Annotated in this window: 56 protein-coding genes, 3 tRNA genes and 1 pseudogene (1 of these 60 running past the window's edge); 14 read left to right on the top strand and 46 right to left on the bottom strand. The window is 36.6% G+C overall.

Features of this window, described 5'->3' with window-relative positions; all coding sequences use genetic code 11:
* The 10 genes from ACP5P5_RS09295 to ACP5P5_RS09250 all read right to left on the bottom strand — a co-directional run.
* On the bottom strand, positions 1-87 hold the 5' end (the start) of the coding sequence (locus tag ACP5P5_RS09295) for an NAD(P)H-binding protein (RefSeq protein ID WP_428285829.1). It extends 597 nt beyond the left edge of the window; 87 of the gene's 684 nt are visible here — the first part of the coding sequence; it begins with the start codon at positions 85-87; its stop codon lies beyond the left edge, outside the window.
* Between the two features lie 95 nt (positions 88-182).
* Complete coding sequence (gene ygiD / locus ACP5P5_RS09290; RefSeq protein ID WP_428285828.1) at positions 183-1016, bottom strand: 4,5-DOPA dioxygenase extradiol; 834 nt, start codon at positions 1014-1016, stop codon at positions 183-185.
* A 199-nt stretch (positions 1017-1215) separates the two neighbouring features.
* The gene (locus ACP5P5_RS09285) at positions 1216-1599 is read right to left on the bottom strand and encodes a RidA family protein (RefSeq protein ID WP_428285827.1); all 384 of its coding nucleotides are present in this window, start codon (positions 1597-1599) and stop codon (positions 1216-1218) included.
* Positions 1600-1662: 63 nt separating this feature from the next.
* Positions 1663-2967 (bottom strand): MFS transporter, encoded by a 1305-nt coding sequence (locus tag ACP5P5_RS09280; protein ID WP_428285826.1) that lies wholly within the window; start codon positions 2965-2967, stop codon positions 1663-1665.
* Positions 2968-3198: 231 nt separating this feature from the next.
* On the bottom strand, positions 3199-3894 hold the full coding sequence (locus tag ACP5P5_RS09275) for an SIMPL domain-containing protein (RefSeq protein WP_428285825.1): 696 nt from the start codon (positions 3892-3894) through the stop codon (positions 3199-3201).
* Positions 3895-4221: 327 nt separating this feature from the next.
* A complete protein-coding gene (locus tag ACP5P5_RS09270) occupies positions 4222-5403 on the bottom strand; it encodes a DUF3179 domain-containing (seleno)protein (protein ID WP_428285824.1) in 1182 nt (393 codons plus the stop codon).
* 244 nt (positions 5404-5647) lie between these two features.
* Positions 5648-6241 (bottom strand): hypothetical protein, encoded by a 594-nt coding sequence (locus ACP5P5_RS09265; RefSeq protein ID WP_428285823.1) that lies wholly within the window; start codon positions 6239-6241, stop codon positions 5648-5650.
* Positions 6242-6742: 501 nt separating this feature from the next.
* Positions 6743-7567, bottom strand: a complete 825-nt coding sequence (locus ACP5P5_RS09260) for a hypothetical protein (RefSeq protein WP_428285822.1) — start codon at positions 7565-7567, stop codon at positions 6743-6745.
* Positions 7568-7861: 294 nt separating this feature from the next.
* The gene (locus ACP5P5_RS09255) at positions 7862-8725 is read right to left on the bottom strand and encodes an alpha/beta fold hydrolase (protein ID WP_428285821.1); all 864 of its coding nucleotides are present in this window, start codon (positions 8723-8725) and stop codon (positions 7862-7864) included.
* Between the two features lie 100 nt (positions 8726-8825).
* Positions 8826-10298: a redoxin domain-containing protein gene (locus tag ACP5P5_RS09250; RefSeq protein ID WP_428285820.1), complete on the bottom strand. Its 1473-nt coding sequence runs from the start codon at positions 10296-10298 to the stop codon at positions 8826-8828.
* 122 nt (positions 10299-10420) lie between these two features.
* On the opposite strand from ACP5P5_RS09250, the gene rlmD reads away from it, so the two are divergent.
* The 7 genes from rlmD to ACP5P5_RS09215 all read left to right on the top strand — a co-directional run bounded on the left by rlmD (position 10421) and on the right by ACP5P5_RS09215 (position 20074).
* Positions 10421-11842, top strand: a complete 1422-nt coding sequence (gene rlmD, locus ACP5P5_RS09245) for a 23S rRNA (uracil(1939)-C(5))-methyltransferase RlmD (protein WP_428285819.1) — start codon at positions 10421-10423, stop codon at positions 11840-11842.
* Positions 11843-11870: 28 nt separating this feature from the next.
* A complete protein-coding gene (locus tag ACP5P5_RS09240; RefSeq protein WP_428285818.1) occupies positions 11871-12575 on the top strand; it encodes a rhomboid family intramembrane serine protease in 705 nt (234 codons plus the stop codon).
* 44 nt (positions 12576-12619) lie between these two features.
* Positions 12620-13555, top strand: coding sequence for a rhomboid family intramembrane serine protease (locus tag ACP5P5_RS09235; protein WP_428285817.1), 936 nt, complete (start codon positions 12620-12622; stop codon positions 13553-13555).
* Positions 13556-13562: 7 nt separating this feature from the next.
* Positions 13563-14696, top strand: coding sequence for an endonuclease/exonuclease/phosphatase family protein (locus tag ACP5P5_RS09230; protein WP_428285816.1), 1134 nt, complete (start codon positions 13563-13565; stop codon positions 14694-14696).
* A gap of 88 nt (positions 14697-14784) precedes the next feature.
* Complete coding sequence (locus ACP5P5_RS09225; RefSeq protein WP_428285815.1) at positions 14785-15903, top strand: endonuclease/exonuclease/phosphatase family protein; 1119 nt, start codon at positions 14785-14787, stop codon at positions 15901-15903.
* Positions 15904-15985: 82 nt separating this feature from the next.
* Positions 15986-17491 (top strand): cysteine--tRNA ligase, encoded by a 1506-nt coding sequence (gene cysS / locus ACP5P5_RS09220; RefSeq protein WP_428285814.1) that lies wholly within the window; start codon positions 15986-15988, stop codon positions 17489-17491.
* Between the two features lie 189 nt (positions 17492-17680).
* On the top strand, positions 17681-20074 hold the full coding sequence (locus tag ACP5P5_RS09215; protein ID WP_428285813.1) for a hypothetical protein: 2394 nt from the start codon (positions 17681-17683) through the stop codon (positions 20072-20074).
* A 305-nt stretch (positions 20075-20379) separates the two neighbouring features.
* On the opposite strand, the gene ACP5P5_RS09210 is transcribed toward ACP5P5_RS09215, so the two are convergent.
* From ACP5P5_RS09210 to pxpB, 4 genes are read right to left on the bottom strand one after another with little or no spacing between them, the layout of a single operon-like run.
* Positions 20380-21582, bottom strand: a complete 1203-nt coding sequence (locus ACP5P5_RS09210) for an NRAMP family divalent metal transporter (protein ID WP_428285812.1) — start codon at positions 21580-21582, stop codon at positions 20380-20382.
* Positions 21539-22279, bottom strand: coding sequence for a 5-oxoprolinase subunit PxpA (locus tag ACP5P5_RS09205; RefSeq protein ID WP_428285811.1), 741 nt, complete (start codon positions 22277-22279; stop codon positions 21539-21541). Before ACP5P5_RS09205 ends, ACP5P5_RS09210 begins: the two co-directional genes overlap by 44 nt.
* Entirely contained in the window at positions 22266-23267 is a 1002-nt protein-coding gene (locus tag ACP5P5_RS09200; RefSeq protein ID WP_428285810.1) for a biotin-dependent carboxyltransferase family protein, read from the bottom strand. The genes ACP5P5_RS09205 and ACP5P5_RS09200 overlap by 14 nt, the downstream gene beginning before the upstream one ends.
* Positions 23267-23986 (bottom strand): 5-oxoprolinase subunit PxpB, encoded by a 720-nt coding sequence (gene pxpB, locus ACP5P5_RS09195; protein WP_428285809.1) that lies wholly within the window; start codon positions 23984-23986, stop codon positions 23267-23269. The genes ACP5P5_RS09200 and pxpB overlap by 1 nt, the downstream gene beginning before the upstream one ends.
* Positions 23987-24112: 126 nt before the next feature.
* Here pxpB and ACP5P5_RS09190 point away from each other — a divergent pair.
* The 4 genes from ACP5P5_RS09190 to ACP5P5_RS09175 all read left to right on the top strand — a co-directional run bounded on the left by ACP5P5_RS09190 (position 24113) and on the right by ACP5P5_RS09175 (position 25927).
* A tRNA-Lys gene (locus ACP5P5_RS09190) sits at positions 24113-24185 on the top strand.
* A gap of 100 nt (positions 24186-24285) precedes the next feature.
* A complete protein-coding gene (locus tag ACP5P5_RS09185; RefSeq protein ID WP_428285808.1) occupies positions 24286-24885 on the top strand; it encodes a sigma-70 family RNA polymerase sigma factor in 600 nt (199 codons plus the stop codon).
* 57 nt (positions 24886-24942) lie between these two features.
* The gene (locus ACP5P5_RS09180; RefSeq protein WP_428285807.1) at positions 24943-25467 is read left to right on the top strand and encodes an ArsI/CadI family heavy metal resistance metalloenzyme; all 525 of its coding nucleotides are present in this window, start codon (positions 24943-24945) and stop codon (positions 25465-25467) included.
* Positions 25430-25927 carry an N-acetyltransferase family protein gene (locus ACP5P5_RS09175; protein ID WP_428285806.1) on the top strand — a complete coding sequence of 166 codons (498 nt, stop codon included), beginning with the start codon at positions 25430-25432 and terminating at the stop codon, positions 25925-25927. Before ACP5P5_RS09180 ends, ACP5P5_RS09175 begins: the two co-directional genes overlap by 38 nt.
* 86 nt (positions 25928-26013) lie before the next feature.
* On the opposite strand, the gene ACP5P5_RS09170 is transcribed toward ACP5P5_RS09175, so the two are convergent.
* From ACP5P5_RS09170 to ACP5P5_RS09045, 26 genes are all read right to left on the bottom strand, one after another.
* Complete coding sequence (locus ACP5P5_RS09170) at positions 26014-26853, bottom strand: oxidoreductase (protein ID WP_428285805.1); 840 nt, start codon at positions 26851-26853, stop codon at positions 26014-26016.
* Between the two features lie 24 nt (positions 26854-26877).
* On the bottom strand, positions 26878-27594 hold the full coding sequence (locus ACP5P5_RS09165; RefSeq protein WP_428285804.1) for a 3-ketoacyl-ACP reductase: 717 nt from the start codon (positions 27592-27594) through the stop codon (positions 26878-26880).
* 33 nt (positions 27595-27627) lie between these two features.
* A complete protein-coding gene (locus ACP5P5_RS09160) occupies positions 27628-28731 on the bottom strand; it encodes an alkene reductase (protein ID WP_428285803.1) in 1104 nt (367 codons plus the stop codon).
* Positions 28732-28779: 48 nt separating this feature from the next.
* Positions 28780-29268: a hypothetical protein gene (locus ACP5P5_RS09155; RefSeq protein WP_428285802.1), complete on the bottom strand. Its 489-nt coding sequence runs from the start codon at positions 29266-29268 to the stop codon at positions 28780-28782.
* A 79-nt stretch (positions 29269-29347) separates the two neighbouring features.
* Positions 29348-29926 (bottom strand): Crp/Fnr family transcriptional regulator, encoded by a 579-nt coding sequence (locus ACP5P5_RS09150; RefSeq protein ID WP_428285801.1) that lies wholly within the window; start codon positions 29924-29926, stop codon positions 29348-29350.
* 63 nt (positions 29927-29989) lie between these two features.
* Positions 29990-31324 carry an alpha-L-fucosidase gene (locus ACP5P5_RS09145; RefSeq protein WP_428285800.1) on the bottom strand — a complete coding sequence of 445 codons (1335 nt, stop codon included), beginning with the start codon at positions 31322-31324 and terminating at the stop codon, positions 29990-29992.
* 347 nt (positions 31325-31671) lie between these two features.
* Positions 31672-32865 carry a hypothetical protein gene (locus ACP5P5_RS09140; protein ID WP_428285799.1) on the bottom strand — a complete coding sequence of 398 codons (1194 nt, stop codon included), beginning with the start codon at positions 32863-32865 and terminating at the stop codon, positions 31672-31674.
* 369 nt (positions 32866-33234) lie between these two features.
* The gene (locus ACP5P5_RS09135) at positions 33235-34188 is read right to left on the bottom strand and encodes a methylenetetrahydrofolate reductase (protein ID WP_428285798.1); all 954 of its coding nucleotides are present in this window, start codon (positions 34186-34188) and stop codon (positions 33235-33237) included.
* A gap of 172 nt (positions 34189-34360) precedes the next feature.
* Complete coding sequence (locus ACP5P5_RS09130; RefSeq protein ID WP_428285797.1) at positions 34361-35800, bottom strand: amidohydrolase; 1440 nt, start codon at positions 35798-35800, stop codon at positions 34361-34363.
* 51 nt (positions 35801-35851) lie between these two features.
* Entirely contained in the window at positions 35852-36670 is an 819-nt protein-coding gene (locus ACP5P5_RS09125; protein ID WP_111297122.1) for an SDR family oxidoreductase, read from the bottom strand.
* Between the two features lie 82 nt (positions 36671-36752).
* Complete coding sequence (gene gmk / locus ACP5P5_RS09120) at positions 36753-37328, bottom strand: guanylate kinase (RefSeq protein WP_111297123.1); 576 nt, start codon at positions 37326-37328, stop codon at positions 36753-36755.
* A gap of 105 nt (positions 37329-37433) precedes the next feature.
* Positions 37434-38036: a hypothetical protein gene (locus ACP5P5_RS09115; RefSeq protein WP_428285796.1), complete on the bottom strand. Its 603-nt coding sequence runs from the start codon at positions 38034-38036 to the stop codon at positions 37434-37436.
* 18 nt (positions 38037-38054) lie between these two features.
* Positions 38055-38669, bottom strand: a complete 615-nt coding sequence (locus ACP5P5_RS09110; protein WP_428285795.1) for a DinB family protein — start codon at positions 38667-38669, stop codon at positions 38055-38057.
* A 69-nt stretch (positions 38670-38738) separates the two neighbouring features.
* Positions 38739-39341, bottom strand: coding sequence for a Crp/Fnr family transcriptional regulator (locus ACP5P5_RS09105; protein WP_428285794.1), 603 nt, complete (start codon positions 39339-39341; stop codon positions 38739-38741).
* A 241-nt stretch (positions 39342-39582) separates the two neighbouring features.
* Positions 39583-40485, bottom strand: a complete 903-nt coding sequence (moaCB, locus tag ACP5P5_RS09100; RefSeq protein WP_428285793.1) for a bifunctional molybdenum cofactor biosynthesis protein MoaC/MoaB — start codon at positions 40483-40485, stop codon at positions 39583-39585.
* Position 40486: 1 nt separating this feature from the next.
* Positions 40487-40930: a molybdenum cofactor biosynthesis protein MoaE gene (locus ACP5P5_RS09095; protein ID WP_428285792.1), complete on the bottom strand. Its 444-nt coding sequence runs from the start codon at positions 40928-40930 to the stop codon at positions 40487-40489.
* 4 nt (positions 40931-40934) lie between these two features.
* Positions 40935-42035 (bottom strand): ThiF family adenylyltransferase, encoded by a 1101-nt coding sequence (locus tag ACP5P5_RS09090; protein ID WP_428285791.1) that lies wholly within the window; start codon positions 42033-42035, stop codon positions 40935-40937.
* A 4-nt stretch (positions 42036-42039) separates the two neighbouring features.
* Positions 42040-42264 (bottom strand): MoaD/ThiS family protein, encoded by a 225-nt coding sequence (locus ACP5P5_RS09085; protein WP_428285790.1) that lies wholly within the window; start codon positions 42262-42264, stop codon positions 42040-42042.
* 9 nt (positions 42265-42273) lie between these two features.
* The gene (locus ACP5P5_RS09080; RefSeq protein ID WP_428285789.1) at positions 42274-42999 is read right to left on the bottom strand and encodes a sulfite exporter TauE/SafE family protein; all 726 of its coding nucleotides are present in this window, start codon (positions 42997-42999) and stop codon (positions 42274-42276) included.
* Between the two features lie 9 nt (positions 43000-43008).
* Positions 43009-44184, bottom strand: a complete 1176-nt coding sequence (locus ACP5P5_RS09075) for a molybdopterin molybdotransferase MoeA (protein WP_428285788.1) — start codon at positions 44182-44184, stop codon at positions 43009-43011.
* 17 nt (positions 44185-44201) lie between these two features.
* Positions 44202-45182 carry a GTP 3',8-cyclase MoaA gene (moaA, locus tag ACP5P5_RS09070; RefSeq protein WP_428285787.1) on the bottom strand — a complete coding sequence of 327 codons (981 nt, stop codon included), beginning with the start codon at positions 45180-45182 and terminating at the stop codon, positions 44202-44204.
* A 3-nt stretch (positions 45183-45185) separates the two neighbouring features.
* A complete protein-coding gene (locus ACP5P5_RS09065) occupies positions 45186-45779 on the bottom strand; it encodes a nucleotidyltransferase family protein (protein WP_428285786.1) in 594 nt (197 codons plus the stop codon).
* Positions 45776-46879 (bottom strand): XdhC family protein, encoded by a 1104-nt coding sequence (locus ACP5P5_RS09060; RefSeq protein ID WP_428285785.1) that lies wholly within the window; start codon positions 46877-46879, stop codon positions 45776-45778. Before ACP5P5_RS09060 ends, ACP5P5_RS09065 begins: the two co-directional genes overlap by 4 nt.
* Before the next feature lie 18 nt (positions 46880-46897).
* Complete coding sequence (locus tag ACP5P5_RS09055) at positions 46898-47305, bottom strand: c-type cytochrome (RefSeq protein WP_428285784.1); 408 nt, start codon at positions 47303-47305, stop codon at positions 46898-46900.
* Between the two features lie 24 nt (positions 47306-47329).
* Positions 47330-49537, bottom strand: a complete 2208-nt coding sequence (locus ACP5P5_RS09050) for a molybdopterin cofactor-binding domain-containing protein (protein ID WP_428285783.1) — start codon at positions 49535-49537, stop codon at positions 47330-47332.
* A 19-nt stretch (positions 49538-49556) separates the two neighbouring features.
* A complete protein-coding gene (locus ACP5P5_RS09045) occupies positions 49557-50018 on the bottom strand; it encodes a (2Fe-2S)-binding protein (RefSeq protein WP_428285782.1) in 462 nt (153 codons plus the stop codon).
* Positions 50019-50595: 577 nt separating this feature from the next.
* Here ACP5P5_RS09045 and ACP5P5_RS09040 point away from each other — a divergent pair.
* Positions 50596-50730, top strand: a complete 135-nt coding sequence (locus ACP5P5_RS09040; protein ID WP_428285781.1) for a hypothetical protein — start codon at positions 50596-50598, stop codon at positions 50728-50730.
* Positions 50731-51110: 380 nt separating this feature from the next.
* Here the strand turns inward: ACP5P5_RS09040 and ACP5P5_RS09035 are convergent.
* From ACP5P5_RS09035 to ACP5P5_RS09020, 4 genes are all read right to left on the bottom strand, one after another.
* Positions 51111-51184 (bottom strand) — tRNA-Asn (locus tag ACP5P5_RS09035).
* A gap of 104 nt (positions 51185-51288) precedes the next feature.
* Complete coding sequence (locus ACP5P5_RS09030; protein WP_428285780.1) at positions 51289-51627, bottom strand: Rieske (2Fe-2S) protein; 339 nt, start codon at positions 51625-51627, stop codon at positions 51289-51291.
* Positions 51628-51629: 2 nt separating this feature from the next.
* The gene (hflX, locus tag ACP5P5_RS09025) at positions 51630-52814 is read right to left on the bottom strand and encodes a GTPase HflX (RefSeq protein ID WP_428285779.1); all 1185 of its coding nucleotides are present in this window, start codon (positions 52812-52814) and stop codon (positions 51630-51632) included.
* Between the two features lie 104 nt (positions 52815-52918).
* Positions 52919-53728, bottom strand: coding sequence for an outer membrane beta-barrel protein (locus ACP5P5_RS09020; RefSeq protein ID WP_428285778.1), 810 nt, complete (start codon positions 53726-53728; stop codon positions 52919-52921).
* Between the two features lie 257 nt (positions 53729-53985).
* Between ACP5P5_RS09020 and ACP5P5_RS09015 the strand changes: the two genes are divergently transcribed.
* A tRNA-Ile gene (locus ACP5P5_RS09015) sits at positions 53986-54059 on the top strand.
* A 256-nt stretch (positions 54060-54315) separates the two neighbouring features.
* A complete protein-coding gene (locus tag ACP5P5_RS09010) occupies positions 54316-54990 on the top strand; it encodes a hypothetical protein (RefSeq protein WP_428285777.1) in 675 nt (224 codons plus the stop codon).
* A gap of 52 nt (positions 54991-55042) precedes the next feature.
* Here ACP5P5_RS09010 and ACP5P5_RS09005 read toward each other — a convergent pair.
* Both ACP5P5_RS09005 and ACP5P5_RS09000 read right to left on the bottom strand, forming a co-directional pair.
* A pseudogene (locus ACP5P5_RS09005) lies at positions 55043-56104 on the bottom strand (chloride channel protein).
* 512 nt (positions 56105-56616) lie between these two features.
* On the bottom strand, positions 56617-57339 hold the full coding sequence (locus tag ACP5P5_RS09000) for a YoaK family protein (RefSeq protein WP_428285776.1): 723 nt from the start codon (positions 57337-57339) through the stop codon (positions 56617-56619).
* Positions 57340-57671: the final 332 nt, after the last annotated feature.

Here is a 57671-nt window from a genome sequence, read left to right as displayed (position 1 = left end):
TAAGCATTCGTGCAATACCCCTTCTCCCACCATACCGGTTGCTCCGGTAATAATAACCCGAATGGGGTTACTGCTATTTTGCTGCATATATAAATATACAAATTTTTTGAAGGGTTTCCAAATTTTTTAATGTGTTTTTTTTTAAAATTACGGATATAGTTACACATCAATAAGTATTGCCTTTATCCAAATTTTACGGATGTCATGGTTAATGAACCTCCCACAGCTATATCATTAAAAAAAACCACTGCATCGGTACTATTTCGTAAGCCTAACGTATAAATGAGTGGAAGAAAATGTTCGGGGGTTGGAATAGCTAATTTAGCGGCAGTACCTAATTGCTCATAATGAATTAAAGCATTATTATTATTCGTTTGAATAAACGATTTAAAAGCAGCATTCATTTCGGCTGCCCAATCGTAAGCAAATCCGGGTTGTTCTAATTTTTGCCAGTTTACCATCCGCAAATTATGCACCATATTACCACTACCAATTATTAAAATACCCCTTCTGCGCAATAATTGAAGTTCATTAGCCAATTCAAAATGAAAAGGTGTGGCTTTTGTATAATCTAAACTCAGTTGCAGTATCGGTATTTGTGCTTGCGGATACATATGGCGAACAACTGTCCATGTACCATGGTCTAAACCCCATTCATGGTCTAAGCCTATTTCAGTAGTACGCACCAGGCTTTTAGTAAAAACTGCTAATTCAGGCCGGCCGGGTGCCGGATATTGTACTTCATACAATGCTTCGGGAAAACCACCAAAGTCATGTATGGTAGGTGGGAAGTCCATAGCGGTAATTTGTGTACCCCTGGTTTGCCAATGTGCCGATATAACGATAACGGCTTTGGGTAGGGGAATACTTTTTGCCATTGCAGCCCATTGGTTGCTAAACACATTATCCTCAATACCATTCATGGGCGATCCATGACCAATAAACAAAACAGGCATAATGGTATCTTGTTCCGGAAATGTTTGTATCAGTTGCTGGAAAGTATGATTAGTTGTCATTGTATTTTTTTAGCAAAGCTACTCAATAGTAAAAGCCGGTAAAATGAGTAAAAGCAAGAAATACCATTGATTTGCGTCAATGTGCAGCTTTATCATAAGCCTCTATTCTCAATGAAAATCCATTTGAGTATGGGCATATCCAATTAATCAATCTGCATCTAAAAACACTATTTTTATTAACTATTTTATCTATTGTTGCTTAACTCGGCAACATAGCTACTACTTCTATTTCAATTAACATACGTTCATCTAACAAACCTGCCTGTATTAAAGTGGCTGCAGGTTTTATAGTGCTTAAATACTTTTGTAATACAGGTTTGCACAAACTAAATAAACCGGCATTTGGCAAAATATACCTTACCTGTACAATGTGTTGCAAAGAAGCCCCTGCTTGTTGCAGGGCTTTTTCAATATTTAAAAAAGTTTGCTCCGCTTGCAACACAATATCATCTGCTATAGTCATGGTGGCATAATTAAAGCCTGTAGTGCCGGAAACAAAAATAAAGGGTGGTGCTACCACTGCTCTTGAATAACACATTTGTTCCTCATACACGGATCCTGAACTAATACGTTGATAATGCATAAAAGTTTGATTAATGTAATAAAGTTACACCCTATCTTTTCAATCAGTCTACATTATATTGCATTATGAAGGTTTGGTATTTGGTTTGTTTTGGTTTTTGAAAAATCGGCTATATAATACCAAATAAATAGCCTGACAAGCAGCACCTGCATAAAAGGGTAATGCCAAATTCCCGGCACTAAACAACCAGCCTGAAAGTGTAGGGCCGGCTGATTGGGGTAGTTGCATGGAAACAGCATTTAAGCTGGTAGCAAACCCTCTTCGTTCATCGCGTACCAAACCAACAGTAAGTGCCTGTCGTGCTCCGACCGAGCCCCTGTTTAAGGCTGAACGGGCAATATATAAAATGGCAGCCATCCAGAAAAATGGAACCAATGGCAGTAATAGCAACAATATCAATCCAATAGCGCGGGCATATACCACTGTAGTAACAATACCCTTTTTTTCGCTGATACTACCGGTAAATACAGCAGCAATGCCTGTTATAAAAAATGTGAGGGCCATCATGGGTGCTATTTCACCCGGACCTTTACCAAATTTTAGGGCAAACCAATAAGAAATCAGTGGCCCTGTTAATCCTATTGCAACTCCATTAAAAGCATTTAAAAAAACTAAACCTGCAAGCATTTTATTTTCTTGCTGGCGAATAGGAAGCTCTTGCGGATGTTGTTCACGAACTATTTTGCCATTGTAATTTTCCTTAGCCCTATACAATAAATATAAATTACACAAAGTAGCTACCGTTACAATTAAGAATAAGGGACGATAGGCACTTGCCTGCACTAACACGGTGTATTGTAATGTGATAGTATGATGATGGACAAAAGCCGGAACAATAGCCAAGAGTGCACCCAAACCCATGCCAATAAATCCCATAGCCGTGTTCCAACTATACACCTTTCCTCTTTTTTCGGGCAGCACTTCTTCAGCCAGCCAGGCCTGTTCAACCGGAGAAAATGGCCCTGCAGCCCCATTGGCACCACGTCCAAATCCTGCAATCACAATGACAATGGTAAGTAATAAAGGCTGTGCTGTAAGAAAAGCCAGTAAACTACCTATCATGGTAATGCATTCATACACCAACAAAAAGGGCCTACGCCGCATTCTGTCGCTAGAAATACCCACTGCCAAGCTAAGTAAAGCACCCATAATACCTGCTAAACTTAATACCCAGCCAATATGAAACCCCGACCATTGTAAAGCTTTTAAATACAAGGTTAAATCAACCACCAATGCACCTTGCCCCAAACTTCTAAAAGCACGGGCTAACATTATGCTGCGTGTGGTTGGGTGTAATGCCTTCCATTGGCGATATATGGATTGAAACCATTGAGACATATTATCAAATATCAGCAATAAAACAGACATATTGAATTGTGCCCAATTTAATCATCGCAATACTCAGAATAAATTGGGCACATAAGCTTGAATGCTGCTGCATGTTGAAAAGTATAAAAACCTTTGAGGTACCTGAATAGAAGCTATCAAATTAAAATGCAAATGTTTCTATGAATGAATGGTTACAAAAAACTACCGATTCATGCTACCACAAACCGGTAGTGTAACCGGCGCTAAATAAATATAATTTTTATTCTGCTACTAATTCAACACAAAACGCACCGTAATATTGGCAGATACTTTTATTTTTTCAAAACTAATATCAGGCTGAGTAGTTGTGTCTGAAGCCATTGTTTTTGCTAACATTATACGAGGTTGCATATAGGGCTGTGCATAACGTTCTTCATCGCCAATATAAATAGCCTTACCAATATTCTGATTCAAAGGCTCGGTTAACGCTTTGGCCCGCATATAAGCATTTTTAACGGCGTTGCTTCTCATTTTATTTCGAATTGCTTCCAAGCCATTGTAATCTACTCTATCAATTGCGGCATTGGCAATGCCTAATTGTTCCAAGGTTATAAATACCTTACCGGCTTCATTTGCTGTGGCAACTTTTAACACATAATCGCGGGTTTTTACCACATCCTTCCCCCGCAAAAAATAATATTGAAAATTGCTGGACATGTCATTGACTACCAGATTTTTATTTACATCAATGCCTAACTGTTGTAAAGCTACATACATGGCTTTTTCCTGATCTTCCAGTGAAACCTTGTTTTTCGTGTCTTTTTCACTAATGGTAAACCGAATAAAAATTTCATTGGGTGTTACTAATGTATCGGCAGTACCCGCTACTTCTACATAAGGTTGATCAATAAAATTTTTGGTTTGGGCATTTAACTGAGTAATGCCAACAACCGCTAACACTATCAGTAAGGCAACTGTTTTCTTCATGTTATTTTGTTTAATGATGAATAATTTCTATGAATTGAACGCATAGCCACCACAATACGTTACATAAAGAAATCATAAAATGAATGGCTTTTAGTGTTCAATTAAAAGTTTAAACCAAATTTTTTTACAATCTACAAAACCCTACAGAGGCGAAATTTAATTATATCTATAAGAATGTATTTATCATAATTACATCGCTCCTACAGAGGTACACGGGATAGCTACTTGTTTTTTTATTAAGATGTCGCCCCTACGGGGTTTTCATTTCATTGTTGTATGAATTTATCGGTTACAGTACTTGGATATTCTGCACAATCCTATCCACTTCTATAGATAAACCAAGGTATTAGGATGAAAGGTTTTCCATGAATGCCAGAATTCCTGATAACATTGAACCGGTTGTAAACGGGCACCTTTTGACGGACCTTCTACACATTCGCCTGCCATATTCCAAATGGTGTGTGTTGTAGTATCAATCAATAAATTATTGGCATATTTCTGAAAGTGTAACACATTGTTTCCAAAATCGGTATGAAAAGCATGAAAAGAGGCTGTATCACTTTCCAATACAATGGCAATAGGCTCATTACCTATTTCATCATTGAGCACTTGTTGTTGTGTTAATGTGTTCCAATCGTAAGCTTTGGCTTTGTTATGCTGAATAATGCCTACCACCCACGATTTTGGTTTCCATGATGCAGCGTCACGTTTTTCCAATTTGCTTTTCACTGTTCCCTTATCATAATTTTTTAACTCGGCATATTGTTTTTTAAACTTCTCATCGGGTTGTAAAATCAACGAATTGGGATACTCCATTAGCCATGCTGCCAAGGTTAATTGATTACAGGGCAATTCTTTTAATTGCTTTCCTTTTAATGGCCCGGCTATGGCTTCACCTGTTGCCTGCCGCCACCAGCTTTTAGTAGTGGAATCTTCAAACATGGCATTAAAATGATCCATGCCTACCAATCGGAATGTTTCTTTTTTCCCATTTACTTCAGGACTATATACCCTTCCGGTTCTGCAAACTGTGCAATAAGTAACCAATATGGGTTCACCCCCTATACTATCGGCTATTTGGTGATGGTATCCAATTATTTGTAACGGATAGGCCTTTGCGATACCATTTATTACCACCCCAATTACTAAACTATTCTTGTTGGTAGTGTCATTGTTTGCATTGGCAAACCATTGATGCCGGGCTTTATAAAACATTTTATCGGCCTGAAAACGATAATTAAACAAATAAAAAATAGCAATATATGCTATGCCCAACAGTACAACAATTAGTTTCGGAAACCAAGCCTTTCCTCTAAAATATTCTAAAATGGGATAGCTGATCAATGCATAGCCTATCAATCGCAATAAAACAATGTGTGTGCTAATAAAATAAGCCAAGTCTATGCTATTCATTTGCTGGCTGCCGGGAAATGGCATTATAAAATATACGCGTAAAATTTCGGCGGCAAACAACCATAACACCCCTACAATAAAGAGAATGCTTTTCATATTATAAATGATTGGGTTCTATTTAGATGAAAATAGACTTTTATCCTGGTACTGAACCTGCAAAGTGATGTATTGAAAATACAAATAAAACGAACAAAACAAAAAAATTGTAGGCTTCATTCTTTCAATGAGCTTTATACAATAAGATGTAATTTAGCTAGTCTAGCTAACTAAAACGATTGAATTTTGTAGAGAGATAATTAATGATAAACTATTACGCCTGGCTAGCAATAAATGGAATTACTTATTGGCTATTTTGTATTTTTTGTAGAATAGACTGTAATTTTCTTTTACGCGGCAATACATGGTACAGTTTTAAACTGCCAGCCAATAGTAGTACCAATCCAATTAATAAGTAAGCGGGTGCAAGGGTAAACAACCAAACCCATAATAAAACTGCAATACCCAAACCGGCAGGAATATAACCTGCATAAGTTTCGGTAGTAAGCTGCTCAATGCTACTTTCCAACTGAGGTTCAATGCATGAAACCAAAATGGCCGCATATTCAGCATGAATGTTTTGGGCCACCAATAATTCACAAATCACTTCATCTGATTTGCCTTGAGCTTTCCAGTTGAAAATTAACTTCCAAATTGCAGTAGATAGAATGCCGTTGGTTGACTTATTAAAAGCACTTAAAGCCAAAGTATTGCGTAAAGCCTGATAGGCTTTATTACTTTCTGCCAGTGCATCATCTAAATGGCGGATGGCTAATTCTTCCTGTAAATCTTTTATATGGTGATTGGATAAATAAGGCATCCCTTCTTTGGCTACACGCAGCAATTCCCTATCGGGTAAATGGCGGTATTCGTTTCTAACTATGCTAAGGTTACGCAAAGGGTGATTTTTTAAGGATTTGAATAAAGGGGTTATTATTGAATGTAAAAGTAATAACCGCATAGATGCTATACAAGAAACGTTATATACAGTTTTTGTAGTATTTTGTATACAATTTTTTATTGGCCTATTTGATATAATTTCATTATGAAGGCCATAAATGTTCATTTTACGGGCTTTTGAGCTAATTTGTTCGACACTTGTTCGACAGAAATAGCAAACAAGCCAGTGTTTTCAAGCCTTTCATCGAAGTAAGGTCGAACTTGTATCGAATCTGTCTCGAAGGAGGTACGAAAAAGGCCATTCAAGCAATAAAACTTCTCTCAATTCATATTTAAAAAAGTATTGCACCTAAATGATTATTTGGAAGCTAAGAAGCGTTTGAAATTTTCAATTTTTCACCCATAATTGGTTGAATAAGTTGATTGAAATTTTATTACCACAAAATCTTCATCAATAAAAAAATAGGGATAAATGAACTTCAATTCAATTCTATCAAATTTATTTTAGTTGATATATTTCAGTTCTTATTTGTGATATTGTTCCTACAATTAAGTAATAGTCGTATTCAAAAACAGTATTCTTGTTTAGAATTACATTAAGCGTTGGTGCTATGTAAGCGGTAGATGCGTCAAGGCTCTCCCCATTGGGTTTGCCGGCAATACCTGCTAAAAATGAGGTACAATTTGGATTATATACACCTATACCCCAGTTTGTACTATCAACAAAAGCCATCCAATTCTCTGTTACATTGGAATAACGTCCCCAAAAGCCACTTGATAGATTGATTACCGTTGGATTACTTAAGGTATCATTCATAAACGGACTATTCCCTAAATAGGTAACTAATTTATTGAGTGAAGCTATCGGATAAACAGCCGGCAACTCTTGAGCATTTGAAATGTTTTCTGCATATAAGTTATCGGTTCTTTGACAGGTAAGTTTACAATGCACCTTAATTACATTTCCATTTAAAATATTCCATTGTTCCATAATTGCCTGGGCAGGTTTGTTATTCATGTCCCATAACATGGGAATACATTTTACATATAGCGTGTCGCCCGCTGTTTTACTATCTAATATTTGTGCACGATTGCCATAACTATCACCAACTTGAATTGGATTCCAACGCCAAGGCGACCAAGCAGGATTTTGCCCTTCCGCAATACGATTCAAAGGCTTGCCTGCATAATAAGATTGTTGAATGTACCTGCCTTCATCGTGTATATTAACTAAATTACGATCACTTCCAGACAAAGAAATATAACTAATTGCCCCACCCCTTGTTAAATCTAATTTGATTTGTATAATACCGTCATCACTCAAAAGCTCTGAATTTTGCTGCACGTTAGAGGGCCTTTGTGCAGGCACTTTTGAACAACTATAGCAAAAAATTGCTATAAAAAAAGGAAGTCTGAATATAAGTTTGGCTTTCACAAAGCGTTTTATTTTTAAGTTCAATTATTCATGGCTATTTTTTAGAACAAAAGCTCAAAATGCTCATATAGACATTTTTCTATCTCAAAGATGTAAACTAAAAAATTTAAATAAACTGAAGTAAAAAGGTTTTTTTCAAAACAGAAAAAAATTGCTAAGCAAGCAAAAGCACTGCTTAGGAACTTATTCAAACCTTGCTTCCTTTTCTATAGTGCGATAGGGTGTTTTGAAAAACAAATCAACCTGCCGATTAAAATCATCTTTATAAACAATGGGGGTTGAATGCCCTGAATTAGGCAGTATCCATAAATAGGATTTAGGAATACTTTCGGCAATTAACAAAGTATGTATGGGTTTAATTACATCGTGATCGCCCCCAATTACCAATGTAGGACATTGAATGGTGTGCAATTGTGCCTGTGAAATATGGGGCTCATAAGATAATAAATGAGCCAACTTACGTTCCCGCTTTACTTCTGGTGTAGCTTTCATTTTTGCCAAAGAATCATTTAAGTCTAATGTTGTTTGTACCACCCATGCATCAACAGCTGAAGTATCGGGCCATAAATTAGCACCGGTAACTGCTAATTTTTTCACTTTTTCAGGATGCCGAATGGCCAACAGCAAACCATTAATGCCACCATCGCTCCAGCCAATTACATAACAAGAGTCTTTGTGTAATGAATCGAGTAATGCATTTAAATCATCGGCCATCATTTCATAGCTTAATGAATCGCCGGTGTCGGCAGTTTTACCTTGCGCCCGGCTATCGGCTAGAATTACCTGATAGTTTTTTGAGAAATAGGGGATTTGATATAAAAAATTATTGATAGAGCCACCATTACCATGAATAATCAGCAATGGGGCACCGTTGCCATATGTTTCATAATACATATTCATACCACGGGTATGTACGTAATGCCCTGCTTTTTCATTACGGCCATACATAGTTGTATCAAAGGGTGAAGGTGCGCCATTCTGTGCTAATAATGGTTTTGCAAGCAACAGCAATGCAGCACAAAAAAGCAATAGCTTAAATTTTTGCATAATGTAAATATTTGAAACAACCCTGCTGTGAAAGACACTTTAGGTTGCAATTGAATAAGTAAAATACAACAAGCAATTTACATTTTGCCTTAAAAAACAATTATTGTTTTGAGTTTCGTTTTACCTGCATCAAATTATCAATTTGCTCAATGGTTAATTGTTTGGCAATAATATGTTTATCCGCATCTAACAAATACAAGGTGGGTGTTTTAAACACATCATACAATTGCCGATAATTGGGTTCATTGGCATTTTGTTCGGCCTGGCGAGCCGCTTTGGTTTGATAAGTTAAAATCCAGTCGGGGCTAAAATGGTGGTCGTTTACGAATTTTTTTAAATCATCCATCCTTGCTTCATTTACGTTTACACTGTACAATTTTACCCCCATTGCTTTCCATTTAGCTTTGTAAATTGAGTCAATACGAGGCAATTCTTCTTTACAATGACCGCAGGTAGGATCCCAAAATACAACCACAGTAAAAGGTGCTTTAAGGCTGTATAGTGAAATGTTTTTTCCGGAAGTATCGGTTAAATTCAATTCGGGCGCAGCTGCACCAATTTGATTAGCCATCATACTATAAGCCCTATCCGTTATCATTTTTTTAGATTCCGCATTTAAAATAACAGTATCACCTTTTGCATAAAAATTTTCATACAAAAACAAGAACACTTTATCCTGTCCCATAAACTCCGGATTCAAATACTTATTAGTGAATTTGGTAAGTAAATAAGGGTAAATTTCCTTACCGGTACGGGCTGAAAGTAATATATAGTTCACTTCACTAATAATAGAATCAGGTTCGGGAGAAACATAATATTTAAAATAATCATCTAATTTGGGTTCAAAAAAGGGTGTATGTAAAAGGCGATCATCATTAAATAAAACATCATCCCAATAATGTTCTTTTACATAACGAAATGGGTATAATGAATCGGGTTTGCCATTTACTACCGGAATAGCAGGTATTTCAGGCCTTTGCATGGCTTGTAGTAAAAAAGCTAATAATGACTGTGGATGTTGATGAATAATGTTTTCGCGGGCCTGATGTAATTTCTGACTTGCCGTTTTTATTTCATTTTCAATTTTTACAGAATCGGCATGGTTGTGTTGTTGGGCCAACTGTTTTTGTAAAGCATCAATATCACTACCCAACTTGTAACTTTCTTGTGTATATTGAAGAAATAAGGTATTATCAGGCGAGCCGGTAATAACCGGTTGAAGCTTATTAGCAGAATCTGCTACTATACTAAAATGCTGTTTTTTGCCCACCAATACTTCAAACTGAATGGTGTATTGTGGTGATACAACAAAATAAATGCCTTCTGTTAATGGCTTAGTTCCTTTAAATGCCCCTTCACTATTACTATTTAAAAAGGCTGAATCGGCTAATGTTTTCCCTTTTCCATAATAAGTACCTAAATAAATGGTAGTATTTTTATAGGGCTTTAGTTGAATGTGAATATTGTGGCCTGTTGAATGGACTGTATTTGTTGTTGTTACTTTTTTTTGTTGACACAATAAAATAACAGGAAGGCAAAGAATGTTGCAGAAAATAAGGAAAAGGTTCTTCATACTGTAAAAATAAATATTGTAAATATAGGAAATGTTAAAACTATTGCCTTTAATCATTCTGTAAAAACTGTATTCATCTCTTTATTTTCCAAACAAAGCTTTGGAATGTTATTTTTGCTACTGTGAGAAAAAAGAAAGAACGCATTATTCTGGACAATGTATTGGTAGAAGACTACGCTGCCGAAGGCAAATCAATTGCCCGCGTAAATGGAAAGGTAATTTTTGTAGAAAAAGCCGTGCCGGGTGACGTTGCTAACGTTTTATTACACAAGAATAAAAAAGACTGGGCAGAAGGAGAAGCCCTTTCATTCACCCAACTTTCACCACAACGCGAACAACCTTTTTGCAGCCATTTTGGCACCTGTGGCGGTTGCTCATGGCAAATGTTACCTTACCATTTGCAATTGCAATACAAAGCAAAACAAGTATATGACCATTTAACCCGTATTGCCAAAATTCCTTTGCCAACATTTGAACCCATTGTGGGGGCCCATACCACACGGGGATACCGCAATAAAATTGAATTTACTTTTTCTAATAAAAAATATATTCCCAAGTCCGACTTTAAACAACTACCAGCAGAAGCAATACCTGCCGATACTATTGCTGGCTATGGTGGTTTTCATGCCAAAGGTATTTTTGATAAAGTAGTTGAAATAGATACCTGTTATTTACAAAATGAACCCTCTAATGCTATTCGCAAAGCCATAGTAAACTTTGGACGTGAAAAAGGCATCCCATTTTACGATGCTCGCCAACATACAGGCTGGTTGCGCAATGTAATGATACGTTTAACCCGAACGGGACAATTAATGGTGAATATTGTTTTAGCATATGATGACCCAACACTTCGCGAAGCATTATTGCAAACGATTGACCAACATTTTCCGGAAATAACCACCTTACTTTATACGATTAATCCTAAATGGAATGATAGTATTTACGATTTAACCGTAAACACATATAAAGGTCCTGGTTATATTTTAGAAACATTAGAAGATTATCAATTTAAAATTGGTCCTAAATCATTTTTCCAAACCAATACCGAGCAAGCAGAAAAATTGTACCAATATGCTCGGAAAATGGCCGAATTAACAGGCAATGAAACTGTTTACGATTTATATTGCGGAACAGGAAGTATTGGTATTTTTGTTAGTAAACAGGCAAAAAAAATTGTTGGCGTTGAAACCATTGCAGAAGCCATTGCCGATGCAAAAGAAAATGCAGCTCTGAATAATATTAAAGATGCTGCTTTTTATGCCGGTGATGTTGTAAAAATTTGCAACGATGCATTTTTTGACCAAAATGGTAAACCCGATGTAATTATTACCGACCCCCCTAGGGCCGGTATGCATGAAAAGTTAATTGAAAAATTGTTGGAAATTGCAGCGCCACGCATTGTTTATGTCAGTTGCAATCCGGCCACACAGGCCCGCGATTTGGCTTTACTGTCAGAAAAATATAAGGTAACCAAAGTGCAGCCGATTGATATGTTTCCACATACTTTTCATATAGAAAACATTGTGCAATTAACGTTAAAGTAAATATAGTTGTAAACCATAAAATTATAGCATGACTGAATTTAGGCCCGGACGATTTCAAATTTTACCCCTTGTTATAAAAAACCTGATTATTATTAATGGCTTGGTTTTTCTGGCTCAAATGACCATTGGCCGTCAGGGTTTTATTAATATGGATGATTTATTTGCTCTACATACCTTTCAAAGCCCCTTATTTCGCCCTTGGCAGCTAATTACCCATATGTTCATGCACGGCAGTTTTGAACATATTTTCTTCAATATGTTCGCTTTATGGATGTTTGGTTCTGTTTTAGAAAACTTATGGGGGCCCAAACGTTTCTTAACTTTTTATATTGTGTGTGGTTTAGGAGCAGCATTGAGCCATTTAATTGTACTGTATTTTCAAACTCAACACTTAATTGAAGCATTTAACAGTTTAGATCCTGCCACACAGCAACTGTATAGAAATAATTTTTTAGCTAAACTAAATGAAGCTACCATTGGCGCATCCGGCGCAGTATTTGGATGTTTGGCTGCCTTTGGTTATCTGTTCCCCAACACCCGAATTTATCTTTACTTTTTTGTTCCCATTAAAGCCAAATGGTTTGTAATTATGTATGCCGCTTTTGAATTGTATTTGGGTATTAAAAACTCTGCTGGTGATGACGTGGCCCATTTTGCCCATTTGGGAGGGGCTTTGGTAGGCATTATTTTGGTATATTTTTGGAACAAAAACAACCGAAAAACGTTTTATTAAAACCGTATAGCGGCGGAAATGATTGAATATTGTAACTTTATATTATGAACTTAAGTGAAATACGTAATACCCGCCACAGGCCATTATTGGGCGATGATAAAAATGCTTTGGTATTTTTAATAATTGTTAATGCAATATTTTTTATATCACTTACTTTCATTAAAATCATTTATTTCATTTCCTACGATAGCAATAATACTGCTGCCCTTTTTTTTCAAAAACAAATTATTGATTGGCTAGCATTACCTGCCGACACTGGCGTTTTCTTTCCCCGCGCCTGGACACTGCTAACTTATATGTTTACAACCCACAGTATTTGGGGTATTATTAGCACGGTATTTTGGATTTGGGCCTTTGGGTTCATGTTACAAGACCTGGCAGGCAATAAAAATATTATTCCTATTTATTTGTATGGAGGCTTTTTCGGAGGCATTGCTTTTATATTAAGCATGAATGTAATTCCTGCATTGTATCAAAACATGGCATTCACACCTGCTTTAATGGGCGGTGGTGCCGCTGTTATGGCCATAGCCATTGCAACCACTACCTTAGCGCCCGATTATAGAATCTTTCCTTTAATTAATGGCGGAATTCCCATTTGGGTGCTAACCCTTGTTTTTGTAGCTATTGATTATGCAACTATTGCTACCCAAAATGGTGGCAATGCCATTGCACATCTTACTGGTGGCGTGGTTGGATTTTTATACATACAACAATTAAAACGAGGCCGCGACTGGGGAGGATGGATGCACCGATTAGTAAGCTGGATTGATGATTTATTTAACCCGGAAAAAAAACATACTCCCAAAGGTGTTAAAGAAAAGCTGTATTATCGGTCTACCGTTAAGCCCTATAACAAAACCCCTAATGTTACCCAACAAAGATTAGACGATATATTGGATAAAATTAATCAACAGGGTTATCATATGCTTACTGACGATGAAAAAGAATTTTTAAAGAAAGCCAGTAAAGATTTATAATCCCATTATGGCTTTACAGAAAGCATCATTCATAAAAAAACCGTTGGGCGTTCTTTGTATTGGCTTAAGTCTTCCTTATATAATTGCAATAGCAACTCCATACATTAATTCGGTTCATTTTTGGCCATTAACTTTTTTAGCATTGGCATACCCATTGGTATTAGCTGCAATGCTATTGGCTTGTTGCTTATCTATTCCTGTCTTTAAAAAATACAGTTTCATATTTTGGATTGTTTTATGCCTTGGCTATAAAAACATACAGGCTATTTGGGGATTTCATCCTAACAATAAGTTCACAATGGAAAAGCCGGCGGGTAGTATTCGCATTCTATCGTGGAATGTTAACGAATTTTTGAATGCTGCCATTAAGAATGATACACCCGGAAATCCGCGCAGACAAATGTTGGCATTTATTCGTCAATCCAATGCCGATGTGCTTTGCTTTCAGGATTTTGCAACTGATTCAGGGCGGTATTTCCGAAGTACCCTTCCCTATATTCGCGATTCATTACAGTATCCTTATACATCCTTTGTCAATAACTTTTCATTTGGAATTGAAGGATACGGGATTCAACGAAATGGCATCATTATTTTTTCACGATTGCCCATTATTGATTCTGCTATTATTTCCCTTCCCAATGCCGAACACTTTAAAGAAGAATTTCAATGGGTAACCTTACAATATGGCCAACAAAATTTTAAAATCATTAATGCACACTTACGTTCCATGAATTTACATGGCAATCAGGCTTTACCCATGGAATCGCAATTTTATAAACCCGACACAACTTTACTTTTACAAAAATCAACTTTTTACAAACTACGTTATTTCGACAAAGTGCATGTAAACCAGGCAAAAACTATTCGTTCAGTAATGGATACAACGGACCTACCCTTTGTGTTTTGTGGCGATTTAAACTCGGTACCTTCATCATATGTGTATCACTACTTAAGTAAAGGATTGCAGGATGCTTTTTTAAAAACCGGATGGGGCTTAGGTGGTACTTATGATAGTATTTCACCCACTTTACGCATTGATGTAATGTTAATGCGCAAGCCAATACAAATATTGCAACACAAAACATTCCCACTTCATTTATCTGACCATTATCCCAGTATTACAGATATTAAATTGCAATAATTATTTAACCCCTAATCCATTCCTTCAGTGATTTACCATTCAACCAAAGCCACCTTGCCTTTACATAAACAATTCCTATTTTTATGCAATGGCATTGGCATTCATCAGGCCTTTTATAAAGCGTATTGTAATTGGTAGTAACCTGCTGATTATTTTTATTTACCTACTGGGCTGTTTAAGTCCGTGGATAGACCCCACTTATTTTACACCCATTAGCTTCATTGCTATTTTAATGCCTTATTTGGCACTCATCCATATTTTCTTCATCATATTTTGGATTATTGTAAAACCCAAATACTTGCTTTTATCACTAATTGCTTTATTACTGAGCTACCAACAACTGCAAGTAATGTTTGCCGGTAATATAAAAGAAGGGTTTACTAAAACAAAACCTCCTAATAGTTTACGTATTATTAGCTGGAACGTTCAAAGTTTTAACGGGCTATCTAAAAGCAAAGCCGCCAAACAGCAAGTTCCTTCAGATTTATTGCTAACCATTCAAAAGCTAAACCCTGATGTAGTTTGCCTGCAAGAATTTAATAATGCAGAAAACAATAATACTACAGCCAATCATATTGCGTTGTTTAACGATAGTTTCCCTTACCATTTTTTTTCGAAGGATTATAGAAGAAAAAATAATTATCAGTCGGGATGTATTATTTTTTCAAAATATCCCATTATTCATACCGAGCGTATTCCTTTTAAAACAGCGGAAAGCCTGATATATGCCGATATGGTAAAAGCAAATGATACTATAAGGGTATTTACTACGCATTTACAATCGTACAAGTTTAATCAAGATGATTATGAAGGCATGGAAAAAATTAAGCAAAATGAAGAAGCATTAGCTGCATCAAAAGGCATTATTCAAAAAATGTTATTGGCCTTTAGAAGAAGAACGGCTCAAGCTATTTTGGTAAAAACCCATTTAAACAAAAGTCCTTACCCCTATATAATTTGTGGCGATTTTAACGATGTACCCAACAGCTTCACCTATTTTCACATTCGGCAAAATATGCAAGATGCCTTTTTGTCCAAAGGTTTTGGTATTGGCCGCAGTTTCATCAGCTTAGCCCCCACTTTGCGTATTGATTATATTCTTACTAACTCGCAATTTCAAATTCTTCAGTTTGATATGGTAGATGAAGATTTAAGCGACCATATTATGTTGGTAAGCGATGTAGCATTGAAACAATTGAACAACTAGTATGCATTTTCCTTTTGTTGCTACTGCACACATTGGCTACTTTTGCAGCTTGTAAGTACCATACAGTCTTATAAATTTTATTATGCCATTACAATTATATAATACCCTTTCGCGTAAAAAAGAAGTATTTACCCCTATTACCCCCGGATTAGTGGGATTGTATGTATGTGGACCCACCGTAAGTGGTGAAAGTCACTTGGGCCATGCACGCCCTTATATTACATTCGATATTTTGTATCGCTACTTTTTACACCTGGGTTATAAGGTGCGTTATGTACGCAATATTACCGATGCCGGACATTTTGAAGAAGAAGGTCGTGTTGCTGAAGATAAAATTAGCAGTAAAGCCATTTTAGAAAAATTAGAACCCATGGAACTGGTACAAAAATATACCAACCTGTTTCATTGGGCCATGCAACAATTTAATACCCTACCGCCTAGTATTGAACCTACCGCAACCGGGCATATTGTAGAACAGATTAACATGATTCAACAAATTATTGCCGATGGATATGCTTATGTAGTAAATGGCTCTGTTTATTTTGATGTAGAAAAATATAACAACGACTTTTCTAAAATTGGTCAACCTTATGGCATTTTAAGTGGAAGAAATATAGAAGAACAATTAGAAACCACCCGACAATTAGAAAATCAGGACGAAAAAAGAAATAAAAACGACTTTGCCCTTTGGAAGAATGCCCCACCTGAACACATTATGCGATGGACCAGCCCCTGGGGCGAAGGTTTTCCCGGTTGGCACATTGAATGCTCAGCTATGAGTACAAAATACCTGGGTAAACAATTTGATATACATGGCGGCGGAATGGACTTGCAATTTCCACATCACGAATGTGAAATTGCACAAAGCACCGTTTGCAACCACCAACCCCCGGCCCGTTATTGGGTGCACAATAACATGATTACTATTAACGGGAAAAAAATGGGAAAAAGCTATAACAATGTTATTAAACTAACGGAATTATTTAGTGGCACACATCCTATTTTAGCCCAAGCTTACCACCCCATGACTATTCGCTTCTTCATACTGCAATCGCATTACCGTTCTACGCTCGATTTTAGTAATGAAGCTTTACAAGCGGCAGAAAAAGCATTGAAGCGCCTTTGGGAAGCTTATACCAACTTACAAGGCTTAACTATTCCCGACAATATAGAAGCGGCTGATGCTGCATTAGATAATAAGGTAAAAGAATGGGTAAACCAATTTACCGAGTTTATGGATGATGATTTAAGTACTGCAAAAGTGTTGGCCAATATGTTTGAATTGGCACCGGTTATTAATAGTTTGAAAAACAAACAAATTCCCGAAAACAGTTTGTCGAGCCATACCGTACAACTATTGCAACAACAAATGAATTTGTTTATTGAAGATATATTTGGTCTTCAAAATCCTTCAACAGAACAAAACGATTTGTTGCAAAAAGTAATGCAAGTTTTATTAAATATTAGAAAACAAGCTAAAGGCAAAAAAGACTTTGTTACCAGCGATACTATTCGCAATGAATTACAGGCAGTAGGCATTCAAATTAAAGATGAAAAGGACGGAAGCATGAGCTATACGCTGTTATAAGCTCTTGCTTTCTCTTACCTTTAATTAAATTATAACACTAGTAACTTATTTTTATAAGTAGGTTTGTTACAGGCAAATAATTTTTTTAATTTATATTGCTATTGGTGCAAAGGACGAATAATGGTGTGACTAAATAACCACATTAGAAAGTTAAAACCAAACCTATATCATCAACCTAAATTATACCACATGAACAAATTGCTTGCTATGGTATGCCTGGGGTTTTTACTAACCTTTCAAACAGCTACAAAGGCCCAGGTATTAGATTCAATGATGGAAGTGTACGCCAACCGTTATCCACAAGAAAAAGTGCATCTGCAATTTGATAAAGGAGCTTATAACAAAGGTGAAACTATTTGGTACAAAGCTTATTTAATGACGGGTATTGACTTATCATATATCAGCAAAAATTTTTATGTTGATTGGTATGATGGTTCGGGAAATTTGTTAATGCACACTGTTGCACCTTTATTTCAAGCAACTGCATCCGGTTCATTCGATGTGCCGGCTAATTACAGCGGCAACAAATTAGAAGTAAGAGCTTATACGCGCTGGATGTTGAATTTTGATACCGCATTTTTATATCATCGCACTATTACCGTTATTCAACCGCAGGTTAAAACCAGTATTGCCATTCCGAAAACCCAGGTATATTTATTTCCTGAAGGCGGAAACTTAGTAAACGGATTAAACTCCAGGGTAGCATTCAAGGCAACCAATCAATTTGGCAATCCGGTATTTATAAAAGGGGCCATAAAAAATAATAAACAAGAGCTGATTGATTCATTTATGGCCGAACATGACGGCATGGGCAGTTTTTCTGTTGAACCCAAGGCAAATGAAACCTATCAAATTGATTGGATGGATGAAAATGGGCAATCCGGTACCACTGCATTACCCGCAGCGTTACCTAACGGAGCTACCCTTTCTGTGCAACCTGCACCCGATAAAGCCATATTATTTGTTGAACGCTCTGCCAATGATGATCCATTGTTTAAGACCATGTACCTAATGGCACAAATGAATCAGCAATTGGTGTACAAATCAAGAATTAATTTCTCAGCCAAAACCAGTGTAGTGGCTGACTTGCCAACTACAGAATTACCAACCGGTATTCTTCAGGTTACTTTGTTTAATGCAAATTGGATACCCGTTGCCGAAAGAATAGTGTTTGTAAACAATGATAACTATAGCTTTCAACCCAGGGTTAGTTTTCCTACGGTAAATCTTTCCAAGCGCGGTAAAAACACCATTGAATTTTTTGTATCTGATACAGCATTCGCCAACATGTCGGTGGCTGTAACTGATGCCGATGTTCCCGTAGATGACAAGCATTCTATTTACACTGATTTTTTATTAAGTGATGACATTAAAGGAAAAGTGTACAATCCCTCCTACTATTTTAGCAGTAATGCAGATAGTGTTGTGCATCATTTAGATTTAGTAATGATGACCAATGGATGGCGTCGTTATAATTGGGCCGATTTAGCTGCATTAAAAACACCGGCAATGAAATATCCGCCTGAAAACAATTTTTTGAAAATAGAGGGTAAAGTATATGGAAGCAATAATTTAGGCGGAGAGTCTTCCTTTTTAAATGTAATTGTTCAAGGAAAAGATAGCAGTAAACAATTTTTATTGCTTCCGGTACATAGAGACGGTTCATTTGAACAAGATGGTGTTTTCTTTTATGACACTGTAAAGTTGTATTATATGCTAAATGGCAAACGCAGCAGCAATAGTGGTGCTGTTGTTAGTTTCACTAATGGTTTATACAATTTACAACCCAGGCATGTTTCCATTAATTCTTCTTTAACCAACTGGAGCGATAGTATGGCATTGCGCCGCATGCAATATTTTATGGATGAACAAGAGCGGTTACGCAAACTAATGGCTTCTGCTACTTTAAAAGAAGTAACTGTTAGAGCCAAAGTAAAAAGTGCGTTACAGGTGTTAGATGAAAAATATGCCACCGGCTTATTTTCCGGAGGAGATAGTTATGGATTTGATGTAATGGATGATCCACGAGCCAATAGCGCATTAGATATATTTACTTATTTACAAGGACAGGTAGCCGGTTTGCAAATTAACATGAGTGGTGGCACACCATCATTAACCTGGCGCGGCAGCACACCCGATTTGTATTTGGATGAAAGTCCGGCACAACCCGACATGATACAAAGCTTACCTATTACAGATGTGGCTTATATTAAAGTATTTCGTCCACCATTTTTTGGCTCCATGGGTGGTGGAAGTGGTGGCGCCATTGCTATTTACACCAAACGTGGCAATGATGGTAAAAAGAATAATAATGCCAATACACCCGGGCTCGACAATACGATATTGGGTGGCTATACACGCTTTAAACAATTCTTCAATCCGGATTATGAGAAATCAACCGATGCTTTTGGTGATGATGTAAGAAGCACTCTATACTGGAATCCATTTGTGTTAACCAATAAAAAAAGCCCACAGGTTAAATTAGACTTCTTTAATAATGACATTAGTAAAAAACTAAAGGTAATTATAGAAGGCTTTAATGCAGATGGCAAATTAACACACATAGAAAAAGTACTGGAGTAATAAATAATAACATTTCAAAAATGGTCCTAAAAAGTACCTTTTTTTATGTAAGAAAAATTTATCCTAATTAGTAAAATAATTTTCATTCGGTTTTTAGGGCATTGATATGAAGATTTAGAGATCAAGAAGGTTTTCAGATATATCAGGCTTTTTTATGCTTCAGCATCAAACATACCTATTTTCAAAAAAGGAAAAAGCCGAGCATATAATATTGTGTTAGCTGCAATTGCTGTATATGAAATGAAATTTAGTTTTTGCATATTTTGAATAATTTGTTCAGTTTAAGGCATTACAGAAAAATAACATTAATGTCTTCTAAGGGTTGCTAATGCCAACCATAATAAAGCTACCACTACCAGCCAGCCAGCCACTTGTAACCAGGGTGCATGTTTGTACTTGGGTGTAAGCCTATGTTGTAAGGCTGCAATCAAAATAATAAACAACGCTAATGGTAAAATAAATCCATTCACAGTACCGGCCCATACTAATACATTAACAGGTTGGCCTATCCATTCAAATATTCCGGTAGATAGTAGTATGAAACCTGTTACCCATATTTTTTGTTGGGCTTCAATTGCAGGATGAAATGTTTTAATGAATGAAATGGCTGTAAAAGATGCACCAATAACCGAGGTAATAGAAGCTGCCCACATCACCATTCCAAAAAAGAAATATCCTAATTGGCCGGCAGATAATTTAAAAACAGCTGCCGCAGGATTAGCTGCATCTAAATTTTTTCCTTGCATTACCACACCCAGTACTGCCAAAAACAAAACAAACCGCATAATGCCTGTTAACACAATTCCTGAAATAGCACCTTTATTTACCTTGTTAAGTTGTGAAGCACCAGCTATGCCAGCTTCTAACAATCGGTGTGCCCCTGCAAACGAAATATAACCACCTACTGTTCCCCCAACAATAGTAACAATTGCAATAGTACTGGTAGTATGTGGCCAAAATATTTGCTTTACCACACTTACCATAGGAGGCTGCGCTACCCATGCAACATAACAAGTTAGTACAATCATTAATAACCCCATGTATTTGGTAAATACATCCATGGCATGGCCCGTATCTTTTTGCCAAAAAATAATAATAGCCACCAATGCGCTTACTGCTGCACCAATGGGGGTGGGTAACCCTGTACATACTTGCACACCCAAACCTGCACCTGCAACATTTCCTGTATTAAATGCCACAGCACCAAAAACAATCATACCGGCTAACACATAGCCCAGGCCCGGAAATACCTTATTAGCTAAATCCTGTGCCCGTAAATTACTCATGCTAATCATTCGCCAAATATTGAGCTGTACGGCTATATCAATTAAAATGGTTACTACTATTACAAAAGCAAAAGCAGCGCCCAGTTTATTGGTGAAAACAGTAGTTTGAGTTAAAAAACCCGGCCCAATGGCAGAAGTTGCCATTAAAAATGCAGCGCCTATAATAGCGGAACGTGTGTTAGAGGGTTTGTATGCCAATACCTTGTTGTTGAAGCGTTTCATGAATAGTTTTTGCAAAAGCAACTGCATGCGCACCATCACCATGCAAACAAATGGTATCAGCAGCAATGGCAATTTTTTGGCCTGAGGTAGTAATTACAGCCTTTTCTTGTATAAAACGCAATACTTGTTGCAAGGATTGTGCTGTAGTGTGTATTAAAGCATTGGGTTGTGTACGTGGTGTTAATTGCCCTGCATCGGTATAAGTTCTATCGGCAAAAACTTCGGCAGCAACCGGCAATTGCTTTTGCAAGCAAGCTTGCATAAAATGGCTTCCACTTAATGCATACACCATAATGTTTGGATACAGTTTATATAAAATATCCGCAACTTGTTTGGCTAAGGCAGCATCGGCAGATACCATATTATACAGTGCCCCGTGAAGTTTAATGTGATGCAAAGGCACATTCATTTGTGTACAAATATGTTGTAATGCATCCACTTGTTGTTGCAATAAAACTTCAATTTCATGAGCAGATAACGGTATTGGCTTTCTACCAAAATTTTCTTTATCATTAAATCCCGGATGTGCACCTACAGCAACGCCATAATTTTTGCATAATGCAACCGTGTGTTGCATTATTTGGGCATCACCGGCATGAAAACCGCAAGCAATATTGGCACTTGAAATATAGGGCATTAGTTGGGCATCCGTTTCCATTCCCTCGCCCATATCGCAGTTCAAATCAATGGATAGCATAAGCTGAAAACAATTCATTTAGTTTAGCAATAGCAGCATATTGTAATTGCTGCAAATATTGTTGTTGTTGTTGCATAAGTTCGTGTGCATATTTTAATGTTACGGGCATAAATTTTACATATTCATGGGGTCGAACTTGCGCCAATGTAGATAGTGCTGCACTGCAAACAGTAGCTAATATAGGATAACCCCCTGTGGTTTGGTGCCCCGACATTAGCACAATGCACTGTCCGTTAGGTAACAGCTGTATGGTACCATTAGTAACAGCAGTTGAAATAACTGTTACAGGATGGTCGGGTTTAATGGCTTTACTTTGTAAGTAATAGCCCATACGGTTACTATTAGGTTGTACTTGAAACTCATTGTCTTGAAATTGTTGCTGTGCCTCTTTATCTAGCAAATGCCAATCTTTACTCAAAATAACGGGTATTGCATTGGTGTTTAAATACCATTGCAAAGCATCAGCTTGTACATGAAAAACATATACATCTTTATTCTCTAAAATAGTGCTGTAATCAGTAGTGTCTACCAAGGGAATCTCATCTTGTTTTTTCAAAAAGCGCCCTTTAAATCCGCCCGTTCCGGCAATAGTATTGGTGCTATAGCTTCCCATCCAGATAGGAATACCAAATCCTTTTTTTACAGATAAATAACACCAAGCACCTCGCTTTACCTGTTTAAATTGCAGCACACAGTTTTTTTGAATAATAAATGGTGTGTTTACGGGTACAGGAATATCATTTACCCATGCCGTAAAATTAGCGCCGCTTATTGCCACCAATGCCTGTTGCTGAAACAACAGAACCGGTGCGGGAAAACTCATTTCCAATACCGGACAATCTAAAGTGTTATTCACCAAAATATTAGCAACTGCTGCCGCAGTTTTATCCATAGCACCATCGGGATTAATACCCACATGCTGCCATCCATAACGACCATTATCTTGAATAGAATCGGCAATGCCCGGTTTTATAACAACAACTGACACTAGTTTTTATTTTGAAGTAATGAATTAAAAGTATTTAAATCAATAGGCACAAATTGAACCCGATTACCCGGCTGTAATAAAGCCGGTTGCATACGGTTTTGTTGAAACATAGCTTCGGGTGTTTGCCCTATAATATGCCACCCCCCCGGTGAATTGAAGGGATATACACCCGTTTGCCTTCCCGCAATTCCTACACTACCAGCTGCCACTTGTTGAGCGGGCAAAGCTTTCCGTGGCATTTCCAATATTTCGGGAACAGTTCCCATATATGCAAAACCGGGTAAAAAGCCCAACATGAATACCCGATAAATTGTTTGGCTGTGCAACTCAATCAATTTTTCAACCGTAATTTTTTTCTCCTCGCAAAATGCCAATAAATCGGGTGCAACCTGTGGATGATAACACACGGGCACTTGAATAAGCGACTGTTGCTGCATGACCTCTTCACTGCAATTACCCATTACCGTTTCAATAAAATTGCGCAAATAAGCTTCCATATTTTCAATGCCTTGTTTCCAAAGCATTACCGGATTGTACACTATAGTTAAAGTACTATAAGCAGGAATTAAATCGCGAACAAAAGGTTTATTTTCTTGTTTAATACAATGAAAAAGGGTAAGTACCGTGTGGTTAATATCGTCATTAATTATGTTACCCCAATCAATAAGCATAGCTGTATCGCTCAAAGCATAAATCCTATAATCGGCTGTTTGAAGCATTCCTTATTTTTTAGGGAAAGTTAAGATACAAAGAAAAAGTATGTTACAATTGAATAGCTGCTTTAAAAAACTAAATTATATTTTTGCCTATTATTGAATTTTAGTTGTTCTTGATTTTATTTTATTGACTCCGTAGCTCAGTTGGTAGAGCTACTGACTCTTAATCAGTAGGTCCAGGGTTCGAGTCCCTGCGGGGTCACATTTGTAATTTTTTAGCAGTAAATTAAATGCAATTCCCCATTTTACGATATATAATAAAATTATTTGTTTAGAAAACTTTCGGATGTATATTACCTATAATGTCCGTTTTTTATAAAACACAACCCAATTGTAATGTACCTGCTATATGGCAGGAATACAAAGAAGCTTTATACCGCTACATTGTTAAGCGGGTGAAGGATAATACTATTGCAGAAGATATTTTGCAAGAAGTATTATTAAAAGTTTATGGATTTTGTCTTTCCAAATCAGGAGTTCAAAATCTGAAAAGTTGGCTATTTCAAATTGCACAAAATACCATTGCCGATTACTACCGTAAAAATAAAACCACCATTTCAGAAGAATATATTGAGGAACAAGTTGTAGAGCAAGAAGACAATGCTGCATTTTTAGAAGCACAACAATACATTTTACCCATGTTAGCATTTCTGCCGGAAGAATATGCAACGCCATTAAAAATGTACGATATTGATAATAAAAAACAAGCAGATATTGCTCGTGAACTTAACCTAACATTATCGGCTACCAAAAGTAGAATTCAAAGAGCAAGGCAATTATTAAAAGCCGAATTTATTACCTGTTGCCGTTTTGAAACCGACAAACAAGGAAACCTTATTTCCTTCGAAATTAAAGCATCATGCGAGCCGTTGCAAAACTTAAAAAAACAAATGAAAAAATAATTTGCGTCTTTTTTAGCACTGCTTCGTCTTGTTATCGTTATCAAAAAAATTAAACTTATGAAACGATTCCATGTACATGTTCGCGTAAAAAACTTACAAGAAAGCATTGCTTTTTATTCCGCTTTATTCAACACAGAACCTACTGTTGTAAAGCCCGATTATGCCAAATGGATGTTAGAAGATCCACGCATTAATTATGCCATATCAACCGGCCACAGTGAAAACGGTATTGAACACCTGGGATTACAAGTTGAATCTGAAACAGATTTACATGAAGCCTATGAGCATATGCAAAAGGCAAAAGGCACGGTTAGAGAAGAAGGGGAATGCACTTGTTGCTATGCAAAATCGCAAAAAAGCTGGATTACCGACCCACAAGGCGTTGATTGGGAAGTGTTTTATACCCATGGCACAGCAACTGTTTATGGCGAAGGCATTAATGCCAAACCCGCACCCGAAATAATGGAACAATGGGCTGGCAATGATGGTCAAAAAGCCAACATACCACAAACCGAAGCTTTAACCTCAAAAAATACCGGCAATTATGGAAACATTTATCATCATGCCGCTTTTACCCGATAATTGGGAGCAAGTAAAATCTATTTACGAAAGTGGTATAGCCACAGGCATGGCCACTTTTGAAACCAAAGCACCAGAATGGGATCAATGGAATAACAGCCACTTGCCCTTTGCAAGATTAGTAGCCATGGAAAATAACAAAGTAATTGGCTGGGCAGCACTTAGTCCCGTATCAAACAGATGTGTATATAGCGGTGTAGCAGAGGTAAGCGTTTACATTGCGCCTGAACATAGGGGTAAAGGTGTAGGCAAAAAACTGTTACAACAATTAATTACAGATAGTGAAGCCCATGGAATTTGGACCCTTCAAGCCGGCATTTTTGCTGAAAATACCGCCAGCGCAAAACTGCACGAGTCTGTAGGTTTTAGATTAGTGGGCTATCGCGAAAAAATTGGCCAATTAGGTAGTATGTGGAAAAACACCCTGTTATTAGAAAGAAGAAGTATGCAGGTAGGTATATAAGTGCCAGGATTTTAATAACATTATTAGGGTGCAATCCGAATATGCCTTGCACCCTAATAATGATTTATTCATATTAATCATTCAATCTATTCTTCTTTAGGAAAATCGGCGCCTTCCGTAACGGTAGCCCAAGTTTCAAAATCGTGTTGCAGTTCTGCCAACTTGGCTTTTGCACCTCTTAAAGCAGCTGCACCTAATAATAATCGTAAAGGCGGATTTTCAGATTCAACTACTTGAATCATTGCTTTTGCAGCTTTAATCGGATCACCGGGTTGTTTGCCACTATACCCTCTTATATCATTGATGTTTTTGTGCGCAGTAGTTGCATAATCAGCAATTTGTATAGACGAATTATTAGCTGAACGGCCCGCCCAATCGGTTCTAAAACCACTTGGCGCTACTATGGTTACTTTAATGCCTAATGGAGCAACCTCTTTATACAATGCTTCACTTAATCCATCAACTGCATATTTGGTTGCATTATAAAATCCAACACCCGGAAAAGAACGCAATCCGCCAATAGAAGCAATGTTTAGAATATGCCCGCTTCGGCGTTGGCGCATGTAGGGCAATACTTCTTTGGTGACATTAGCTAATCCAAACACATTAATTTCAAACATTTTCCTTACCTCGGCATCCTCACTTTCTTCTACAGCAGCGAAATAACCAATACCGGCATTGTTTACCAACACATCAATTTGTCCAAAATGCTGTATAGCTTTTGTTACAGCTTTTTCAATATCGGAGGTACTTGTTACATCTAAAGGTAATACCAATGCGGTGTTAGGATAGTGTGAAGCTATATCTTCAATATCGGCTGTATTACGCGCTGTAACAACAGCATTATATCCTTGCTTCAATACTTCATTGGCTAGTGCACGACCAAATCCGGTGGAACATCCGGTAATAAACCAAACTTTTTTCATACAACAAATTTTATTTATGAACAATTAAGGGTTTGTTGACCAAATAGATGCATCTTTTACAAATACCCTTCTATTCAATTTTAATTGAGCAATTACCAATTCAGCAAAATCTTCCGGATGCATTAATTTTTCTTCATTATTATTAATGAGGTTAGATTGTATTGCCAAATCTGTTACTACCGTACTAGGTGCCATAGCTGTTACCCGAATATTGTGTTTGCGTACTTCTTGCATTAACGATTCCGTTAAACCCATTACCCCAAATTTTGAAGCACTATAAGCACTGGTTAAAGCAGCGCCCCGCAAACCCGCTGTTGATGATACATTTATGATATCGCCTGTTTTACGCTCTATCATTTCAGGTAATACTGCCCGGGTTACATAGTAAACACCCACCAAATTCACTCTTACTTGGTATTCCCATTCTTCGGGAGTTAACTCTAAGAACTTACCAAATTTTCCAGTACCCGCATTATTAATTAAAATATCAATGGCACCTAATTTTTTTTGAATATGCTTTACTGCTGTTTCTACTTCATGACGATTACTAACATCAGCATGGTGATAAATGGCTTTCACACCCATTGCCGTAATTTCATTGGCTACCAGTTCCAAATCTTTTTCACTACGGGCAATTAACCCCACATGAACGCCTTCTTTGGCTAAAGCAAGGGCTAATGCCTTACCAATACCCTTACCTGCGCCGGTTATAATGGCCACTTTTCCATTTAATGATTCCATATTGTCAATTTATTGATGGTTAAGAAAAAATATTTAAACGGTTGCTGCATTTAAAGTTGGATAATCCGTATATCCTTTTGCACCGGGTGTATAAAACGTATTTTGATCCGGCGCATTTAAAGGTGCATTTTGCTTAAATCTCTCTACCAAATCCGGATTTGCTAAAAAGGGCACACCAAAAGCCACTAAATCTGCATCGCCGGCAGCTAGCACTTCATTAGCAGTTTTTTTATTAAATCCCTTATTGATAATTAAAGTGCCCTTATACAAAGGTCTAAAATGTTTTGCAACATGTGTAACTGCATAAGGCAAATGATCAACCGGTGCAAATGGCTCTGTTAAATGTAAATAAGCCAAAGGATAGTCGTTCAATTTTTTTACTATGTATTCAAAGGTGGGAATGGTATTTTCATCCATATTAATTCCAAATAAACCATTTAAGGAAGGACTTAACCGAACCCCAACTTTATGTAAACTAATCGATTGTTGTATAGCTTCTAAAATATCGAACAATATACGGGCATGATTTTCAATGCTGCCGCCATAAGCATCGGTACGCTTATTAGAAGTTCCATTAAAAAACTGGTGTAACAAATAACCGTTTGCACCATGAATTTCTACGCCATCAAAACCTGCGGAAATTGCATTAATTGCAGCTTGCTTAAAATCTTGAATGGTTTGTTGAATGTCTGCCAAAGTCATTTCTTTAGGCGTAACAGTATCTACAAAACCATTAACGGTATATGATTTTTCGTTTGGATTAATGGCAGAAGGCGCAAGCGGTAATTCCCCATTATGAAAATCCGGATGCGATATACGACCAACATGCCAAAGTTGGGCAAAAATTTTACCCCCTTTATCATGCACAGCTTTTGTTACAATTTTCCATCCTTCTACCTGTTCTTGTGAATATATTCCGGGTACATTTATATAACCTACCCCTTTTGTACTAACAGGTACCCCTTCTGTAATAATTAGTCCGGCACTAGCTCTTTGAGCATAATACTCAGCCATTAAAGTTGTGGGCACTCGGCCGGCATTATCGGCCCGGCTTCTAGTCATAGGCGCCATAACCATTCTATTACTTAAGGATAAATCTGCTAACCGGTAAGGTGTAAATAAAAGTTCTTGCTGCATGTTTTATTTTTTTAAATGAAATGAGAAAAAATTAATATGATTTTTACGTTAAATTGTTTTTTTCATAATGTTCCAAGAAGTAAATGATAATAGTTGCATAGCTAATTCTAAAGCCTCCGCATTTTCACCTTCAACAATGGCATTTGAATGATTAATATTTACTTTGATAACATAAGAATAGGGCAGAATGTTCTTTATTGATAACCCCTCATCACTTGTATATACAAGTTGTAAAATGGTTTTACAAGTTGTTACTTCTGCAATTTTTTTTGCAATAGAAGGATGTGTAACTGTCGGAGAAGCCAATACAATGATATCTGCCTCCCATGAAGCATCTTTACTGCATGAAAGAATTTCTACATTACTCGGTAATTGAATTTTATTTTTAATTTTAGAAGCCATTAATGATGTTTGTGCAACATCACTATCAATTAACAATAAACGGTATGCATTACCTATAGCCATTGCAATTTGTAAACCCAAAAAACTGTTCGCACCAATAATGGCTACACTATTATTATAGCCTATATTTTTCATACTGCAAAGCTATTCCGTTGGTAATTTCAAAAACTTGAGTAAGCACAAGAAATTCAATTGATTTACATCAACCGGACAATTAAGATTGCATTAATTTTTTACGAATACGGCTTAATGTTTCAGGTGTTAAACCCAAATAGGAGGCTATAAGATTTTGTGGAATTCTTTGAACCATTTCAGGATGTGCGGCCACCAACCGTCTATATTTTTCTTCTGCCGAGTAACTGATAGTATTAATCAATCTTCTTTCTTTTGATATGATATTGTTTTGAAAAAGCATACGGAAATATCTTTCCATTACCGGAATTTGAAGTAACATAGCTTCAAAATTGGGAAGCGTAATCATTAGCAACTCAGCATCTTCAATGGCATCAATGTTATATTGAGAAATATCGGCAGATAAAAAGCTATAAGTATCTGCCATCCACCAGCCTTCCCAGGCAAATTGTATCATATGTTCTGCACCTTTATCGTCTACATGGTACATACGTAACAAACCCTTTTCTACAAACATTAAATATTTGCAAACATCGCCTTCCTGCAAAATATATTGCCGTTTTCTTAATTTCTTGGGAATAAAGAATGACTTTAATACCTCTACTTCAGCCTCTGAAAGTGTTACTTTTTCCTGAATATGTGACAATAAAACATTAAACATTCCTACAAAAATAACTATAAATTCAGGCAATTTACATTAACCGGCTAATGCAGGAAAGCTTATTTATTCACCTTCTACTACAATTACCCTATCGGGCTCATTGGGTTGCCGCTGAATAGCCAATAAACTTAAAATATGGTTTTTTATTTGTGCCGGAACCTGTTGTTGATTATTTAACCAATAAACTTTTTTTATTTGCTGAAAAGGAAAATTAGTTAACTGTAAACTGGTAACACTATCTGCCAATACATGCACAAATACCCTACCGTTAGTTTGTGTAATGGCACCCCAGGATTGAGGACGCATATATCCTCCCCTTGTTGCATAAATGCTATTCCCATAAGTATTTAACCATTTGCCCATAAAGGCTAAACGCTCCTGAAATTCAGGCTGTACAGCTCCATTGGGCATTGGTCCAATATTTAATAAGAAGTTGGCGCCAAAACCGGCGGCTCGTACTAAATAATGAATTAAATCTGTTGTTGATTTATAAGTGGTGTCAGTTAAATTAAAACCCCATGATGTGTTAATGGTTTCACAGGTTTCTAATGGCAAATTAGATATACCACCACTACCAAACCCTTGTGTATCATTGCCGGGTAAATCTTTTTCAAACATCTGAAAATCTTCGCCTGGCATGGGCTTCAAGTGATGATTATTGCCAATTAAACAAGCAGGTTGAAGGCGGTGAATTAATCCATATATTTCATCCAAATGCCAATTTACTAACGGTGCATTAACACTATTCTCACCATTGGGCAGCTGATCCCAATAACCATCAAACCAAATGCCCGCAACAGGGCCATATTGAGTTAATAATTCTGTAAGTTGGTTTTTCATGAATTGTATATATTCATTCCAATCACCTTGACGAGTGCGCCCGGTTCCTTTTCCGGTTCTGCCGGTAGTCCACGAATAATCTTCCCTCCGCCAATCTAACAGGGAATAATAAAAAAACAGCTTTATCCCTTGTCGGTGGCAGGCATCCGCTATCATTTTTACTACATCTTTATGATAGGGGGTGTTCATTATGTTAAAATTTGACTGCTTAGTGTCCCACATACTAAACCCATCATGGTGTCGGGTTACGAGTGTAATGTATTTCATGCCTGCATCTTTGGCCATTTTAACCCAAGCATCTGCATCAAAGGCTATGGGATTGAAGAAATCCATTAAGCGTGTATAATTTTTTACAGTAATTTTTCTATTATTCATCACCCACTCACCGGCACCGGGTATACTAAACGGACCCCAATGTATAAACAAACCAAATTTGGCATTTTCAAACCAACGTCGCGCCTGCAGATTTTGTGTCGTTGGTTGATAGGAATTATTGGGTTGTGCATTTACCGCAAAAGAGCAGTACAATAGTGCTATACAAAAAAAGTTTCTTACCATAACTTTCGTATTAACATTAAAAAAAGGCAAATCCGGATATGCTATTTTAAAGTTAACAGATAAGTTTAGAAAATTTTTAAAATATGGTAGGGTATTTATTTTTTATACCGCATTAAATGGGCAGAACATAGCAAAAATTTGAGCAAATAATAGTTAAATGCAATTGAGAAAAGCCACACATAAGCCGCTGATGAGGCGCTCATAAGCCGCAAATAAGTCTCACTAATATGTTGTGGAACAGTAGCGGTATATCTAGCTTGAATATGCTTCTTAAGCTATAACAAAAACGCATTTTCAACCAAATGTAAGTTGTATTAACTGCCTAAAAGCATTTTGGGAACACAAAATTACATTACCTTGTACATTTTAGAAGCGGAGTTGATATAATCTAACGGATCAAATGCTTTATCAAATGTGTCTTTTAATTCGTTAAGCTTGTTTTGTAATGCCGTCATTTTACCGCCAATATCAGGATCGTCTTTGTACTTATTAAACACATCGGCATACTTGGCAATGTTTTCATTAATACGAAACGTTAATTGACCAAAGCGCATTTTTAATGATTGTATAGCCATCATTTCATTGTATACATTTTCCTTCCAATCTTTAGGTGTTTTGCTTTTTTGTGCGGCTACATAATCGCTGGCTTTTTGGCGTAAAGCCGTAAGATATTGGTATCTTTTCTCTGCATCACTTTCCTGCGAAAAGTTTTGATTAAAATCATCAGCTTGTACATCAAGCATGTGTAAGTTTTTTTCCAGTGATTTTCCGTACAATTTTTGAAGGTTATTTAATTCGTCCGTAATCAGTTTCCACTCATGCTCTACTTCACTTTTATCATAATCAAACTGACCAACTTTAGCTGTTAGTGTAATCATTTTTTCGCTCTCGGTTCGTAATTCTTTTTCTTTCTTACCCAAAGAATTAACATATGTTGACATTCCGGAGAATAACACCGATGAAATTGGTCCTACTACGGGCACAGCCTGTGCTGCCGACCCCGAAAAATTTAATAAGTTGTTGCTAACGGTTAGCATAGATTCTTTTTGCTTATTGGCTTTCACAAAATCTTTAAATTGATTGAACCATTTTGTATAACCGTTATAATTCATGGGGTTTCCGGCATCACTTAGTGCGGTAAAAAATTCACGTGTTGTATTAAACAATATTAAGGGTTTAATTTCACGCTGCATAGATACCAAGTTTACAATGGCACTTTGATAATTAGCTTGGTAAATATTCATTTCATTTTGGTCCTGAGCCCTTTGTTTGTCTTCTAAAGCCTGTACCCTTTCCACCAACTTGTCGGCTTTTACTTTTACACTGGTAGTCATTTTTATAGCACTATCTAAATTATCTACCCGTTCATTAATGTGCATAATGGTAGAATCGAACACCTGATTTTTCTTTTCTAAATTTTGCTGAATATCGTTGAGAATTTTTTCGCGGAGTAGTTTTTCGTTGTTTAAAGAATCTATTATTTGGCTTTGAGCCAAACCGGCTGTGAATACTACTATTACCAACAATAATAGCTGTTTCATAATTTTATTTTTTACTGTAATCTTAAAAAAATAGGAAAATAAAAGATTACTTATTATTTGCAAAACTGAGTACAATTTGCCTAAACTGAAACGCTAAGCAATTAAAAATACATTAGAAATTATCAAATGTTAAAAAATAGGCCTGCTTTTAACAAAATACCCTTTACCCAACATTTAGGTGAAAACACCAATTTTTACACTTAATTTCTAACAAAGTTTTGGGGGTGCATTTTTCAATAATAAAACTATAAAATCTGTTACATAGTAGCACTGGTAACGATTCCAACATCCACACAATAATCGGTAAGATTCAGAATTTGTAGCTGTAAACCCATGGAGCCTTATAACCTACTTTATAAAACAAGAAGCTTAAAACACTTCCTTCACCACATTACGTATTACTTTAGGTTTTCCTAAAGTATAATAATGTAACACAGGAACACCGTGAGCTTTTAACTCTTTAGATTGTTGAATTAACCATTCTGTTCCTATAGTTTCAACCTCAGCATCTGTTTTACATTTTAAAATAGCATTCGATAAATCGGTTGGAATATCTACATGAAAAATACGAGGTAATACTGTTAATTGTTTTTTAGAAGTTATTGGCTTTAAGCCTGGAATAATAGGAACCTGAATACCCATATCGCGACAAGCTTTTTCAAAAGCAAAAAACTTTTGATTATCAAAAAACATTTGTGTCATAATATAATCGGCACCGGCATCTACTTTTTCTTTTAAAAACTGTAAATCAATTTCTAAATTAGGCGCTTCAAAATGTTTTTCAGGGTAGCCTGCTGTTCCAATACAAAAATTGGTTTTGCTGCCATCGCGAATATCTTCATCAATATAAATTCCGTGATTCAAGTTTACTACTTGTTTTTGCAAATCAATAGCATGTGCGTGTCCATCAGGTTCAGGTTCAAAGCCGGCTTCATTTTTTGCAGCATCGCCTCTTAAAACCAAAACATTATCAATGCCTAAAAAATTCAAATCAATAAGTGCATCTTCACTTTCACGTTTGGTAAATCCACCACAAATTAAATGTGGAACGGTATCAATTTGATAATGGTTCATTAAAGCAGCACAAATACCAACCGTACCGGGTCTTTTACGCACTTCAACCTTTTCAAACGAACCATCTGCCTTTTTCTTAAACATACTTTCGCTGCGGTGGTAGGTTACATTTATCCAAGAAGGTTTAAACTCCATCAAGGGATCTAAATGGTCGTAAATAGAAGTTATGGTTTTTCCTTTAAGCGGGGGTAAAACTTCAAAAGATAATAAAGTGCTTTTAGCTTGTTGAATGTGTTCGGTTACTTTCATTGGTTTGTATAAATGGTTGCGATGCTTTTAATTGCCAAAATTAGGGCACTACTGTTAACAATTTTAAGAAAAACAACAAGTAATAAAATTTTTTGTAAACAAATGGGCAAATACATGACAAAACCGCTCTCATGTAAAAGAGCGGTTTTTATTAAATGTATCCTATTGTTGTTTAATCACGATAATTTAATGCGGGCTTTCTATCGCCCAACAATGCTTTGTATTGATAATTGCCCTTGGCTTGTACAAATTCTTTTTTAGCAGCTTCTACCACTGATGGGTTTTGGTATAAATCAATAGCCGTTAATGCTAAGGTTTTAGCGGCCACCATCATGCCTTTAGCGCCTATATCAGTACCTCCACAAGCTGTTGCCTGCCAACTATGGGCCGGCGTTCCGGGAATCCAGGTTGCAGCCCTTAAACCAACTGTGGGCACTGCATAACTAACGTCACCTACATCCGTAGAACCTCCTCCGGCATCTTGTTCTTCTTTTAATGGTTTAATAGTAGCTGCAGATTCAATTGGCGGTGCTGTGAAATTGAAAGTGGATTGCAATTTTTTTCCAAATGCAATTTCATCGGCAGTATAGCTAACTCCACCTACTTGTTCCAGATTGGTTTGCATAACCTGTGCTAAGGTTTTATTCAACAATAAATCGTGGGTGCCACCAATAATTTCATAATCCATTGTGGTGCCGGTACCCAATGCAGCACCTTCACCGGCTTTTACCAAACGCTCGAAGATTGATTTTACTTGTTCTTTATTGGGGTTACGTACATAATAATATACCTCTGCAAAATCGGGCACAACGTTGGGTGCCTTACCCCCATTCGTAATAATATAATGAATACGGGTTTCTTGTGGCACGTGTTCACGCATCATATTGGCCATATAATCCATGGCTTCTACTGCATCTAATGCTGAACGGCCTTTATCGGGTGAAGCGGCTGCATGTGCAGCAATACCATGAAAGCGGAATTTGGCAGATATGTTTGCCAACGCACTGGTCATGGTTACCCCATTCTCTGCACCGGGATGCCAATGCAAAACAACATCTACATCGTTAAATAATCCGGCACGTACCATATAAACTTTTCCGCTTCCTCCTTCTTCAGCCGGGCACCCATAAACTTTAATAGTGCCTTTTAATTGACCAGAAGCAATTAGTTTTTGAATTTCAATTCCTGCTGCCACTGATGCAGTACCAAATAAATGGTGTCCACATCCATGTCCTGCTATTTGCCCGTTTATGGGTTGTTTCTCCGGAACCGCCTGTTGTGATAAACCGGGCAATGCATCAAACTCAGCTAAAATACCAATAACGGGCTTTCCATTGCCGTACGTTGCAACAAAAGCAGTAGGAATACCGGCTACACCGGCATCTACATTAAATCCGGCATCTTTTAATTGCTGTTGTAATAATGCAGAACTTTTTACTTCTTTATACCCTACTTCAGCAAAATTCCATATTTGCAATTCCACATTTTTATAGTGGTTGTATTGCCCTTGCAAATCGGTTAAAGCAGTTTGTTTTAATGGGCTATTTTGCGCCATTGTAACCATTGGCCAAATAAAGGTACCGGCCAATAGTATTAATTTCCATTTTCTCATAAGTGTTTAGTTTTGGTAATATAGTAATAGGAAAATTATGTAACCATGAATTTAAACAAATAAATCATTAAACAAAGTAGCACCCGGAACAACGGAATAAACATCAAAATCGGTAATCCCTTCATTCGTTAATACCTGTTCATCAATAAAAGTATTGCCGGTACATTCTGTTGATTTTTTTTGTAAAATATATGAAGCTGCATCCGCTAAAATTTGTGGTGTTCTACTCTGATTGGCCAAAGCAACACCACCCAACAAATTACGCACTGCAGCCGTATCAATAGTAGTTCTGGGCCATAAGGCATTTGAGGCAATACCATCACCTTTTAATTCGTGTGCCCAAGCAATGGCCATCATACTCATATTGTATTTGGTTAAAGTATAAGCTATATGTGGTGCCAACCATTTAGGTTGCAAATTAATAGGGGGCGAAAGCGTTAAAATATGGGGATTCTTTCCTTTTTTTAAATGTGGAATGCACGCCTGCGTTACTAAAAAAGTGCCTCTTACATTTATACTATGCATTAAATCGAATCGTTTGGCCTCGGTTGAAAGTGTATCGGTAAGTTGAATAGCTGATGCATTATTAATTAAAATATCAATTCCACCAAAAGTGGCTACTGCTTTATCAACTGCTGCATGTATTTGTTCCTCAAAACGAATATCGGTTTGAACAGCCAATGCTTTTGCACCTAAAGCTTTTACTTCATCAGCAGCAGAAAAAATAGTACCCCCCAGTTTGGGATTTTCTTCCGTACTTTTTGCTGCAATAACAATATTAGCCCCTTGCTTAGCCAAAGCTAACGCTATAGCCTTGCCGATACCTCTGCTGGCACCGGTGATGAAAACGGTTTTATTTTGAAACAACATACGCTACTTGTTTGGAAACAAGATAAGCTATTTGTTTTTATAAAAATTGCGGTGTTAAAAATTTATTGAAATTACACAATTGTTACCAGCCTAAAAAATTGCAAATGGCTGTTTCTGCCTGATGGCAGGCCTCTTGTAGATTGTTATTAATTATCTCAATATTGAAATGATGCTTAAATGAAATTTCATAACTGGCTTTATTTAATCGGGTAGCCAAACTCTCAGGGGTTTCCGTTCCTCTGCTTTCTAACCGTTTTTTCAACTCCTCTAAACTGGGGGCTTCAATGAATATGGAAAGCGTTTGATTGGGAAATTGCTGTTGCACATGTATAGCACCTTTTACATCTATGTCTAAAACAGGCACTTTACCATTCGCCCAAATACGCTCTAACTCGGCATGCAAAGTGCCATAATATTTTCCTTCATATACCATCTCCCATTCAATAAAAGCATTTTCTTTTATTTTTTGTTGGAATTCATCGGTACTAATAAAGTAATAATCTTTCCCATCTTGCTCATTATTGCGCGGTTTGCGAGTGGTTGCTGAAATAGAAAATGCTAATTTGGGATATTTGGCTAATAAATAATGCGTAATTGATGTTTTACCTGCACCGGATGGGGCTGTAATAATGATAATTTTATTTGCAACTTTTTCCATTTGCAAATAAAAGAAAAAAAACAATGTAGGAATATATTGCTTTCACAAAACACCTCCTGGCAATTCAAGGCTTTGCAGCAACACATTCCTACATTGTATCTTGCATTAAATTCCTGCTTTTATGGCAACATTGGTTTGTGTACAAATAGCACCACGATGTAAAATTATTCGTTCATTATCAGTATCAACGGTTAGCTCAATCCAACCGGTATAAGGCCAGGCATTTGCTACCAATTGAAAGGGTAAATATTTTTTGGTGGCATGCATCCAGTGGCCCTCCCAATAATCCGGCCTATCAAAGCTAATTACCTTTTGAACCATCATAATGCTAGATGCACCATACCAGAAATATCCGGAGAATGTATTGGTAGGAATGAGCGTGTTTGCTTCCATTACTGGCATTTCTCCATTTAAATTTTCCGCCAACAGTGTATATAAATCCGATGTAACCATAAACTCCCATTTGTCTTGTTTTAATATAGGATCTCCCACCATCATTACTCCAAAAAACAAATCCTTCCTACCATCGGTATTTACATCAATAGAAATAGCATTCTGATTGGGTTTAACAACCCTATCATTCAAATTAAAATATACCATATTGGGTGAAGGTTCCGGCGGAGGTATTGGACAAACCGGTTTTTTTGTGCAGGAAAAAAATGCTACTGCACTCAATAACACGACAAATATTTTTTTAAAAGTAAACATAATTTTATTTTTTAAAGTTTATTGATGACTGACAACATGACTACCAGATGGGTAATATTGTTTGTTTTGCTGTGATGTAATGGATAAAGTATTTTTAATTTGAACGAAATGGCGTTCTTGATGTGCAATTAAAAAACGAAACGTATCACCCAGATTTAGAGTTACCCATTTGTTTAAAGAGGTAGGAATACGAATGGTCTGTAAATTGGCATTAGTAGCAACTTGAAGCAATTGTAATAATTGATGTTGATTTTGAATAAAGACATTGATTTCCTTTGCTGCATTGGGTTGTTGTTGTGGAATAGCACTTTTCATTGCCTTCATTTTTTTGCCAATATTATTACCTGATTTAGGTTCCATTAAATGAGTAAAGTAATTACCTAACCAACCTGATGTGAATTTTGGCAATGGCTTAGTATTATGCAGATGTAACTTATTTTCTATAGCAGGAATATAGTACTCGTTATAAATATTTAAGTGCTGAATAACCTGCGCCACACTCCATGATTGCCGGTTTGGTTGCAGAGATAAAACCGTTGTGTTGAAATGTCTTAACTGTTGCACTTCAAAAATCGTGGAACGTACTTTTTCTATTAATGATTCAATGAATAAATGGGTATCAACTTTTTTCATACACTAATTTTTTTATTTTACACATTCTATATCAAGTATGAATACACAATGCAAAAATGTAGAATGGCATTAATCTAAATGTTGGCATTTACCATGATTTGTAATTTTTTGGTGATTATGCAGTTTACTAAAATTGGTAGCATCCATACCCAAATAAGAAGCAATGTATTTATGCGGCACTTTATTTAGCAAGTGGGCATTGCGCTGCATTAAAGCATGAAATTTTTGTTCATTGCTGAAAGTCTGTAACTCAATTTGTCTTTGAATAGTACCTTGTAAAGCCGCTGCGGTTGCACTTAATAAAAAAGATTGAATGAAAGGATATTGCTGAACTAATTGTTGTAATCGATCATAATGCAAGCGTAAAAAATGACTTGCCGTTAGTGTTTCAAAAAAATAAGCTGCGGGCTTTTGTAATAAAAAGCTATCTGCAATTCCAAAAAGTGAACCCGAATAACCAAACAATAAAGTAATGTCTTTCCCTTCATCGGTTACATAAAATATTCTTTGCACACCTTCATTTACGAAATATAAGTATCGCTCTGTTTCCCCGGCCACTGTTAATAAAGTTTTTCGTTTTACACACAAAGGCGTAAATGCATCTGCAAAATGATGCAAAACTTTTTCATCGTTCCACTTCCAATTATTTAAATAAGCAAGAAAAGTTTGCATGCAGGGTTTATTTACACAACAAATTTCTTAAGCATTATTTCGCGTAACAACTGAAAAAGGGTAAATGGTATTTTTAATATGATATAAGGAAAGTTTATTTGTTCAATTTTTTACATATATATTTTTATTTTATTTTTATTAACTAAACTTCATGCTTTTGCATGATAGATCGCACACCAACCTGTATCATTTTCGTACAGTAGTATAAAATAATTGATAGATGAAAAAGATAGAAGATTTGCTAATGTGGTTCGTTGTTTCGAATACTCAATGCATGCAATACTGCAGGAAATAAAGCATCCATATATTCCGTAGCTCCACCTGTTGAGCCCGGAAAGGTTAATACCAATGTGTTTTGAATAAATCCTGCTACACTCCGCGATAACATAGCATATGGCATCCGCTCCTGACCATAACTGCGGGCTTGCTCCATAATGCCGGGTAATTCTACTTCTAATAAAGGTTTTATCACATCGGGTGTAACATCACGCTTAGACACTCCGGTTCCCCCAACAAAAATCAACAGCTGAATATTATTGTTCACAAATTCACGAATAGCAGTTTGTATTGCTGTTACTTCATCGGGAATAATAGTATAATGCAAGGTATTAATTTGCCATTGCTTCAATTTATCAACCACAGCCAAGCCGGCTTTATCAGTAGCTTTTTGTTGTGAAATAGAATCGGAACAAACCACTACTGCCGCATTGATGGCTTCGGTATTTTTTCTATCGCTTTTACCGCCAGATTTTGATAATAATTTTATTTGTTGTATTTCAATATGTGGGTCAATTGGTTTTAACATATCATACAAGGTAAGTGCAGCAACAGCTGCCCCATGCATGGCTTCCACTTCAACGCCAGTTTTATAAATGGTATGTACCTCTACTTCAACAGTAATGCATAAATCATGCACGGAAAATCGAACATCAGTAAACTCAACCGGTAAAGGATGACAATCGGGTATAACAGTATCTGTTTTTTTTACGGCAAACAGTGCTGCCACTTTAGCAAATGAAAAAACATCGCCTTTAGGAACTCGCTTTTCATTGATTGCCCGAATGGTTTCTTGCAAAGAAACAATTATGCTTGCAACGGCAACAGCTTTGCGTAAAGTGTTTGATTTATGGGTGATGTTGACCATATTAATGATTTTCTTTCCAAATGGTTTGCTGATTATCTAATAATTCTTTGCCCCAAACCGGCAGCTGAAATTTAATGGCTTCTACCAATTCTTCACAAGCATCTATAGCGGCTTTCCGATGCTGTGATGATACAAATACAAATAAACTTAACTCGCCGGCAGGTACTACTCCTAAACTATGATATACATGCATACAGGTGAGTGCATATTTTTCAAATATAGCTTCGCGAATGGTATGCATTTGTTCCAATGCCATATCAACATATGCCGTATATTCAATTGCCGTTACTATGCCTTCGGGTTTTTCATCAGCCCGTACTTGTCCTAAAAATATGCTATGTGCTCCAATATTTTTTTTACTGGCATGTTGTGCAATACTCTCTGCTATTTTTTGTGGGGAAATAGGCCCTTCTACAAAAATGTTTTTTATTTTTTTTTCACTCATACATTTAACTGTTGAAATATGCATTTAACCCGCCTTGCAAATGAAATATTTTTTGCAAAGTTTTGCTTTGAAAAATAGTAGCAGCATTTCTGCTACGAACACCTTGTTGACAAATTATACAAATGTTTTTATTCGTTACGGGAATATGCAAATTATTTTCCGCTTGTATTATTTGTGAATAAGGTATTTGATGATCTACAAAATTTACATGCGGCAATTCGCCCATCTCTCTAACATCTACAACAAACAATAATTGCTGTTGCAGCATTTGCTTAAACTGATCAACACTTAACGACTCTTCCGTTGACGCTGCATTACAGATATGCTGATAATCTGTTTGCTGAAACTCATTTACATTTATGTTTACAGCATTAGCATTTTTAGTCAATTCAATTTCGTAAAATTGAGTTTCTAAGCTTCTATAAGTTAATAACCGTCCGTCCAACAACTTTCCCATACCCGTAATAAATTTAATCACTTCAGTTGCCTGTAATGTGCCGATTATTCCCGGCAAAACGCCTAATACACCTGCTTGTTCGCAGGATTGAATATTTGCCGTAGCGGCCGGGTCGGGAAATACATCTCGATATTGTATATTTTTTCCGCCATTCAAATTATTATTAAAAATAGATACTTGACCTTCATATTGTGAAACAGCTCCATACACCAATGGCTTTTGCAATATTACACAAGCATCGTTTAATAAATATTTTGTTGGAAAATTGTCGGTTGCATCAATAACTATATCGTATTCGCTGAGTATTTGCAATGCGTTTTTCGGATGAATATGGAAAGGGTAATCCGTTATGTTTACCAACGGATTGAGTTGCTGCATTTTTTGTTTCGCCACCATTACTTTTAATGCGCCAACTTCATTAGAAAAAAAAAGTGGCTGACGATGTAAGTTGTGTAATTGAACCACATCCCCATCAACAATACCCATATTGCCAACACCTGCTGCTGTTAAATATTGTAATGCAGGACATCCTAAAGCACCCATACCAACAATACACACCTTGGCTTGCCGCAGTTTTTGCTGGGCTGCTTCACCAAAACCCGGTAATATGATTTGACGGCTATACCGTTCATTTATGCTTTCTAACATGGCACTATCCTCCTGAAAATGGCGGCATTAAGGCTACCGTATCTGTTGGTTGCAATGGAGTGTTTTCTCGTATCATTTTTCCATTTACAGCTATAAAATAGGTGGTTGTTTTTATTGCCGGATATTTTGCTTCCAGCAAGCCAATCAATTGTTCTGTATTATCACAGATTATATCGTTAGGCAAAGGCGCAACAATATCTGTAAGACTTCCAAAAACCAATACTTGCATACGTACAAATTAAACCAATAATAATTTAATGGATGCCATGATTAGTACAATGGCCAACATGTATTTCATGCCTTTTTCGTTTAATTTTTTTGAACCAATGTATGCACCCAACCATCCGCCTGCTAAAACAATGACTATAATGCTAATAATTTGGGTACTGAGCGGGAACCCGGTTTTTAGTTGTCCTACCATTCCCGAAATTGAATTTAAGAAAATAAAGATAGCACAAATAGCGGCTGTTTGCTTTTGTGTAGCCCAACTCATCAGTAATAAAACCGGTGCCAATAATATGCCTCCGCCCATACCTATCATACCCGACACTAAACCAATTAATGCACCAATGATAAACAATACATACCACTTCGGATTTTTTACCACGGGCTTTTCAGCATTTTGATACAACAAGCGTAAAATAGAAATAAGCAATACCACACCCAATAATTTCTTATATATCAATTCAGATACAGGCAAAATGCTGCCTAAAAAAGCAAAGGGTATGGAAGCTGCAATTAGCGGCCACAATAATTTTGATTTAAAATGTCCGGCTCTGTAAAATGATACAAATGCAATGAATGAAACCAAAGTATTCAATAGCAAAGAAGTTGGTTTCATTACTGCCGGTGTAAAATTTAAAAGCGCCATTACAGCTAAGTAACCACTGGCGCCTCCATGTCCAATACTGGAATAGAAAAAAGCCACCAAAAAGAATAACAAATAAATCCAAATTTCATGCATACAGTTATATTATAAAAACAAATAAACTCTTTTTTCTGCCCCTGATTCAATTTGTGTATCTGATTCTTCTAATTCTATCCAACAATTGGCATTGGTTAAGGCACTTAATTGATAGGAAGCCTGAGCAGGAAGAATTTTAACCGTGTTTCCCTCCAAATATCCTTTTAAAAATTGGGTTAATGGAATGTTTTTTTGAAATGCTGTACTTACTTTAGCTGTTGTTGCGTGAATAGTATGTGTACCACATATTTGATCAATAGCAGGAATAACATATTGGTATAAGCAGGAAATTACCGCGGCCGGATTTCCAGGCAGACCAAATACCAGCTTATTTTTTTGTGTGCCGAAAAACAAAGGTTTTCCCGGGCGTTGTTTTACTTTATGAAAATGTTGTTGCACTCCGGCATTGATACAAGCTTGTGGAACATAATCATAATCACCGGCACTAACGCCACCGGTAATTATTACCATATCGTGATGCAGTAGTAACTCTTTTATAGAATTTTCCGTTTCCTGCAAATTATCGGAAACATAACGCACTTGTATTTGTGTTATGCCAACCTTTTTTAAATGTGCTTGAATGGTAAAAGCATTTGAATCGTACACTTTACCAAATGACAATGCATTACCCGGCTGTACTAATTCATTACCGGTAATTAAAATACCAACGGAAGGCTTTTGTAAAACTTTTACGGTTGTAATACCCGCACTCGCCATTAAAGCAATATGCGAGGGTTGTATAACTGTACCTTTTTGCAACAATAAAGTATTTTTTTGTAAATCGCTGCCAACATTACGAATATGATCACCCAATTGAATGTTATTGTTGAGCTGAATTTGAATGGTTGAGTTGTTGACGGTTATCCATTCTTTTTGAACAACACAATCGGCACCATCAGGCACAGGGCCTCCGGTAAATACCTGAATGGCTTTTCCCTTTTGCAACAATAAGGGTTGCGCTGTACCTGCCGGCATAGCAGCCTGAATGGCTAACTGATTGGCTTTTTCATCCCAATAAATTGCATACCCATCCATTGATGATTGACGAAATGCCGGAAATTGTATAGGACTAAATATGTCTTCTGCTAATGCATAATTCAGGGCATTGAGTAATTCAATCTGCACAATGGGTAATTTAATGCATTGCTCAGTAATTATTTGTTTTGCGGTATTTACTGCAATCATAATTTTCATTATTCACCTTATCCGCCAATAGCAATCATGCTTCTATTGTGCAAGCTATTGGCATCAATTAAATTAAATTGATTAGAAAATTGACCTCCCAAAGCTTTATGTTTGGCCAATATATTTCGTTGAATTAATGGCAATACATCTTGATGATTTCTTAAAGGTGTTAGCAAATCTGTTTCATCGGCACCAAATAAGCAGTTTTTCATTTTACCATCTGCCGTTAATCGAATACGGTTACAACCTTCACAAAAAGGGGCACTCATGGTAGTTATCATAGCAAATGTTCCTACAAAATTATGCACCTTAAATTGCTTACTGGTGTCGTGTATATCACCCTGAATAGGCACAATATCATACACTGAAGCAATTGTATCCAACATTTGTTGATAGGTTACCAACTTATCACTTTTCCACTGATTTCCTTCAAAAGGCATAAATTCAATAAAACGTACGTCAATGGGGGTATGTTGTGTCCATTGCACAAAATCTAACAACTCATCATCATTCACACCCTTTACCACCACTGCATTCACCTTTACTTTAAAATTGTGTTGAAGTAACAGGTCAATATTGTTTTTTACTCGTTCAAATTCATCGCGCCTGGTTAGTTGTTTGAATTTATTTTTTTGTAAGGTGTCTAAACTAACATTGATAGATGTTATGCCTGCTGCTTTGAATGCATCAACAAATTGGTGTACCCTTATGCCATTAGTTGTTAAGGTTAATGATACCGGTAAGCTTGATAGCAAATGAATAATTTCAGCAACATCTTTTCTTATCAAAGGCTCCCCACCTGTTAAGCGAATTTTAGTAACACCCTGTTCAACAAATATCTTGGCCAATTCCAAAATTTCAGTAGACTGCATTAAATGCGCTGCAGGCATAAAACTATATTGTTCTGCCGGCATACAATAAAAACAGCGCAGGTTGCAATTATCCGTAAGAGATATGCGTAAATAAGTATGTATCCGCTGATGTGAATCAATTAACATGGTTTAATTGTTGTGGAGACAAAATTGTTCATAATCCTCCGGTGTATCAATATCATATTTTCCCGCTTCAAAAGAAATGGTAGCTACATCTTCAGGAAATGCTTTTAAAATATTTCCGGCACCTTTATCACCCTTCAATTGAAGTAATTGGGAAAAATATTGGCGCGAAAACAAAACTGGTGTTCCTGTTATTCCTTCATAAGTGGCCGCTATGATTCCCTTTTGTGTTTGTTGTTGTTGCTGTAATAGTTTATTTAAAATATCAGCATTTAAATAAGGTTGATCACTCACTAAAATCATTATTTGTGTTAAAGCATTATTCTGTTCAAGCCACCACTGTAATCCCAATTTTATAGAAGAAGCCATTCCTTCCTTCCATTGTTCATTATATACCAAGTATATTGGATAATTATTGAATGCTTGTTTTATCATGGCATCATAATAACCGGTAACAATTAATATGCCTTCAGATGGTATTTGTTGTGCCTGTTGAACAATGTGTTGCAATAGATTTTTTTCGCCATAAGGCAATAACATTTTAGGTTTACCCATTCTTGTTGCAGCGCCTGCAGCTAATATAATAATGCCTGTTTTCATAAATGATTTGCATGAATGGCTGCTGATTTATCACGTAAGTGATACGGATTTTTTTTATTTAATACGCTCATAATTTCTGCTACTATTGAAACAGCAATTTCTTCAGCAGTTTCTGCTCCAAGGTTTAAGCCGGTAGGACCATAAATATTCATTTTTTGATCATCAGAGAACTCAATTCCCTGTTCAGCTAATTCATTCAGTAATCTTTCTCTTTTAGAAGCCGGACCCAATAAGCCGATGTATGGCAACGGGGGTAATTTTTGCAATTCCGCTAAAACTGCTAAATCATAATTATAATTATGTGTCATTAATACAATGGCGGTATTTGTATCTATCGGCCATTGAGGAACCACTTCTTGCGGTTTGCCCACCAGTATTTGTTCCGCTTGAGGAAAGCGTTGGCTAGTTGCATGTGTTTTTCTGCCATCGGCCAATATTATTTGCCAGCCGGTTATTGCAGCCATTCTGGCTAAAGGAATGGCATCATTTCCCGCCCCAACAATTATTAATTGTATGGAAGGTTGAACTTGTTGTATAAACAATTGCTGTTGGGTTCCCTCCCATTCTTGCATAATGTGGCCATCATTAACCTGCTCTATTTGCAAGGTATCAGTAATGGCTTTTTGTACAGCAATTGGGAGCAAGTTTAATTCAGTAGTTCCCAGGTGTTGTTGTGAATTAGAATTAAATCCACAGATAACGATACCAGTATTACTTCTATCAGCAATGGCATTCCGTAAGGCATTTATCGGATTGTTGGGCACTTCAACTTCTAGTGGTAATGGCTCAAATAAAATGGATACAATTCCGTTACAACCTAATTGAATGCCCAGTTTAGCATCCTCTTCATCGGTAGTATCGTAAACTACAATTTTATTTTTATTTTGATGTATGGCTAATAATGCTTTCTTCAATGCATCACCTTCTAAACAACCGCCACTGATAGCACCGGTAACTTCACCTGTTTCATTCACCAACATTCTGGCACCCGGCCTTCTGTATGAGGAACCTTCAACTTTTACCACTGTTGCCAAAGCCGTATGCTGTTGTAAAGCACAGGCTTTGGTGTAAGCAACAATAATATCTTTTATTTCTTTCATGCCTCATTTTAAAACTTCTTAATTACGCATACCGTTTACTTTATCGGGTGTAGCCATGCCTTTTAATTTATTGCCCCAACTATTTCGTGTATAATTAATAATGTCTGCAATTTGTTCGTTGGTTAAATAATCCTGAGCAGGCATAACGTTATTATACTCTACGCCATTTACGGTAATGATACCTTGTTGCCCTTTTAAAATAACACTTACAAATGCCTCAATAGGCTTTTGCATAAAATCGGTTTTTACTAAAGGTGGAAACATACCTTCCTGTCCTTTTCCATTTTCCATATGGCAGTTTTGACAATACAAAGCATAGGCTTCTTTGCCTCGGGCTATACTTTCTTTTAATGCTTTATCTTGTTGAAATGAAACAGCCAAAAAGCCAAGCGTTAATAAAGCCATGCTGGTAATAATTTTTTTCATATTTAAACTATGCGTGTAATTGGATTAAACAATGTTGTTAATATCAAAAGGAAGTTTTCTTATTCTTTTTCCGGTTGCGGCATAAATAGCATTGCACAATGCAGGAGCAAAAGGTGGTAATCCGGGTTCACCCACTCCTTTAATAACTGGTCCTCCATTGGCAATTATATGTACCTCTACCGGCGGCATTTCATTAATACGAACAATGGGATTATTGTTATAATTACTTTGAACAGTTTGTCCGTTATTAAAAGTGATACCATTTTTTATGGCGGCACCTAATGCCATTACCGCTGCACCTTGCACTTGGGCTTCTACCGTATCAGGATTTACCACTGTTCCTAAGTCAATAACCGCATATGCCTTTTCTATTTTAATGCCATTTCCTTTCTTAGAAACTTCAATAACATAGCCGGCGATTCCCGCAAAAAACTCCCATTGTGCCACCCCTCTGCCCCAACCTTTGGGTAACGGCGTATCCCATTTTGATACCTCACGTAATTTTTGCATTAATGTTTTGGTATCACTGGGTTTACTTAGCATGGCCATTCTAAAATCCATCGGGTCTTTTTTTGCTGCAACCGCCATTTCATCTAAAAAGCATTCATGTGAAAATGCCAAAGTGGTGCTGGTAACTGCTCGCCAAGCTGCCAATGGTACCGGCATATATTGAAATACGAACAGATTTTTCATGTTGGGAATTTCATATTTCTGTTCGCTGATGCCTTCGGTCATGGTTTTGTTGGCCTTCGTTTTATCATAATTTTTATTCCCATCTAATGTGGGAGAAATTACTTTATGTTGAAAGGCAACGGGATTACCATTTGCATCTAACCCTCCCTTAAATGCAGAGAAAGTCATGGGGCGGAAAGGACCCATTTTGGTATCATCTTCTCGTGTCCATATGGATTTAACAGGCTTGCCCACTTTTTTGCTTAACTCCAATGCCTCTTCCACATAATCGGGATATAGCCTTCTTCCAAAACCACCGCCACTGAATAAAACATGTATGGTAATGTTCTCTTCAGGGATATTGTATTTTTTAGTGAATTGATCCATGATACGGCCCGGCACTTGTGTAGATGCCCATATTTCAATTTTATTATTATCGTGCCAACTGCAAACACAGTTCATGGGTTCAATGGCAGAATGTGATACAACAGGTGTTTCATAAAATGCCTCCAATTTTACAGGGGCATCGGCAAAAGCCTTATCGAAATTGCCTTGTTCATGATCAATGGCTCCTTCTTCCTTTGCAGCCTGACGTAAACTTTCGGCAAAGCTGTTGGAGTTGAATGATTCATGCCCATCATAATCCCATGTTACCTTCAATGCTTTTCTTCCCTGCAAAGCAGCCCAGTAGTTTTCTGCCAAAACAGCCACCCCAACCGAATGATGCCCGTTAATGTCGCGCTCACAAGTTTCTACACCAATAACGCCTTTCACTTTTTTAGCGGCGGTATCATCATACTTCACTAGTTTGCCACCAAAAACAGGGCAACGTTCTATAGAAGCATATACCATTCCCGGCACCTTTACATCAATTCCAAAAATGGCTTTGCCGGTTGATTTTAAAGGAACATCGGGTCTTGGATAACGTTTGCCTAATATTTTAAAATCTTTAGGATCTTTCAATGCGGGGTTTTTGGGTACTTCTAATTTTGATGCAGCTTCGGCCACTGCCCCATATCCAACTGTTTTCCCCGAAGGTTTATGAATTATTTTGGCATTATCTGCATAACATTCGGCAACCGGAACACCCCATTGTTGCGCTGCTGCAGCAATTAACATGTCTTTTGCTGCTGCACCAATTTGGCGCATTTGGGTATAGCTGGTTCTAATTGATGCACTACCACCCGCAAACTGTCCATTTCCAAATTTCTTTTGGCCACCGGTTTGTAAAATAGTAACGCCATCTAAAGGCACTTCTAGTTCCTCAGCTATTAAGGAAGGAACCGATTGAAAAACACCTTGTCCAATTTCAGGACGAGGATTCATGATAGTAATAGTACCGGATGGTTCAATAATGACAAATGGGGTAAGATTATAAGCATCCGTATTTCCGGCTATTGTTTCTAGCCTTTCTTTATCTAAATAAGAGCGCGTTATTTTTTCTATAACTGATTCGCCATTGGCTTTTAAAGAAAGGCCCAGCATAAGACCGGTGCCGGTAAATCCCGATAATTTCAAGAATTGGCGGCGATGTAGCGTGGTGGTGGTTGACTCAGACATATGTAAATATTTTTAAGCATTAAGCATTGATGATTTCAGCAGCCCTATGAATAGCCGAGCGAATACGTTGATAAGTACCACAGCGGCATAAATTGCCCATCATGGCGGCATCAATATCTGCATCGGTTGGTTTGGGTTTGTTTTTCAACAAGGCCGTAGCACTCATAATTTGGCCCGATTGACAATAACCACATTGAGGCACTTGCAATTCTATCCAAGCTTTTTCAACAGCTTCACCAATTTTATTGTCGGCCAAACCCTCAATAGTGGTAATATTTTTTCCTACCGCAGCAGCTACAGGAAAACTGCACGACCTAACGGGGCTCCCATTAACGTGAACCGTACAGGCCCCACATTGCGCAATGCCGCATCCAAATTTGGTACCTGTTAAATCCACATAATCGCGAATAGCCCACAACAAGGGCATATCCGGAGCTACATCTAAGTTGTAGGTCTTGTTATTGACATTTAACGTTATCATGACAATCGTTTTAATATGATAAATGAACTGAGATTGTTTGTAGTTGCTTGTAAATGTGCAAATTAAAACAGCTGAAATAGCAAGCCTTAATCGAGGTTTAAATTTACAAAAAACATAAGCCTCAACAAAACAAAACTTCGCTTGTTTAAAAATTGGGAATCTTTTAAAAGTAAAAGAAAAATGGGAATCAACTGTTAAATCTATAACGATTTTATGGTCATTTTGTTACAAATAATTCACATTTAATTGATGATTATTTAACCATTTGCCTACCTAAATATTCCGCTTTGGGTCATTACTTTGTAATAGCAAAGTACCAATATTAAATTCGTATTAAAATAAAATATACGTGTTTTATTTTCGTGATTTAGTACCAAAAAAAAGACATTTTGAAAATAAAAGGTGATAAAAAAATAAAAATAAACAAATAGTATTTTTTTATATTTACTTTGGACATAACATTTATTTTTTCATAAATAATTGATTTATAATAAATTACAACAAATTAAAGCATTTGGGCATCATAAATACAAACAAATAATATTTCTATTTAAAAATAAATTGTTGCATTTTTACAGTGCATAGAGAAGACAAGAGAGAAATTATTGATGACGAGTTTTCATATGGCAAGCAATCGTTAGTGGCTATTCTGTTTCTACAGGATGGCCTTTTTTTTGAAAATACTCTTAGCAGTGTGTGGAGTACTATTTAATCACCCAACAATTCTTGAACTTCCGTTTGTAAAATAGGTATCTATTGAATTACAATTCCCCAAAGTCGTCGGTCAAAACCGATCTAAAAGCATACAAACTTTTAACTTATAGGTTTCACAAAATAAAGAGATATCATTTTTATATGCTAATAAGCCATCCATTGAAAAAATTGTTATCCCAAAAATATTACACTACCATCAGCGACTACATAAATGCTTAGAGCATAGAGAAGCTTTATCCTCGGCTAAATAATCCACTCTCAAAACTAAACTTCAATGAGTGAGCTTCTGATTAATCTCGCCACAGGTGAAACTTCAAACAGCTGAGTTTAAAAAATCTCAATAAAAAAGGTAGCCGTTTTGACTACCTGTTATTTTCGCTCCCGAAACTGGACTTGAACCAGTGACCCTCTGATTAACAGTCAGATGCTCTAACCAACTGAGCTATTCGGGAATACCTTTCGCAATTGCGGAGCGCAAAAATAGGGAAAAATGTTTTTCTGCAAAATATCCCAGAAAAAAATGCCAAAATATTTTAGCTGAATCGCTGATTTCCCTTTACGATATGGCCACCCACCAATCACCTGCTTCAATTTTTACCGCATATGTTTTTAAATAATAACCTTCGCCCGTTACATTACGGCCGTTTTCCATATTGAATTTATAATGATGTAAAGGGCAAGTAATACACCCTTGTGCATCTATATAACCATGCGCCAATATGCCCCCGGCATGCGGACATTTTTTGGCAAAGGCAAATTGACGATCCTTCCATTGCGCCAAAGTAATGGTTTTACCCGCTATTTCGGCTAATTTTAGCCCCTGTTCGCCCGGCTGAAACCATTGTAATAATGGACCGGCATTTACCCATTCTTCGGCTTTTTGCTTCCACCACATGGTTAAAAGTATACAGTTTTATAAGGATAACGTACCTGATACATTTTCCGAACTTTTTCCATTATTTCTTTTCTTAATTGCTCAATATTTCTTCTTTCCACGGCTGCAATAAATACACAATTCCCTTCGGTAAGGTGTTGCCATTTACCATATAAATCGTTTAAAATATCGGTTTTTACTTCTTCTGAAAGCCATTCGTCAAAATATTTAGCTTCATACAAATCCATTTTATTGAAAACGGTGAGTATGGGTTTATCAAAGGCTTTAATATCTTGAAGGGTTTTTTGCACGGTACCCATTTGCTCTTCAAATTTTGGATGCGAAATATCAACCACATGCAATAGTATATCCGCTTCCCGTACTTCATCTAAAGTACTTTTAAAACTTTCTACTAAATGGTGCGGCAGTTTTCTTATAAACCCTACTGTATCACTTAATAAAAAGGGCGTACTTTCAAATACCACTTTGCGGGTAGTGGTATCTAATGTGGCAAATAGTTTATTTTCAGCAAACACTTCGCTTTTACTTAAAAGATTCATGATGGTGCTTTTCCCCACATTGGTATAGCCCACCAATGCTACGCGTATAAATTCGCCCCTTTCCTTCCTTTGAGTAAAGGCCTGTTTATCTATTTCCTGTAAACGCTTACGCAACAAAGCAATTTTATCTTTTACAATCCGGCGGTCGGTTTCTATTTCAGTTTCTCCCGGACCCCGTGTACCAATACCGCCACCTTGGCGTTCCAAGTGTTTCCACATCCCTTTTAATCGAGGTAGTAAATACTGATATTGTGCCAATTCAACCTGCACTTTTGCCTGCGCAGTGCGGGCACGACGCGCAAAAATGTCTAAAATTAAATCGCTTCGGTCAATGGTTCTAATGCCAATGGCATCTTGAATATTTGAAATTTGTGAGCCGCTTAATTCATCATCTACAATGGCCAATGCAACCCCTTTGGTTTGAACATAGGCTTTTATTTCTTCTAATTTTCCTTTTCCAATAAAGGTGCGGCTATCGGGGTGTGGTAATTTTTGTACAAAGCGTTTTAAAGTAATGGCGCCGGCCGTTTCGGCTAAAAATGTTAATTCATCCAAGTATTCTTCTATTTGTTCCGGCGTATCCTCCTTGGTTACTAATCCAATTAATATGGCTTTTTCTTCGGCTACTATTTGTTGTTTATCTATCAAAAGGCAATTATTTTATACAAAGGTATTGCATAAATGCCGGCCAATAAAATGCCCCTTTAGCCAATAGCTAAAAGGGCAAAAGCTTTTGTTATCAGCACCAACACTTACAATCCGCTAATCGTAAGGCCTATGGAAAGTGTATTCATCACCGGTCCGGCATTTTGTTTCAGTACACCAAGTACCGAGTAATCAATATTCAGGGAAACATTTCCGTATCCCGCTCGGGCTGTTGCCGCTAGAAACGTTCCATTAAAGAATTTTTTATTGCTTTCTTTCTGCACATACTGTGTGCCGTATAAGCTGTTGTTATTAATGTCTAATAAATTTTTCCCTTTGAAATAAGCTTTCAATAAAGTACCTACTTTGGCACCTACAGCAAATTTCCAGGAATGTTGCGGATCAACCGGATTGGAAAAATACCGCAGTTCAACCGGTGCCTGTAAATAAATGGTTGTTATTTTTGATTTTTTGAAACGAGTAGTACTATCGAATGGAAGCGTTTGGCCCGGCGCCCAAACTTTTACATATCGGTGGTCAAAGAAAATATTGCTGGATCCAACGCCTAAACCATACGCTATACTAAAACGCTTATCGGATTTAAACGGCTTGTTAAGCATTGCATAAACATTGAAATGACGGCTAAAGCCTTTGGTTCCAATGGTATCGGGGTTGGGTTTACCTACCCAAGTATCGCTACCAAACTGCACTAAAAAGTGATCGGATGGCACTTTGCTGACATCTACCTTGCTCCAGTCGGTTTTAATTTTGGGAATAACAGGTTTGGACTCTTTACGTGTTTTATGTTGTGCAGTTGAATCGGTTTTACCTTTTTTATGGAACAAATTAGAAATTTGTGCCTGAGCCATTGTTAAGGTTCCTACACTAAGCAGTAGTAATAGTATCGTTTTTTTCATTCGGTATAAATACGAGTGGTTTAACATTTTTTTAGAATAGGGCAAAAATAACAGAATTGCAGCCATTGAAAGGGTTAAAAATAAGCAAAAGCTAATATTGGGTATAATTAATTGTTGGTGGAACAATTTTCAACCAAAATAGTCGCTAATTTTTGTAATGAATACTCAAAGCAATATGAATTAATACAGATAAATGAAAACGATTTGGAAAATAGCGCATTTTAGTTATTTTTGCGCCTCTTTGAGCCAAAAGCTCAGGGCCTATAGCTCAGCTGGTTAGAGCACCTGACTCATAATCAGGGGGTCCCTGGTTCAAGCCCAGGTGGGCCCACACATCTTAAAAAGGTTTCAGTTAGAATTACTACTGAAACCTTTTTTGTTATCCCTTCTTTTCATTTTATTTGTACTTATTGATTTTTTTCTTCTTTCAAAAACAATATAACTTTTTAAGGCTATTTTGTATTGATGCCATTTCTTTTTATATTGCTATCATAACAAAATAAACTTCCCTTCGCCTGTTAATTAACCATCAAATTTCTAATTTATGGAAGTGCATCCACCACATCTTTCTAAAGAAAAAAAAACATTTGCAGGATTACTTGTTAGAAGGACTGATGATTTTTATTGCCGTATTTCTAGGCTTTGTTGCAGAAAATGTTCGGGAACATATATCAGACAAATCAAAAGAAAAAGCATACATGAAAAGCTTGTATGTTGATATTTGCAGCGACTCTACTGCAATTGCTGATGTCATTCAACGCGAAAAAATAATCAGTAAGGGACAGGATTCTCTTTTAAACATTTTAAACCATCACCCTCTTTCTGAAGCTAATATTGATACTGCTTATCAACTTTTCTTTAAATATGGTGGCGTGATTCCGGAATTTCTTGCTACTGAAAAAACCTTTAACCAATTAATCAGTACCGGTAATTTTAGGCTTATTCATCATCCAGCATTAGCAGATAGTATATCCAGTTATTACGATAAAATTAAGTCACTAAATACTCAAGTTGCTGTGGTTAATAACAATACCATGGATTGTGTTCTATATGCACAGAACATTTTTAAATTAAAATATGGGTTAAACCTAGAACAACCGCATAAAACCCTGATTACTACCGATGCAGCTATGCTTGAAAAATACAGCAATAAATTATTACAAATGAGCATCTCAACAAAGTTTTACATTTTTTATCAATTAAAAAATGTGGAAAATAGTTGCCTTCATTTAAAACATATGCTTGAGCAACAAGCTACCTAAATCAAATTGTAATTTATATTTTACAATTTCTTTTCCCTTGCATAATCATGCGTTATTCCTCTTGCTCCATTTGTGAAGTAATAAAGGGTATTTTAGGTGCCAGGAAATAACCCGTTAAACTGGCAAAAAATATGGGAATGAATTGTCCAAAGCCGGTTAGTGTTGCCAATAAAATAGTAGTACTCATGGGTGTGCGGGTTACACAGGCATTTACTGCTGCCATACAACTTACCATGGCCAACAATAAATTAGTGACCGGAAAAAGTTGGTGAATAATTAATCCCAATGTGGCTCCTACAAAAAATAAGGGAATAATAAAACCACCCCGCCAACCCGAGGTTACACTAATGGCAATGGCAATAATTTTAAAAATCAATATCGCAATCAATAACTGTAATGTAAACTTTTCAGCAATCAACGCATTAATTTCATGGTGACCAAAATAGCGGGTTAAGGGTAAGTAATAAGCAATAATACCCAGCAATATACCCCCAATAAATGTTTTAAGATATATTGGAATTGGCTTTTTCTCAAAAATGGATTTTAAAAATTTAGCAACCAAAATAAACACCCATCCTATGGCAGCGCCCACAATAGCAAACAAAACAGCATAGCCGAAATCAAAAATACCCGAAAAGGTATAGCCCGAAAAATTCCAAATAGGACCAACGCCTAAATGCATAATTAATGCAAATATGAGGTAGCTAAAACAACTGGCTACAAATGCAGGAATAATGGCTTTATAATACAAAGCCGCATATTCATAATGCAATATTTCCAAAGCAAATAAACTACCCCCCAATGGCGCACCAAACAAGGCGGTAAAGCCCGATGCCATACCGGCAATACTTAGTGACCGTAATTCTTCTCCTTTTAAGCGAAACTATTTTCCAATCCAACTACCTGTTGATCCGGTTACTTGTACCAAGGGCGCCTCCGGTCCTAAACTTCCACCCGAAGCAACACACAATAAAGAAGAAACAATCATAGAAGGGTTGTTCTTAGGATCTAACTTTCCTTTATTAAAACGAATGTTGTTCACTATTAAATTTAACTCACCGGGGTCGCCAAAAAAATGAATCACTAATCCTGCCAGTAACCCGGCGGTGGCCATTATAGGAATAACCTGCCATCCTTTAAAATAACCAAAAAGGTGCATTAAAAAATCCAGACCAATCCAATACAACCCGGCTATTATGCCCCCCACTATACCAATCAATGCCCACAATAAAAAAGTTCTGCTAAACACCAGTGGACTCGGTTGTATGGGCTTATCCAAAATATCTAAGTAGCGTACTATTTTTCTTCTTTGCCTTAATTTCAATGTTAGAATTTATCAATGAGGAATAAATGCTTTGATGGAGCCACAAAAATAAACCTATTTTGTTGCTTACAGAAAATGTAAGCATCCTTTGCAAAAAGAATGATTGCTTATAAATATTTAAATAGGCTTAAATAGATTGTAGGCATTATACTTTCTCTTTTACACAAGTGCCTTCCCGTTGTAAAGTATTAATAGGAATATAATAGAGTATTTTTTCTAAAATTATTTATTTGGTTAATGCACTAAACAAGCATATAGCTTAGTATTAACTTAAATCATGCCTCGTTTATGAAAAAAGTCATTTATCTACGCATGTATTTTCGTTTGGCTTTAATTATGCCATATTTCCAATAATCTAACGTGGCCCCTATTACCAACACTGAACCGGCTAGGAGCAATACCTTTAGTTTCAATAATGAATATAGCAATCCCGCTCCCGTGCCACCTATAAAAAAGAAAATGATAATTCTAAATCTTAAACGAATAGAAGCGCGTAATTTTTTTTTCTGTTCGGGTTGGTGATAAAAAAATAGTTGTGATAGCTCAATGCCCAAATCGGTGAATAAACCGGTGAGGTGGGTGGTTCTAACGGTTGCTTTTGAAATATTGGTGACCAATGAATTTTGTAACCCCATGGTAAACAATAATAAAAAGGCCAAGGTATCGGGTTCAGTAGGAATTAGCTTTCCCAAAAAAGCCACAAAAAAAAGTAAAGCACTTTCTATTAACGCGGGAATAATATATACATATGCCTTATTCCATCTAAAAATAGTCTCCGCCAAAAAACTAGATATAAAAGAACCTAATAAAAAGAACACAATGTACAACAGAAAAATAAGACCATGCCATACGTTCAGCTTAAATACATCATCAATAAAAAAGGCAAAGTGTCCCGTTACATTGGTTGTTAATCGCTGCACCGATAAAAATCCAACTACATTCACAATGCCTGCAACAAACGACAGTAAGGATGCTATCCGTAAATTGTGTTGGTAGTTTCTATTATCCCCAATGTGTCTAAACATACATTGCTATTACAAAAATGTTTCAGTTCAAGATTCGTTGTTAAAAGAACCTAAAGGTTACAAATATCCCCATTTTGAACAAAATATTATTCCTATTATATTCCTATTACTTTTTGTAATAGTACTTCGTGATTGTATTAGCCTCCTAAAAGGCTGGAGATATTTTTAGAAATAGATTGACTTATTAAAAAGTCACTAAATTTAAAAAATATGAGTATAATCAAAAGAAAATGGAGTGAAGCACAGAAGCTTCAAATCATCCAGGAAGTAGAGATGAATGGCTTGCAAGAAACGCTACGTAAGTACAATTTATCTCAATCGCTTTTTCATAA

This window comes from Hydrotalea sp. (assembly GCF_049968455.1).
GTDB lineage: Bacteria > Bacteroidota > Bacteroidia > Chitinophagales > Chitinophagaceae > Hydrotalea.
This window is presented reverse-complemented; position numbering and strand designations above follow the sequence as displayed.

Coding starts and splice junctions, on each gene's coding strand:
- ACP5P5_RS09255 (WP_428285821.1), bottom strand. CDS start 8,725: ATGCAAAAATTTAAGCTATTGCTTTTTTGTGCTGCATTGCTGTTGCTT.
- ACP5P5_RS09055 (WP_428285784.1), bottom strand. CDS start 47,305: ATGAAAAAAATTATTACCAGCATGGCTTTATTAACGCTTGGCTTTTTG.
- ACP5P5_RS09050 (WP_428285783.1), bottom strand. CDS start 49,537: ATGTCTGAGTCAACCACCACCACGCTACATCGCCGCCAATTCTTGAAA.
- ACP5P5_RS09230 (WP_428285816.1), top strand. CDS start 13,563: ATGGCTTTACAGAAAGCATCATTCATAAAAAAACCGTTGGGCGTTCTT.
- ACP5P5_RS09095 (WP_428285792.1), bottom strand. CDS start 40,930: ATGAGTGAAAAAAAAATAAAAAACATTTTTGTAGAAGGGCCTATTTCC.
- ACP5P5_RS09080 (WP_428285789.1), bottom strand. CDS start 42,999: ATGCATGAAATTTGGATTTATTTGTTATTCTTTTTGGTGGCTTTTTTC.
- moaCB (WP_428285793.1), bottom strand. CDS start 40,485: ATGGTCAACATCACCCATAAATCAAACACTTTACGCAAAGCTGTTGCC.
- ACP5P5_RS09175 (WP_428285806.1), top strand. CDS start 25,430: ATGGAAACATTTATCATCATGCCGCTTTTACCCGATAATTGGGAGCAA.
- ACP5P5_RS09185 (WP_428285808.1), top strand. CDS start 24,286: ATGTCCGTTTTTTATAAAACACAACCCAATTGTAATGTACCTGCTATA.
- ACP5P5_RS09235 (WP_428285817.1), top strand. CDS start 12,620: ATGAACTTAAGTGAAATACGTAATACCCGCCACAGGCCATTATTGGGC.
- ACP5P5_RS09105 (WP_428285794.1), bottom strand. CDS start 39,341: ATGCAAACTTTTCTTGCTTATTTAAATAATTGGAAGTGGAACGATGAA.
- ACP5P5_RS09275 (WP_428285825.1), bottom strand. CDS start 3,894: ATGAAGAAAACAGTTGCCTTACTGATAGTGTTAGCGGTTGTTGGCATT.
- ACP5P5_RS09140 (WP_428285799.1), bottom strand. CDS start 32,865: ATGAAACAGCTATTATTGTTGGTAATAGTAGTATTCACAGCCGGTTTG.
- ACP5P5_RS09060 (WP_428285785.1), bottom strand. CDS start 46,879: ATGAAAGAAATAAAAGATATTATTGTTGCTTACACCAAAGCCTGTGCT.
- ACP5P5_RS09250 (WP_428285820.1), bottom strand. CDS start 10,298: ATGAAGAACCTTTTCCTTATTTTCTGCAACATTCTTTGCCTTCCTGTT.
- ACP5P5_RS09160 (WP_428285803.1), bottom strand. CDS start 28,731: ATGCAGCAAGAACTTTTATTTACACCTTACCGGTTAGCAGATTTATCC.
- pxpB (WP_428285809.1), bottom strand. CDS start 23,986: ATGCTTCAAACAGCCGATTATAGGATTTATGCTTTGAGCGATACAGCT.
- ACP5P5_RS09115 (WP_428285796.1), bottom strand. CDS start 38,036: ATGTTTACTTTTAAAAAAATATTTGTCGTGTTATTGAGTGCAGTAGCA.
- ACP5P5_RS09165 (WP_428285804.1), bottom strand. CDS start 27,594: ATGGAATCATTAAATGGAAAAGTGGCCATTATAACCGGCGCAGGTAAG.
- moaA (WP_428285787.1), bottom strand. CDS start 45,182: ATGTTAATTGATTCACATCAGCGGATACATACTTATTTACGCATATCT.
- ACP5P5_RS09240 (WP_428285818.1), top strand. CDS start 11,871: ATGACTGAATTTAGGCCCGGACGATTTCAAATTTTACCCCTTGTTATA.
- ACP5P5_RS09085 (WP_428285790.1), bottom strand. CDS start 42,264: ATGCAAGTATTGGTTTTTGGAAGTCTTACAGATATTGTTGCGCCTTTG.
- ACP5P5_RS09020 (WP_428285778.1), bottom strand. CDS start 53,728: ATGAAAAAAACGATACTATTACTACTGCTTAGTGTAGGAACCTTAACA.
- ACP5P5_RS09180 (WP_428285807.1), top strand. CDS start 24,943: ATGAAACGATTCCATGTACATGTTCGCGTAAAAAACTTACAAGAAAGC.
- ACP5P5_RS09000 (WP_428285776.1), bottom strand. CDS start 57,339: ATGTTTAGACACATTGGGGATAATAGAAACTACCAACACAATTTACGG.
- ACP5P5_RS09130 (WP_428285797.1), bottom strand. CDS start 35,800: ATGAGAAAATGGAAATTAATACTATTGGCCGGTACCTTTATTTGGCCA.
- ACP5P5_RS09280 (WP_428285826.1), bottom strand. CDS start 2,967: ATGTCTGTTTTATTGCTGATATTTGATAATATGTCTCAATGGTTTCAA.
- ACP5P5_RS09155 (WP_428285802.1), bottom strand. CDS start 29,268: ATGAAAAATATAGGCTATAATAATAGTGTAGCCATTATTGGTGCGAAC.
- ACP5P5_RS09285 (WP_428285827.1), bottom strand. CDS start 1,599: ATGCATTATCAACGTATTAGTTCAGGATCCGTGTATGAGGAACAAATG.
- ACP5P5_RS09205 (WP_428285811.1), bottom strand. CDS start 22,279: ATGCTATCCATTGATTTGAACTGCGATATGGGCGAGGGAATGGAAACG.
- ACP5P5_RS09110 (WP_428285795.1), bottom strand. CDS start 38,669: ATGAAAAAAGTTGATACCCATTTATTCATTGAATCATTAATAGAAAAA.
- ACP5P5_RS09170 (WP_428285805.1), bottom strand. CDS start 26,853: ATGAAAAAAGTTTGGTTTATTACCGGATGTTCCACCGGATTTGGTCGT.
- ACP5P5_RS09125 (WP_111297122.1), bottom strand. CDS start 36,670: ATGTTGTTTCAAAATAAAACCGTTTTCATCACCGGTGCCAGCAGAGGT.
- ACP5P5_RS09045 (WP_428285782.1), bottom strand. CDS start 50,018: ATGATAACGTTAAATGTCAATAACAAGACCTACAACTTAGATGTAGCT.
- ygiD (WP_428285828.1), bottom strand. CDS start 1,016: ATGACAACTAATCATACTTTCCAGCAACTGATACAAACATTTCCGGAA.
- gmk (WP_111297123.1), bottom strand. CDS start 37,328: ATGGAAAAAGTTGCAAATAAAATTATCATTATTACAGCCCCATCCGGT.
- ACP5P5_RS09030 (WP_428285780.1), bottom strand. CDS start 51,627: ATGTGGTGGAAGCAAAAAGCCGAAGAATGGGTAAATGCCGGTCCATTA.
- ACP5P5_RS09210 (WP_428285812.1), bottom strand. CDS start 21,582: ATGAAACGCTTCAACAACAAGGTATTGGCATACAAACCCTCTAACACA.
- ACP5P5_RS09065 (WP_428285786.1), bottom strand. CDS start 45,779: ATGAAAACAGGCATTATTATATTAGCTGCAGGCGCTGCAACAAGAATG.
- ACP5P5_RS09150 (WP_428285801.1), bottom strand. CDS start 29,926: ATGTTTAATGTTTTATTGTCACATATTCAGGAAAAAGTAACACTTTCA.
- ACP5P5_RS09215 (WP_428285813.1), top strand. CDS start 17,681: ATGAACAAATTGCTTGCTATGGTATGCCTGGGGTTTTTACTAACCTTT.
- ACP5P5_RS09225 (WP_428285815.1), top strand. CDS start 14,785: ATGGCATTGGCATTCATCAGGCCTTTTATAAAGCGTATTGTAATTGGT.
- ACP5P5_RS09135 (WP_428285798.1), bottom strand. CDS start 34,188: ATGAAAGTAACCGAACACATTCAACAAGCTAAAAGCACTTTATTATCT.
- ACP5P5_RS09075 (WP_428285788.1), bottom strand. CDS start 44,184: ATGATTGCAGTAAATACCGCAAAACAAATAATTACTGAGCAATGCATT.
- ACP5P5_RS09270 (WP_428285824.1), bottom strand. CDS start 5,403: ATGAAAAGCATTCTCTTTATTGTAGGGGTGTTATGGTTGTTTGCCGCC.
- ACP5P5_RS09145 (WP_428285800.1), bottom strand. CDS start 31,324: ATGGTAAGAAACTTTTTTTGTATAGCACTATTGTACTGCTCTTTTGCG.
- cysS (WP_428285814.1), top strand. CDS start 15,986: ATGCCATTACAATTATATAATACCCTTTCGCGTAAAAAAGAAGTATTT.
- ACP5P5_RS09090 (WP_428285791.1), bottom strand. CDS start 42,035: ATGTTAGAAAGCATAAATGAACGGTATAGCCGTCAAATCATATTACCG.